General features: G+C 70.4%; 35 protein-coding genes. 22 read left to right on the top strand and 13 right to left on the bottom strand.

Annotation, left to right across the window (positions count from 1 at the left end; genetic code table 11):
- Positions 1-7 precede the first annotated feature (7 nt).
- Positions 8-7,981 (top strand): amino acid adenylation domain-containing protein, encoded by a 7,974-nt coding sequence (locus ABZ267_RS19415; RefSeq protein WP_356755343.1) that lies wholly within the window; start codon positions 8-10, stop codon positions 7,979-7,981.
- Between the two features lie 85 nt (positions 7,982-8,066).
- Here ABZ267_RS19415 and ABZ267_RS19420 read toward each other — a convergent pair whose 3' ends face one another.
- Positions 8,067-9,326, bottom strand: coding sequence for an alpha-hydroxy acid oxidase (locus tag ABZ267_RS19420; RefSeq protein WP_356755345.1), 1,260 nt, complete (start codon positions 9,324-9,326; stop codon positions 8,067-8,069).
- A gap of 315 nt (positions 9,327-9,641) precedes the next feature.
- On the opposite strand from ABZ267_RS19420, the gene hemC reads away from it, so the two are divergent.
- Positions 9,642-10,589, top strand: coding sequence for a hydroxymethylbilane synthase (hemC, locus tag ABZ267_RS19425; RefSeq protein ID WP_356755347.1), 948 nt, complete (start codon positions 9,642-9,644; stop codon positions 10,587-10,589).
- A gap of 149 nt (positions 10,590-10,738) precedes the next feature.
- On the opposite strand, the gene ABZ267_RS19430 is transcribed toward hemC, so the two are convergent.
- Together ABZ267_RS19430 and ABZ267_RS19435 are read right to left on the bottom strand one after the other, a co-directional pair.
- A complete protein-coding gene (locus tag ABZ267_RS19430; protein WP_356755349.1) occupies positions 10,739-11,326 on the bottom strand; it encodes a histidine phosphatase family protein in 588 nt (195 codons plus the stop codon).
- A 102-nt stretch (positions 11,327-11,428) separates the two neighbouring features.
- Positions 11,429-11,818, bottom strand: a complete 390-nt coding sequence (locus tag ABZ267_RS19435; RefSeq protein ID WP_356755351.1) for a cold shock domain-containing protein — start codon at positions 11,816-11,818, stop codon at positions 11,429-11,431.
- Positions 11,819-11,951: 133 nt separating this feature from the next.
- Between ABZ267_RS19435 and ABZ267_RS19440 the strand changes: the two genes are divergently transcribed.
- Positions 11,952-12,248: an SH3 domain-containing protein gene (locus tag ABZ267_RS19440; RefSeq protein WP_356755353.1), complete on the top strand. Its 297-nt coding sequence runs from the start codon at positions 11,952-11,954 to the stop codon at positions 12,246-12,248.
- A gap of 117 nt (positions 12,249-12,365) precedes the next feature.
- Here the strand turns inward: ABZ267_RS19440 and ABZ267_RS19445 are convergent, their stop codons facing one another.
- From ABZ267_RS19445 to ABZ267_RS19455, 3 genes are all read right to left on the bottom strand, one after another.
- The gene (locus tag ABZ267_RS19445; RefSeq protein WP_356755355.1) at positions 12,366-13,895 is read right to left on the bottom strand and encodes a UDP-N-acetylglucosamine 1-carboxyvinyltransferase; all 1,530 of its coding nucleotides are present in this window, start codon (positions 13,893-13,895) and stop codon (positions 12,366-12,368) included.
- Positions 13,896-14,067: 172 nt separating this feature from the next.
- Positions 14,068-14,265: a DUF4236 domain-containing protein gene (locus ABZ267_RS19450; RefSeq protein WP_356755357.1), complete on the bottom strand. Its 198-nt coding sequence runs from the start codon at positions 14,263-14,265 to the stop codon at positions 14,068-14,070.
- Between the two features lie 181 nt (positions 14,266-14,446).
- Positions 14,447-15,298 carry an alpha/beta hydrolase gene (locus tag ABZ267_RS19455; RefSeq protein WP_356755442.1) on the bottom strand — a complete coding sequence of 284 codons (852 nt, stop codon included), beginning with the start codon at positions 15,296-15,298 and terminating at the stop codon, positions 14,447-14,449.
- A 412-nt stretch (positions 15,299-15,710) separates the two neighbouring features.
- Here ABZ267_RS19455 and ABZ267_RS19460 point away from each other — a divergent pair, with 412 nt between their 5' ends.
- From ABZ267_RS19460 to ABZ267_RS19470, 3 genes are all read left to right on the top strand, one after another.
- On the top strand, positions 15,711-18,287 hold the full coding sequence (locus ABZ267_RS19460; RefSeq protein ID WP_356755444.1) for a hypothetical protein: 2,577 nt from the start codon (positions 15,711-15,713) through the stop codon (positions 18,285-18,287).
- A gap of 321 nt (positions 18,288-18,608) precedes the next feature.
- Entirely contained in the window at positions 18,609-21,326 is a 2,718-nt protein-coding gene (acnA, locus tag ABZ267_RS19465; RefSeq protein ID WP_356755359.1) for an aconitate hydratase AcnA, read from the top strand.
- Positions 21,327-21,464: 138 nt separating this feature from the next.
- On the top strand, positions 21,465-22,091 hold the full coding sequence (locus tag ABZ267_RS19470; protein WP_356755446.1) for a histidine phosphatase family protein: 627 nt from the start codon (positions 21,465-21,467) through the stop codon (positions 22,089-22,091).
- A 61-nt stretch (positions 22,092-22,152) separates the two neighbouring features.
- On the opposite strand, the gene ABZ267_RS19475 is transcribed toward ABZ267_RS19470, so the two are convergent.
- Entirely contained in the window at positions 22,153-26,025 is a 3,873-nt protein-coding gene (locus ABZ267_RS19475) for a GH92 family glycosyl hydrolase (protein ID WP_356755361.1), read from the bottom strand.
- A gap of 507 nt (positions 26,026-26,532) precedes the next feature.
- Between ABZ267_RS19475 and ngcE the strand changes: the two genes are divergently transcribed.
- From ngcE to ABZ267_RS19520, 9 genes are all read left to right on the top strand, one after another.
- A complete protein-coding gene (gene ngcE / locus ABZ267_RS19480) occupies positions 26,533-27,981 on the top strand; it encodes an N-acetylglucosamine/diacetylchitobiose ABC transporter substrate-binding protein (protein ID WP_356755363.1) in 1,449 nt (482 codons plus the stop codon).
- A 49-nt stretch (positions 27,982-28,030) separates the two neighbouring features.
- On the top strand, positions 28,031-28,951 hold the full coding sequence (locus tag ABZ267_RS19485) for a sugar ABC transporter permease (RefSeq protein ID WP_356755365.1): 921 nt from the start codon (positions 28,031-28,033) through the stop codon (positions 28,949-28,951).
- On the top strand, positions 28,951-29,880 hold the full coding sequence (locus ABZ267_RS19490; RefSeq protein WP_356755367.1) for a carbohydrate ABC transporter permease: 930 nt from the start codon (positions 28,951-28,953) through the stop codon (positions 29,878-29,880). The genes ABZ267_RS19485 and ABZ267_RS19490 overlap by 1 nt, the downstream gene beginning before the upstream one ends.
- A gap of 216 nt (positions 29,881-30,096) precedes the next feature.
- Positions 30,097-31,296 carry an ROK family transcriptional regulator gene (locus ABZ267_RS19495; RefSeq protein ID WP_356755369.1) on the top strand — a complete coding sequence of 400 codons (1,200 nt, stop codon included), beginning with the start codon at positions 30,097-30,099 and terminating at the stop codon, positions 31,294-31,296.
- A gap of 120 nt (positions 31,297-31,416) precedes the next feature.
- Positions 31,417-32,529 (top strand): sugar ABC transporter substrate-binding protein, encoded by a 1,113-nt coding sequence (locus ABZ267_RS19500; protein WP_356755371.1) that lies wholly within the window; start codon positions 31,417-31,419, stop codon positions 32,527-32,529.
- Positions 32,530-32,814: 285 nt separating this feature from the next.
- Complete coding sequence (locus ABZ267_RS19505; protein WP_031127054.1) at positions 32,815-33,603, top strand: ATP-binding cassette domain-containing protein; 789 nt, start codon at positions 32,815-32,817, stop codon at positions 33,601-33,603.
- Positions 33,600-34,913, top strand: coding sequence for a sugar ABC transporter permease (locus ABZ267_RS19510; RefSeq protein ID WP_356755373.1), 1,314 nt, complete (start codon positions 33,600-33,602; stop codon positions 34,911-34,913). Before ABZ267_RS19505 ends, ABZ267_RS19510 begins: the two co-directional genes overlap by 4 nt.
- Before the next feature lie 165 nt (positions 34,914-35,078).
- Positions 35,079-36,992: a 1-deoxy-D-xylulose-5-phosphate synthase gene (dxs, locus tag ABZ267_RS19515; RefSeq protein WP_356755375.1), complete on the top strand. Its 1,914-nt coding sequence runs from the start codon at positions 35,079-35,081 to the stop codon at positions 36,990-36,992.
- 181 nt (positions 36,993-37,173) lie between these two features.
- Complete coding sequence (locus ABZ267_RS19520; protein WP_356755377.1) at positions 37,174-38,640, top strand: amino acid permease; 1,467 nt, start codon at positions 37,174-37,176, stop codon at positions 38,638-38,640.
- A gap of 35 nt (positions 38,641-38,675) precedes the next feature.
- On the opposite strand, the gene ABZ267_RS19525 is transcribed toward ABZ267_RS19520, so the two are convergent.
- From ABZ267_RS19525 to ABZ267_RS19535, 3 genes are all read right to left on the bottom strand, one after another.
- Complete coding sequence (locus ABZ267_RS19525; protein WP_356755379.1) at positions 38,676-39,293, bottom strand: hypothetical protein; 618 nt, start codon at positions 39,291-39,293, stop codon at positions 38,676-38,678.
- A 76-nt stretch (positions 39,294-39,369) separates the two neighbouring features.
- Positions 39,370-39,768: an NTP pyrophosphohydrolase gene (locus ABZ267_RS19530; RefSeq protein ID WP_356755381.1), complete on the bottom strand. Its 399-nt coding sequence runs from the start codon at positions 39,766-39,768 to the stop codon at positions 39,370-39,372.
- A 39-nt stretch (positions 39,769-39,807) separates the two neighbouring features.
- Complete coding sequence (locus ABZ267_RS19535; RefSeq protein ID WP_356755383.1) at positions 39,808-40,887, bottom strand: LCP family protein; 1,080 nt, start codon at positions 40,885-40,887, stop codon at positions 39,808-39,810.
- 294 nt (positions 40,888-41,181) lie between these two features.
- Between ABZ267_RS19535 and ABZ267_RS19540 the strand changes: the two genes are divergently transcribed.
- The 7 genes from ABZ267_RS19540 (at position 41,182) to ABZ267_RS19570 (ending at position 52,612) form a co-directional block, all read left to right on the top strand.
- Entirely contained in the window at positions 41,182-42,297 is a 1,116-nt protein-coding gene (locus tag ABZ267_RS19540) for a hypothetical protein (RefSeq protein ID WP_356755385.1), read from the top strand.
- A 272-nt stretch (positions 42,298-42,569) separates the two neighbouring features.
- Entirely contained in the window at positions 42,570-44,153 is a 1,584-nt protein-coding gene (locus tag ABZ267_RS19545) for a stealth family protein (RefSeq protein WP_356755387.1), read from the top strand.
- A 15-nt stretch (positions 44,154-44,168) separates the two neighbouring features.
- Positions 44,169-45,791: a sugar phosphotransferase gene (locus ABZ267_RS19550; RefSeq protein ID WP_356755389.1), complete on the top strand. Its 1,623-nt coding sequence runs from the start codon at positions 44,169-44,171 to the stop codon at positions 45,789-45,791.
- A gap of 2 nt (positions 45,792-45,793) precedes the next feature.
- On the top strand, positions 45,794-47,557 hold the full coding sequence (locus ABZ267_RS19555) for a stealth family protein (RefSeq protein WP_356755448.1): 1,764 nt from the start codon (positions 45,794-45,796) through the stop codon (positions 47,555-47,557).
- Positions 47,554-49,650 (top strand): glycosyltransferase family 4 protein, encoded by a 2,097-nt coding sequence (locus ABZ267_RS19560; protein WP_356755391.1) that lies wholly within the window; start codon positions 47,554-47,556, stop codon positions 49,648-49,650. Before ABZ267_RS19555 ends, ABZ267_RS19560 begins: the two co-directional genes overlap by 4 nt.
- Positions 49,647-51,623: a hypothetical protein gene (locus ABZ267_RS19565; RefSeq protein WP_356755393.1), complete on the top strand. Its 1,977-nt coding sequence runs from the start codon at positions 49,647-49,649 to the stop codon at positions 51,621-51,623. The genes ABZ267_RS19560 and ABZ267_RS19565 overlap by 4 nt, the downstream gene beginning before the upstream one ends.
- A gap of 32 nt (positions 51,624-51,655) precedes the next feature.
- A complete protein-coding gene (locus ABZ267_RS19570) occupies positions 51,656-52,612 on the top strand; it encodes an endonuclease/exonuclease/phosphatase family protein (protein WP_356755395.1) in 957 nt (318 codons plus the stop codon).
- A gap of 72 nt (positions 52,613-52,684) precedes the next feature.
- Here ABZ267_RS19570 and ABZ267_RS19575 read toward each other — a convergent pair whose 3' ends face one another.
- The 3 genes from ABZ267_RS19575 to ABZ267_RS19585 form a co-directional block, all read right to left on the bottom strand.
- Positions 52,685-54,814 (bottom strand): 3-hydroxyacyl-CoA dehydrogenase NAD-binding domain-containing protein, encoded by a 2,130-nt coding sequence (locus ABZ267_RS19575; protein WP_356755397.1) that lies wholly within the window; start codon positions 54,812-54,814, stop codon positions 52,685-52,687.
- Positions 54,811-56,031, bottom strand: coding sequence for an acetyl-CoA C-acyltransferase (locus ABZ267_RS19580; RefSeq protein ID WP_356755398.1), 1,221 nt, complete (start codon positions 56,029-56,031; stop codon positions 54,811-54,813). The genes ABZ267_RS19575 and ABZ267_RS19580 overlap by 4 nt, the downstream gene beginning before the upstream one ends.
- Positions 56,032-56,306: 275 nt before the next feature.
- The gene (locus ABZ267_RS19585) at positions 56,307-57,581 is read right to left on the bottom strand and encodes a ribonuclease D (protein WP_356755400.1); all 1,275 of its coding nucleotides are present in this window, start codon (positions 57,579-57,581) and stop codon (positions 56,307-56,309) included.
- Positions 57,582-57,671: the final 90 nt, after the last annotated feature.

The raw sequence follows: 57,671 nt of genomic DNA on the forward strand, positions 1-57,671 counted from the left end.
CGTGGTGTTGCACAAGGCCCCGGTCCAGCCGCTGTCCCTGGCCGGGGTACCGGTCCTCACCTGGGGCCGGGACATCACGGATCTGGATGCCCTGGCCGGTGACGTGAGGTTGCCGGTGCGCGTGGTCGGTGTGCCCAATGCCCGGCTCGCGGCTGAGGTCGCTGCCGCGCGAGCCGTGGTCGAGGAGGAGCCGATCGAACGGGTGCGGGGCCTGTTGGCCGAAACGGTGGGGGTGGATCCGGAAGAGGTGTGTGCCTGGGCTGAAGCCCGGGGCTGGGATGCGGTGGTGACCGTCGCGACCGGCGGGCTCGACACGTTCGATGTGCTCTTGGTGCCCGGTGGTGTGGGCTCGGGCACGCTGACGGGTGTGTACGTGCCGCCCGGAGAGCGTTCGTTGTCCGCTCTGGCGAGTGATCCGGTGCGGACGCGGGTGGCGGGTGAGTTGATGTCGGTGTTGCGTCGCCGTCTGGGGGAGCGGCTTCCGTCGTACATGGTGCCGGCGGCGTTCGTGGCGTTGGAGGCGCTGCCGCTGACGGTGAGCGGGAAGGTGGACCGGTCCGCCCTGCCGGCTCCGGAGTACTCGGTGGGATCCTCGCGCGCGGCGCGTACTCCGCAGGAAGAGATCGTGTCCGGTCTGTTCGCGGAAGTGCTCGGACTGCCTGCCGTGGGCATGGAGGACAGCTTCTTCGACCTGGGCGGACACTCCCTGCTGGCGACCCGCCTCGTCAACCGGATACGTGCGGTGATGGGTGCGGATCTGGAGCTGCGGACGCTGTTCGACCAGCCGACGGTCGCCGGTGTGGTGCGCCATCTGTCAGGGGCGGGGTCCCGTCCGGTGCTGGAGCGGCATGAGCGCCGTGAGGTGCTGCCGTTGTCGTTCGCGCAGCGCCGGTTGTGGTTCCTGTACAAGTTCGAGGGCGCTTCGGCCACGTACAACATTCCCCTGGTGCTGCGGCTCACCGGCGACCTCGACATCCCGGCGCTGGAGGCCGCGCTCAATGACGTGATCGCGCGCCACGAGCCGCTGCGCACGGTGTTCCCCGACAGTGACGGAGAGCCCTACCAGCAGATCCTCACGCCCGCCGAGGTTCACCTCACCCTCGCCGTCGAAACGGTGACCGAGGACACGAGGGGCTCCCGGATCGAAGCCTGCGTACGCCATGGCTTCGAGCTGAACGGCGAGATCCCCCTGATGGCACGCCTGTTGACCTCAGGATCCGGGGAAGCGGTCCTCGTGCTGGTGATGCACCACATCGCCGGTGACGGCTGGTCGATGACGCCGCTCGCCGCCGATCTGGCTTCTGCGTACACGGCCCGGCTGGGCGGTGAGGGCCCGGAGTGGTTGCCGCTGCCGGTGCAGTACGCCGACTACAGCCTCTGGCAGCACGAACTGCTCGGCGAGGACACCGACCCGGACAGCCTGCTGCGACGCCAAGCGGCCTACTGGACCGACCATCTGAACGGCCTGCCCGACATCGTCTCCATCCCCACCGACCGGCCGCGCACCGCGACGCCTTCCTACCGCAGCGACACCGTGAGCTTCGCGGTCGACGCTTCGACGCACGCCGGACTGCGGGAGCTGGCCCGTTCGGCGGACGCGACGCTGTTCATGGTCCTGCACACGGGCCTGGCGGCGTTGCTGTCGAAGCTGGGTGCGGGGTCGGATATCGCTGTGGGCTCACCCATCGCCGGACGTACCGATGAGAGTCTGGACGACCTGATCGGCTTCTTCGTCAACACGCTCGTCATTCGGACAGGTGTGTCCTCGGACGCCACGTTCGCTGACCTGCTGACCCAGGTCCGCGAGGCGAGCCTCGCTGCGTACGGCCACCAGGACATCCCCTTCGAGTATCTGGTGGAGAAGCTCAACCCGCAGCGCTCACCGGGACACCACCCCCTCGTCCAGATCATGCTGGCACTTCAGCACAACACCGATCTGGCTTTTGAACTGCCGGGATTGCGAGCCCAGTTCGTGGACCCGGGAGCTGCCGGATCGCAGTTCGACCTCACAGTCAACGTCGGGGAGACCTTCGACGGGGAGGGCAGGCCGGCGGGTCTGTCGGGGTCGATCGAGTACGCGACGGACCTCTACGACCGGGAGACCGTCGAGTCGTTGGGTGGGCGGTTGGTGCGGTTGTTGGGTGGGGTGGTTGGGGATTCGGGTGTGCGGGTGGGTGCGGTGGATGTGTTGGGCGGGGTGGAGCGGGAGCGGTTGTTGTGGTGGTCGGGCAGTGGGGTTGGTGTGCCGGTTTCGGTTCCGGTTCCGGTGTCTGTGTCGTTGCCGGGGTTGTTCGGGGGGCGGGTGCGGGAGTGCCCGGATGCCGTGGCGGTGGTGTCGGGGGATGTGTCGTGGACGTATGGGGAGGTGGCGGGTCGGGCGAATCGGCTTGCTCGGTGGTTGATCGGGCGTGGGGTGGGTCCGGGGGATGTGGTGGCTGTTGCGGTGCCTGCGGGGCTGGAGCAGTTGGTGACGGTGCTCGGGGTGGCGATCTCGGGTGCGGGGTTTGTGCCGGTGGATGTGGAGTATCCGGGGGCGCGGATCGGGTGGCTGTTGGAGGACGTGCGGCCTGGTCTGGTGCTGACCACGCAAACCGCTGCGGAGGGTCTGCCGACTGGTTCGTCGGTGGAGGTGGTGGCGGTCGATGATCCGGCGATGGTCGGGGCATGCGCCTTGTTGTCGGGTGACGAGGTCGCTGATGCTGACCGGCGTAGGGCGTTGGAGCTGTCGGATGTGGCGTATGTGATCTATACGTCGGGTTCGACGGGGGTTCCGAAGGGTGTGGAGGTCACGCATGCGGGGCTGGCCGGGTTCGCGGCCGGTCTCGTGAACAAGGTTGGCGCGGGTTCGGGAGCCAGGGTGTTGCGGACGGCGTCGCTGAGTTTCGATGCGTCCGTCCTGGAGCTGGTTCTGGCGCGGGGTTCCGGTGGCGCCCTGGTGGTCCCGGAGGGTTCCGGACTCGCGGGTGAAGAACTGGAGCGGGCGTTGTCGGAGGGCGGGGTGACGCATGCGTTCCTGCCGCCGTCCGTGGTGGCGACGCTGCCGGCCGGTGCCTGGGACCGGTTGGACGAGTTGACGGCTCTGGTGGTGGGGGCGGAGGCGTGCCCGCCGGAGTTGGTGGCGCGTTGGTCGTCCGGTGGCCGACGGGTCGTCAACGCCTATGGTCCGACGGAGATCACCGTGGCGGCCGCGATCAGTGACCCGCTGGTGGCGGGTCAGGGTGCCCCGATCGGCCGTCCGGTCCCCGGAGCCCGTCTCTTCGTGCTGGATGAGCGGCTGGGTCTCGTACCCCTCGGTGTTCCGGGGGAGTTGTATGTGTCGGGTGCGGGTCTGGCGCGTGGTTACCGAGGCCGGGCAGGTCTGACGGCGGCCCGTTTCGTGGCCGGCCCGTTCGGCGGTCCGGGCGAGCGGATGTATCGCACCGGTGATCTGGTGCGGTGGAACACCGACGGTCAGCTGGAGTACCTCGGCCGTGCCGACGATCAGGTCAAGATCCGTGGTTTCCGGATCGAACCGGGCGAGGTCCAGGCGGTGTTGGAAGCCGAACCGGACGTCTCGCAGGCCCTCGTCATCGCCCGTCGCCATCAGGACGACACCCGGCTGGTCGCCTACATCGTCCCCGAGGGCAGCCTCGGCCGTTCCCCCGGTGCCCTGCGTGAAGCGGTCAGCCGCCACCTGCCCCGGTACATGGTGCCGTCGGCGATCGTCACGCTCGACGAGTTCCCCCTCTCCGTGAGCGGGAAGGTCGATCGCCACGCGCTGCCGGAGCCTGAGTACGGCGGTGGCGCCGGCCCGTTCCGCGCGCCGCGCACCCAGACCGAAGAGGTCATGTGCGAACTCTTCGCGGATGTGCTGGGTGTTCCGGTGGTGGGGGTGGATGACGACTTCTTCGATCTGGGGGGTCATTCGCTGTTGGCGACGCGGTTGGTGGGCCGGGTTCGTCGGGTGCTGGGTGTGGAGTTGCCGTTGCGGGCGTTGTTCGATGCTCCGACGGTGGCGGGTGTGGCGGGGCGTCTGTCGGTGGGGGTTTCGCGTCCGGTGTTGGAGCCGCGTGTGCGGCCGGGGTTGTTGCCGTTGTCGTTCGCGCAGCGGCGGTTGTGGTTCCTGTACAAGTTCGAGGGTGCGTCGGCGACGTACAACATGCCGTTGGTTCTGCGGTTGACCGGGAAGCTGGACGCCGGTGCGTTGGAGGCGGCGATCAATGACGTGGTGGCCCGGCACGAGCCGTTGCGTACGGTCTTCCCCGACATCGACGGACAACCCCACCAACAGGTGCTTCTTCCCGAGCAGGCGCGGATCGATGTCGCGGTGGAGGAGCTCGGTGAGGAGCAGGTGCCCGAGCGGGTGGCGCGGATCGTGCGGCACGGTTTCGAGCTGGACCGGGAGATCCCGGTGCGGGCCGGGCTGCTCGTGACCGGGCCGGACACCTCCGTACTGGTCGTGATCATCCACCACATCGCCGCCGACGGCTGGTCGATGGGGCCGCTGGTGCGCGATCTGGTCGCCGCGTACACCGCCCGCCGCGACGGCGTACGCCCCGAGTGGGCGCCGCTGCCGTTGCAGTACGCCGACTTCACGCTCTGGCAGCACGACCTGCTCGGTGACGGTGCCGATCCGGACAGCCTGTTCGCCCATCAGGCCGCGTACTGGTCCGACCAGCTGGCGGGGCTGCCGGAGCTGGCCACGCTGCCCACGGACCGGCCGCGCCCGGCGCTCCCGACCTACCGCGGCGACGTCACGCAGTTCCACATCGGGGCCGACACGCATGCCGGACTGCGGGAGCTGGCCCGTTCGGCGGACGCGACGCTGTTCATGGTCCTCCAGACGGGGCTGGCGGCTCTGCTGTCGCGGCTCGGAGCCGGGGACGACATCCCGGTGGGGTCGCCCATCGCCGGCCGTGGCGACGAGGGCCTGGACGATCTGATCGGGTTCTTCGTCAGCACGCTGGTGCTGCGTACGGACACCTCGGGGGACCCGACCTTCGCCGAGCTGCTGGCGCGGGTGCGGGAGACCTGCCTGGCCGCGTACACCCACCAGGACCTGCCGTTCGAGTACCTGGTGGAGAAGCTCAACCCCCAGCGGTCCACCGCTCACCACCCCTTGTTCCAGGTGGTGCTGGTCCTGCAGAACGACGACGGCGCCCGCTTCGAGCTGCCGGGCCTGCGGGTGGGGGCCGAGAAGGCGGGCGCCGGGTCCGCCAAGTTCGATGTCTTCGTCAGCGTCACCGAGACGTTCGACGACGACGGTGCGCCGGCCGGTATCACCGGCCTCGTCGAGTACGCCACCGACCTGTACGACGCGGCGACCATCGACGCGTTCACAGCGCGCTGGTCGCGGCTGCTGGGCTCGGCGGTCGGCGACCCCCGGCAGCCGGTGAGGTCGCTGGAGGTCCTCGCCCCGGGCGAGCGCGGCACGCTGCTCGGCTGGTCCGGAGCCGACCGGGCCGACCTGCCCCCGGTGACCCTGCCGGAACTGTTCGCCGCGGCGACCCGGCGGGCACCGGACGCGGTGGCGACGGTCTCGGGCGAGGGCGAGATGGCCTACCGCGAACTGGACCGCCGCTCGAACCGGGTCGCCCACCGTCTGCTGCGCCTCGGCGTCGGCCCCGGGCAGCGGGTGGCGTTGCTGATGCGGCGCGGTCCCGAGCTGGCCGTCGCCATCCTGGGCGTGACCAAGACCGGCGCCGCGTACGTACCGGTGGACCCGGACTATCCGGCCGACCGGATCGCCTACATGCTGGCCGACGCCGAGCCCGCCGTGGTCCTCGACGACGGCTGGGCGGACGGGGCGGACCTGGAGGCGCTCCCGGACACCGACCCGGGCGTGACGATCCATCCCGCGCACACCGCGTACGTCATCTACACCTCCGGCTCCACCGGCCGGCCCAAGGGCGTCGAGGTGACCCACGCCGGGTTCGCCAACCTCGCGCGGGCCCAGCTGGACGCGTTCGCGCTCACGCCGGACAGCCGGGTGCTGCAATTCGCCTCGCCCAGCTTCGACGTGTCCGTGTGGGAGCTGGTGATGGCCTTCGCCTCGGGAGCGGCCCTCGTGGCCGCCTCCGCCGACGCGCTGGCCGGCGAGGCGCTGGCGGGGACGCTGAGCGGGCAGCGGGTGACCCATGTGACGCTGCCCCCCTCCGTGCTGGCCACCCTCGACGCACGGGGGCCCGGCATACCCTTCCCGGACCTGGCGGTGCTGCTGGTGGCCGGTGAGGCGTGCTCACCGGACCTGGTGGAGCGCTGGGCGCCCGGCCGCCGCATGATCAACGCGTACGGGCCCACCGAGTCGACGGTCGGCGCGGCGATGAGCACCCCCCTGACCGGCCGCGAGACCGGAGTGGTCCCCATGGGACGGCCCCTGTTCGGTCTCTCGGGGTATGTCCTGGACGTCGGACTGAACCCGGTGCCGCAGGGTGTCATCGGCGAGCTGTACGTGGCCGGGGCGGGCCTGGCCCGTGGCTATCTGGGCCGGCCGGGGCTCACGGCCGAACGGTTCGTGGCCGACCCGTTCGGTGGCCCTGGCGAGCGGATGTACCGCACCGGTGACGTGGTCCGGTGGAACGCCGAGGGGCAGCTGGAGTACCTGGGCCGCGCTGACGACCAGGTCAAGATCCGCGGCTTCCGGGTCGAACCCGGCGAGGTGCAGGCCGAGTTGCTGCGGCAGCCCGGCATCGTCCAGGCCTACGTGGGCGTCCACCGGCACGGCGGCACCGATCCGCGGCTCGTCGCCTACGTGGTGCCCGAGGACCCCGACGGCTTCTCGGTAGCCGCTGTGCGGGAGACGCTGCGCGACCGGCTGCCCGGCTACATGGTGCCCGCGGCGGTGACGGCCCTGCCCGAACTGCCGCTGAGCCCCAACGGCAAGGTGGACCGCACGTCACTGCCGGCCCCCGACTACGGCGGCCGGTCCGGACGCCCTCCGCGCACCCCGCGGGAAGAGGTGCTGTGCACGCTCTTCGCCGAGGTCCTGGGCCTCTCCGGGGTGAGCGTGGACGACGGATTCTTCGACCTCGGCGGTCACTCCCTGCTTGCCACCGGGCTGATCAGCCGGATCCGGGCCATCCTCGGTGTCGAACTGCCGCTGCGGATCCTCTTCGAGGCGCCGACCGTCGCCGAACTCGCGCAGCGGCTCGACCAGGACGCGGACGAGGAGACCGGCCAGGGCCCGGGCTCCACGGGAGCGTCCAGCGCCTTCGAGGTGCTGCTGCCGCTGCGGACCAAGGGAGACCGGGCGCCCCTGTTCTGCCTGCACTCGGGCGGCGGGATGTGCTGGAACTACGCGAGCCTGCTGCCGCACATCGGCGCCGACATCCCCGTCTACGGCCTCCAGGCCCGAGGGCTTTCGGACCCGGACAACCTGCCGGGGACGGTCGAGGTGGTGGCCGACGATTGCATCGAGGCCATGGTGCGGGTGCAGCCCGAAGGACCGTACCGGCTGATGGGGCACTCCTTCGGGGGCATCATCGCCCACGCGATGGCGGCCCGGCTGGCCGAGCGCGGTCAGCGGGTCGAGCTGCTCGTCTGCCTCGACGCCAAGCCGGCCGAGGACGAGGAGGACATCCCCGAGCACGCGCACGAGGCGTACTACCGGGGAATCCTCGAACTGCTGGGGGTGAGCACCGCCGAAGTACCCGTGGAGGAGATGACGTTCGAGGAGTTCGCGGCGGTGGCCCGGACGACCAACACCGTCCTCGGCAGCATCGAGGAGAGCGAGTTCCTCACCATCATGCGGGTCATGGAGAACAACATCGCCATCACCCGGGGCTATCGGCACCGGCGGGTCGAGTCCGAGATGATGCTGTTCGCGGCCACCCAGGAGACCGACAACGTGCTGGAGGCGGACGTGTGGCACGCGTACCTCGACGGCCCGGTGGAGTACCGGCGGATGGACTGCTCCCACGCCGGCATGCTCAAGCCGGAGACCCTGAGCGAGATCGGCGCGGCGGTCCAGGACCGCCTGCGCCACGGCTCCGCCGGTTCCTAGGGAGATGTGCCGGCCTGTGCGGGAGACCTGCTACGTCTCCGGCGTGCTCGCGCCCGTGGAGGCCATGACCTCTACGGGCGCGTGGTCACCGTGTCGAGCCGTCGCGCAGCCGGACGCGGTCCGGTGTGAGCTCCCCGACCGAGGTGGCGCCCAGCAGCTGCATGGTCTGCCGGAACTCCGTGCTGAGGATGTCCAGCGTCCGGTTCACGCCGGCCTCCCCGCCCGCCATCAGCCCGTAGAGGTAGGCACGGCCGACGAGGACGGCCGTGGCACCCATGCAGACCGCCGCCACCGCGTCCGCGCCGGACCGTACGCCTCCGTCGAGATAGACCTCCGCGGCGCCGTCGACCGCCCGCACCACGGCGGGCAACTCCTCCAACGGCACCGGTGAGCGGTCCAGTTGCCGCCCGCCGTGGTTGCTGACGACGAGGGCGTCCACGCCGAGCCCGGCGATCATCCGGGCGTCCTCGGCCGTCTGGACGCCCTTGACGATGAGCTTGCCCGGCCAGACCTCCCGCAGCCAGGCCACGTCCTCGGCCCTCGCCCCGGGATCGAACATCAGGTTGCCGAGATCCGCGACGGTGCCCTGCCAACGGCTGAGGGAGGCGAACTCCAGTGGCGGGGTGGTCAGCAGGTTCATCCACCACCACGGCCGCAGCGCCCCGTCCAGCAGAGTGCGCGCGCTCAGCGCCGGCGGAATGGTCATGCCGTTGCGCACATCCCGCAGCCGGGGTCCCGCGACCGGTGTGTCCACGGTCAGCATCAGCGCCTCGTAACCCGCCTCGGCGGCGCCGCGCACCAGGTCGAGGCTGCGGGCCCGGTCCCGCCACAGATACAGCTGGAACCAGCGGCGGACGCCGGGTACGGCGGCGGCCAGCGGTCCGGCGGCCGTGGTCCCCATCGTGGACAGCGTGTACGGCACGCCGTGGGCCGCCGCGGCCCGAGCCACGGCCGTCTCGCCCTCGTGGTGCATCATCCGGGTGAAGCCGGTCGGGCCCAGCGCGATCGGCAGCGCGGACACCTCGCCCAGCACGGAAGCCGAGGTGTCGACGGACGAGACGTCCCGCAGCACGCTCGGCCGGAACTCGATCCGGCCGAACGCGGCCCGGTTGCGGGCGAGCGTGAGCTCCTCGCCCGCGCCTCCGTCCGTGTAGTCGAACACGGCTCGCGGCGTACGGCGCCGGGCGATCACCCGCAGGTCCGTCACGTCGGCGGCGGTGGCGAGCCGCCGCCGGGTGGCGTCGAGGTGCGGCCGTCGCGGCCGCAGCAGCGGCAGGAGTTCCGCCGCACGCGGGATCCGGCGCCGGGGGCGGTCGCCCACCGGAGATGACGGGTAGCTGTCCATGGCCCCACCTTCTTCTCTGGGGCCCCGTGGCCGGCCACGGGCCGCGCCCGCGAAGGCCCGGGGGCCCGGTCCTGCCACGTCACGGGCACTGTACGTGCGCGAGGGAACGGGGGACGACAACTGTTCGGCTGCGCAGCACCGCCGGGATCCCGCCGGTTCGCGTGCCGCACGGGCAACCCGTACGTCACCGGGCGGGCCGGTGCGTTCCGACGTGGGGGAGCGGCCCCGACCCGGCCGGTGTCCGGCCCAGCCCCGGTCCCGGGGCCCTGTTCAACTGCGCAGAAGTCCCGGACACCGCGCGTCTATCGTGACGCCATGGTTCTTCCCGAGGTGATCCGGATCGTCTCCCGTGACTCGCCCATGGCGCTGGCCCAGGTCGAACGGGCACGCGCCGCACTGGGCGCGGCGTACCCGGGGACGGCGACCGAGGTGGTCCCCGTGCGCACCACCGGCGACCGGTGGTTGGGTGACCTGTCGCTGGTCGAGGGCAAGGGCGCCTTCACCAAGGAGGTGGACGCCGCGCTGCTGGCCGGAGCGGCCGATCTCGCCGTGCACTGCGTCAAGGACATTCCCGGCGACCGCCCGCTGACGCCCGGCACGGTCTTCGCCGCCTTTCTGGCCCGCGACGACATCCGCGACGCCCTGGTGGACCCGGCCGGCCGCACGCTCGATCAACTGCCGCCCAGCACCCGGATCGGCACCTCCTCCGTGCGGCGCACCGCCCAACTGGCCGCCTCCCACCCGCATCTGGAGTGCGTACCGATCCGCGGCAACGCCAATCGGCGGCTGGCCCGGTTGGCCGCGGGCGACGCCGATGCCCTGGTACTGGCGGTGGCCGGCCTGGAGCGGATCGGCCGCCCGGACGCCATCAGCGAGATCGTCGATCCGGAGCTGATGGTGCCGGCGCTGGGTGCCGGGGCGCTGGCACTCCAGTGCCGTGAGGGCGACACCGGGCTGATCGAGGCGGTGGGAGCCATCGGCGACGCCGCCACCCGGCAGGAGGTGACCGCCGAGCGGGCGCTGCTGCGCGTCCTTCAGGGCCGCTGCGGCAGCCCGATCGCCGGATTCGCCCGGGCCGCCGAGGACGGCGTCCTCTCACTACGGGCCTGCGTCTTCAGCGCCGACGGCAAGACGGTGCTGCACGCCCAGGAGCGGGCCGAGCCGCACGCCGCCACGGCTCTGGGCGCTTCGGTCGGCACGGCACTGCTCCGCCAGGGCGCCCGGGAACTGCTCGACGGGCCGGGGGGCGGTCGGGGCCGGTAGGGCTCCTGGACGCGGCGACCTCCTGGAGGCGGCGACCTGCTGGACGCGGCGACGGGGGACGACCGGCCGCGGTCCGACCGGCTCAGGGCCGGTCTCCTACGGGCGAAGGCCGGACGTCCCCCGGGACGCGGGGCTGCCGCCTCGTCGGCTCAGGGCCGGACGCCGGGGCCGAACCCCGTCCAGCGAAGCTCCGCCGGCAGATGGCTCATGTCGTTGTAGACCAGCACCGACGGGGCCGCGCCCGTGTAGAACTCGATGGCCGTCACCGACGCGTTCCCGCAGTTCAGCCCCAGCCAGCGCTCCCTGGGAGCGTCCAGCGCATGCCGGAGGAGCCAAGCCACCTGGTAGGCGTGGGTGATCAGGACCTCATTCGTCTCGACCTCGGCGTCGCGCGCGAACCGGTCGGTCAGCGCGTCCGCGAGCCGCTCCCCTCTGGCCGCCTCCACGGGGTCGTATCCGTCGAAGACCCCTGCCATGGCCGCCGGCGGCCTCTCCGGCACATGGGGGACGTGATCGATCAACTCGGGGGCCGGCTGCACCGGGACACCGCCCAGCCGTTCACCGATGAGCTGAGCCGACCGCACGGCCCGTGGCAACGGGGAGTGCCATACGGCACCGATCGGCAGACGGGCCAGGCGCTCCGCGAGCAGCTGCGTCTGCCGCTGCCCCACATCGGTCAGTGCCCCGAACGCGTCCGCCGCGCCGTGCCTGACCACGTACAGACGCCGAGTCGCCATGAAAGTGCCTCCGCAGCAGACCAGTTGAATGATCCGGACATCTGGATGGTGCTGACATTCCGCCGCCGGGTCAACTGTTCACTCCGGGAGCGCGGCCGTGGTTCAGCCCTCCGTCCAGCCATGGTCCTTCGCGAACTGGGCCAGCCCACCGCGTACTTGCAGTATCTGCTGGCCGGTCAGCGAGGGGGCCGCCGCCAGCAGGACCTCGGTGACCTCCTGGGCGAACTCCGCCGGGGTGAGCACATCGCAGAGCGAGTCGTCGTACGAAGCACTCGGCTTGCCGGTCTCCCCAGGGGCCAGGCGAACCCCCGCGGCCTTCGGCCCCCGCTCACCGTTCTCGATCTCGAATTCGACCCGCACGCCGGGACTCACCAGCGACTCGGACACCTGCATGTCGTTGACGTGCAGGAACACATCGTCCCCGCCGGTCTCCGGAGCGATGAATCCGTACCCTCGCACACTGTCGAAACGCACAACACGGCCAGCCACCATGACAACCCCAGCACATCAACGCCTCGTCCCCACGAGCCCCTTGCCCGCGGAGTTGAACCGAGCGTAGCCGTACGTCACTACGGAAGCGACCCTTCACGGTCACGGCGGCACGCGGTGCGCGACGGTCGGCAGGATGCAGATCGCTCTCACGGCCCAGGCCGCCGCACCCGCCCGTACGACGGGCGCGGCCGTGGAGCTCGCGCTGGCCAGTGCGCTCGCCACCCAGTGTTACCACAAGGTCAACGCCAGCGGTGGTCTGCGGATCCGCAGCGGTCCCGGCACCGGCTACTCGGTCGTCGGGTCCTACACCAACGGCGCCACGATCCTCGCGGAGGTGTCGACCACCAACGGCTTCCGCAAGGTGGGCACCGACCGCTGGGTCTCCGCGGCGTACACCGTCCGCGTCGGCGGCCTTCCCTGCGAGTCCTGACAGGGACTCGCAGGGAAGGCCGCCGATTCTCCGGCCCTTCAACGGGCCGCCCTGGGACGACCCGACTGCGGGAGCCATCCCGGGAACACGGCTTCCGCGCTCGGCGGCATCGTCACATCAGATGTCGCGGAAGATCTCGATCTGCGCCCCCACCGAGTTGAGCCGCTCCGCCAGCTCCTCGTAACCCCGGTTGATGACATAGACGTTGCGCAGTACGGAGGTGCCTTCGGCCGCCATCATCGCCAGTAGGACCACCACGGCGGGCCGCAGGGCGGGCGGGCACATCATTTCGGCGGCGCGCCAGCGGGTGGGGCCTTCGACCAGGACCCGGTGCGGGTCGAGGAGTTGGAGGCGGCCGCCGAGGCGGTTGAGGTCGGTGAGGTAGATCGCGCGGTTGTCGTAGACCCAGTCGTGGATCAGGGTCTGGCCGTGCGCGGAGGCCGCGATGGCCGCGAAGAACGGGACGTTGTCGATGTTGAGGCCGGGGAACGGCATCGGGTGGATCTTGTCGATCGGCGCCTCCAGCTTGGAGGGCCGCACGGTCAGGTCCACCAGCCGGGTGCGGGCGTTGTCGGCCGCGTACTCCGGGGTGCGGTCGCAGTCGACGCCCATCTCCTCCAGGACCGCCAGCTCGATCTCCAGGAACTCGATCGGCACCCGGCGGATGGTGAGTTCGGACTCGGTCACCACGGCGGCGGCCAGCAGGCTCATCGCCTCGACCGGGTCCTCGGAGGGGGAGTAGTCCACGTCCACGTCGATGTGCGGGACCCCGTGCACGGTGAGCGTCGTCGTGCCGATGCCGTCGACCCGTACGCCCAGCGCCTCCAGGAAGAAGCACAGGTCCTGGACCATGTAGTTGGAGGAGGCGTTGCGGATGACCGTCGTGCCGTCGTGGCGGGCGGCGGCCAGCAGCGCGTTCTCGGTCACCGTGTCGCCGCGCTCGGTCAGTACGATCGGCCGGCCGGGGGAGACCGAGCGGTCCACCTGCGCGTGGTACAGGCCCTCCGTCGCGGCGATCTCCAGGCCGAACCGGCGCAGCGCGATCATGTGCGGCTCGATCGTGCGCGTCCCCAGGTCGCAGCCGCCCGCGTACGGCAGCGTGAACTGCTCCATCCGGTGCAGCAGCGGGCCCAGGAACATGATGATCGAGCGGGTGCGGCGCGCGGCGTCGGCGTCGATCGCCTCCATCTCCAGCTGCGCGGGCGGCACCAGCTCCAGGTCCACGCCGTCGTTGATCCACCGGGTGCGCACTCCGATGGAGCTCAGCACCTCCAGGAGACGGAACACCTCCTCGATCCTGGCGACCCGGCGCAGGACCGTGCGGCCCTTGTTGAGCAGCGAGGCGCACAGCAGCGCCACACAGGCGTTCTTGCTGGTCTTGACGTCGATGGCGCCGGAGAGCCGGCGGCCGCCGACGACTCGCAGGTGCATGGGCCCGGAGTAACCGAGCGACACGATCTCGCTGTCGAGGGCTTCACCGATGCGGGCGATCATCTCAAGGCTGATGTTCTGGTTGCCGCGCTCGATGCGGTTGACGGCGCTCTGGCTCGTGCCGAGCGCCTCGGCCAGCTGTGTCTGTGTCCAGCCCCGGTGCTGCCGGGCGTCACGGATGAGCTTGCCGATGCGTGCGAGGTAGTCGTCTGACATGACGGCAGGTTATCTCAGATATGAGATGAGGCTGGAGTGGGAGTGTGCCGTTCGAGTGACGGGAGTGCACCGGTCGCCTCCGGACGCGCAAACACGCCCGCGCCGCCATCGTCCCCCGGAAGGGACGAGGCGGCGCGGGGCGCGCGGCCGTACGAGTGCGGGTGCCCCGGGCTCAGCCGCGACGCTTGCGCGTGGTCTTGCGCCAGCCGAACGGGCCCGGCAGGTCCATGGACGTGGTGCGCCGGCCGGTGCTGCTCACCGTGCGGCGCGGACCGCGTCCGCCGCCGGTGGTGATCGACCAGGAACGGCGGTTGATGTTCAACCGCACCCCGGGCAGGATCCGGAAGCTCTTGCGGAAGGTGATCGCCATCTGGGCCTCCTCGTGTCAGGACTCACGGATATCCCGTGACGGCGCGGATATGCCTGGCGCTCCGACGGGACGTCAGGCCGTACGCCACACGCCGTACGCCACGGTCCGCACGCCGATGGCCGTACGCCACACGCCGTACAGCGAAGTCCGTACGCCACCCGCCTTCAGCCGCTCCACGCTCTCAGCCGCGCCGGTCCGCCAGCCACTCCAGCGCTTCCGCGCCCGCGTCCAGCACCGAGATGTGCCCGTCCGCCGGCCGCACCCGCAGTTCCGCCGTCGGGCAGCGCTCGGCGAGCCACCGGCTGTGGGCGGCGGGCGCGATCCGGTCCTGCCCGCCGTGGAGCAGGAGCAGAGGCACGGCGATGCGTACGGGGTCGAAGCCCCACGGTGCCACGTACGCCAGGTCGTCGGTGATCAGGCCGTCCGGCCCGGCCTCCAGAGCGGGCCCCACGACCTGGTCGAACCAGGACCACGTACCGGCCAACGCCTCATGGTCGGCGCCGGTGAACATCTCCGGGTCGTACCCGGCGGCCGCCTCGTACGCCTCCTTCGCCGCCCGCCCCTCGGCCGCCGCCCGCAGCGAAGCGGCCGAGGACAGGGCCATGCCCGCGAACCAGTTGAGCCCTTCGGCGTCGTACGGAGCGAGTCCGGCGGCCGTCACCACGCCGAGGGCCCGGTCGGGCAGCAGGGCCGCGCAGGCCAGCGCGTGCGGGCCGCCGCCGGAGTGGCCGAAGGCGGCGAAACGGCCGATGCCGAGCGCGTCGGCGACCGCCCGCGCGTCGGCGGCGGCCGAGGCCACGTCGCGGCCGGGCAGCGGGGACGAACCGCCGTAACCGGGACGGTCGTACGACACCCAGCGGATGGACAGCTTCCCGGCGGCGGCGAAGAGCGGCGCGGGCGGTGTGCCGATGTTCGGCGTGCCGTGATGCCAGAACACGACGAGCTCCTCGGCGCGCGAGCCGGCGGAGCCGGTGTCGTACACACGCAGTCGGCGGCCGTCCTCCAGCCGCACCTCGCTCTCCCTGACCCGCACCGCGCCCACTCACCCCTCCACCACGCCGAACACTCCCTCCGTACGACCCTACCGACCGCCTCCGACAGCGCTCCGCCGATCACGCGCCGCGCAGAGGCAACCCACAGGTTCGCCGCTCCGTCTCGATGTCCGAGAGCGCGTTCGATCCGGAACAGACCACCGGAACGGGCGCGCGGACGACCAGGGTTGAGGAGGAGCTTTGATATGTGGCCGGAGAGCATGGGCCACCGCGATAGCGGTGCTGACGGTGGCAGGGGTGGCGCCGTCGGGGGCGTACGCCGCTCCCGCGCCGCCGGAGATACCCGGCGTCACCGCGACACCCGCCGACGGGCAGACGCTGCCGCCCGGCTGGCGCATCGCCGGTGAGAACGGGCGCAACCACCTGGAGTGGCGCGCGCCCGAACCGGTTCCCATGGGTGACGCCCGCGTGGAGTTCCGCGCCGACGACGCACTCGTGGGCGTACCGGAACCGCAGGACGACGGCCGGACCTTCCGGCTTCCGCTCGACGAGGTCCGCACCGCCGACCTGGAGAACCTCCAGGTCGAGGCCGCCGGACGCCGGCTCGACGAGGCGCCGGACGCGGGCGCGAGCCGCCAGGCCAAGCCGCCGGCCCCGAAGCTGCCGCCCAAGCTGCCCGCAGGCACCGTCGACCCGGGCAAGGCCGGCAAGTACGCCACCACCACCGGCGAGTACAGCCTCGCCTCCGTCAAGCTCCCGGGCTTCCCCGCGCCGGTCGAGATGCGGGGCGTCGTCGTCGCCCCGAAGAAGGCACCCGGCAAGCGTCCGATCGCGCTCTTCCTGCACGGCCGCCACACCACCTGCTACGTCCCCGGCAAGGACGGCGAGGCCTCCGGCGACTGGCCCTGCGCCAAGGGCAGCAAGCCGATCCCGAGCCACCGCGGCTATCTGCGCGACCAGAAGCTGCTGGCCTCGCAGGGATACGTGACGGTCTCGATCTCCGCCAACGGCATCAACGGTCAGGACTGGAACGCCCAGGACGGCGGCGCGCAGGCCCGCTCCTCGCTGATCCGCAACCACCTGGGCCGCTGGGCCGACTGGGCCGCCAAGCCCGCCTCCGCGCCCGCCGCCGTACGCAAGGGCCCGAAGACCGACCTGTCCAAGGTGCTGCTCGTCGGCCACTCGCGCGGCGGCGAGGGCGTCAACCGCGCGGCGATGGACAGCCTGTACCAGCCGCCGGCCGCCCAGGACGGCTACCGGCCCAAGGCCCGCTGGAACATCCGCGGCACGGTCCACATCGGCCCCACCATCTTCGGCCAGAACCCGGTGCCGGACGTCCCTTCACTGACGATCCTGCCCGGCTGCGACGGTGACGTCTCCGACCTCCAGGGCCAGGTGTTCACGGACGGCACCCGAGGCGTCAGCCGCGGCAAGGCCCTGCACAGCTCGGTCTACATGGTCGGTGCCAACCACAACTACTTCAACAGCGAGTGGACGCCCGGCCAGGCCCAGGCCCCGGCCGACGACGACTTCTGGCACGACCCCGAGGCGCGTGACCCGCTCTGCTCGCCCGGCGCCGCCGGACGGCTCTCCGCCGACCAGCAGCACAAGGCGGGCGCGACCTACATCGCCGCCGCCGCACGGCTGTTCATCGTCGGCGACGACCGCGTACGCCCGCTCGTCGACGGCACCGGCCGCCGCGCCCCCTCGGCCGACCCCGCCCGGGTGCTGACCCACGCGGTCGGCGGCAACCGTGGCACCGGCTTCCTCCCCGACGACCTGCGAGGCACGCCGAAGGTCACCGGCGCCAGGCTGTGCGACGCCGTCGCGCCCGGCCGTACCGCCTGCCTGAGCGAGAAGGACCCCGGCTCCTCGCCGCACTTCGCGCAGTGGAGCCCCGAGCACGAGGCCGGCCGCCGCGCGGTCGCCCTGGACTGGAAGAAGCCGGGCACCATCGCCCGCGTCACTCCGAAGAAGCCGGTCTCGGTCAAGGGCACCAACAGCCTCGCGCTGCGCATCGCCGTGCCGCCGAACACCAGCGGCACCCGCTTCGACGTCCACGTCAAGGACGTCAAGGGCAAGCGGGCCAAGCTCGGCAGCGTCAAGATCGACGGGCTGCCTGGCACCGACCGCACCACCTCGTACTGGGCGCAGGAGGTCCGCGTCCCGCTGACCGCCGCGACCCGCGCCAAGCTGGACCTCGGCCAGATCGCCTCCCTGGAGCTGACGCCGAAGTCCTCCTCCGGCAAGGCGTGGCTGATGGACGCCTGGTCGTGGAAGCCCGGCACACCGGCGGTGCAGGCCGCCGCGCTCGCCCGCGTCGACATCGGCACCCTCACGGTCAAGGAGGGCGACTCGGGCTTCCGTACGTACCAGGTGCCCGTCCGCACCACCGGCAAGATCGCGGGCGCGGTCCGGCTGTACGTCGACGACCCGGAGACCGGCAAGTCGACCGGCCGGCTGGTCAAGGTCGGCCCCGGTACTGCCGGGATCAAGGTCAAGGTGAAGGTCGAGGGCAACAAGCGTTACGGCTGGGACAAGACCCACGGAGTCGCGGTCAAGGCGGTCCGCTCCACGGTCGTCGGCGCTGACGCCGGCGGCGTCCTCGCCGAGAACGACGACCCGATGCCGAAGGTGAGCATCAAGCCGGTGGCCGACGACGTCACCGAAGGCGCGCCGCTGACCTGGCGGATCTCGCTCTCGGAGAAGGCGGACGTCGAGATCTGGACCGTGGCCCAGCTGCTCCCCGTCCCGGACGGCCGCCCGGAGCTCTCCACCGCCGACGTCGACCAGGAGTGGCTGTCCCAGCTCGTGGAGAAGGCCCCGAACCCGGCGATCCCGCTCTCCAGGGTCGAGTACGGCACGCTGTGGACGACGGTCGAGGCGGGCCGGACGTCCGCCGACCTGACCGTCCCGACCATCCGTGACCAGCTGACGGAGCCGGCCGAGTACGTCCGCTTCCAGCTCTCGGACAACAACGACGAGCCGCTGGGCCCGCCCTTCGAGGGCACGGTCCGCGACGCGCCGTAACCCGTCCGGTGCACCAGATCCGGCCCTTCCGCGATCACGCGGAGGGGCCGGACCGCTGTCCGTGAAGGGTGCGCCCATCCTTTGCGGCGGCGCGGGTAGGAGCGGTGAGAGGGCACCTGGGCATGACCGAGCGGCGGCTATGTACTAGAGTTATCTCGACATCGAGATATCTGCCGAGGCGCACCGCAGCCGCCGCCCGGTAAGGCATACCTAACTAAGCCTTACCTTAGCGGATGGTCGGGGCCATAGGCGGCACAACGCGGCGCCCGCTGCCAATGAGGCGCGGCGCGGTAGACGCGCACATTGAAGAAGGAGACTGTCGTGTCGGCGAACAGCTTCGACGCCCGCAGCACGCTGCGCGTGGGCGACGAGTCGTACGAGATCTTCAAGCTGGACAAGGTAGAGGGCTCCGCGCGCCTGCCGTACAGCCTGAAGGTCCTGCTGGAGAACCTGCTCCGTACCGAGGACGGCGCGAACATCACCGCCGACCACATCCGGGCCATCGGCGGCTGGGACTCCCAGGCGCAGCCCAGCCAGGAGATCCAGTTCACGCCGGCCCGCGTGATCATGCAGGACTTCACCGGCGTGCCGTGTGTCGTGGACCTCGCCACCATGCGTGAGGCCGTGAAGGAGCTGGGCGGCGACCCGGCGAAGATCAACCCGCTGGCTCCGGCCGAGCTGGTCATCGACCACTCCGTCATCGCCGACAAGTTCGGCACCAACGAGGCGTTCGCCCAGAACGTCGAGCTGGAGTACGGCCGCAACAAGGAGCGCTACCAGTTCCTGCGCTGGGGCCAGACCGCCTTCGACGAGTTCAAGGTCGTCCCGCCGGGCACCGGCATCGTCCACCAGGTGAACATCGAGCACCTGGCCCGTACGGTCATGGTTCGTAACGGCCAGGCCTACCCCGACACCCTTGTCGGCACCGACTCGCACACCACCATGGTCAACGGCCTCGGCGTGCTCGGCTGGGGCGTCGGCGGCATCGAGGCCGAGGCCGCGATGCTCGGCCAGCCGGTCTCCATGCTCATCCCGCGCGTCGTCGGCTTCAAGCTGACCGGCGAGCTCCCGGCCGGCACCACCGCCACCGACCTCGTGCTGACCATCACCGAGATGCTGCGCAAGCACGGCGTCGTCGGCAAGTTCGTGGAGTTCTACGGTGAGGGCGTCGCCGCCACCTCGCTGGCCAACCGCGCCACCATCGGCAACATGTCGCCGGAGTTCGGCTCCACGGCCGCGATCTTCCCGATCGACGACGAGACGCTGAAGTACCTGCGCCTGACCGGCCGCGACGCGCAGCAGGTCGCCCTCGTGGAGGCGTACGCCAAGGAGCAGGGCCTCTGGCTGGATCCGGCCGCCGAGCCGGACTTCTCCGAGAAGCTGGAGCTCGACCTCTCCACGGTCGTCCCCTCCATCGCCGGCCCGAAGCGCCCGCAGGACCGCATCGTCCTGGCCAACGCCTCCCAGCAGTTCGCCCAGGACGTGCGCAACTACGTCGCGGACGAGATGGAGGCGAGCAAGGAGTCCTTCCCGGCCTCCGACGCCCCGTCCACCACGCCGAACGGCGTCCCGTCGAAGCCGGTCACCGTCACGGCCCCCGACGGCTCGACGTACGAGATCGACCACGGCGCCGTCACCGTCGCCGCGATCACGTCCTGCACCAACACCTCGAACCCGTACGTCATGGTCGCCGCCGCGCTCGTGGCGAAGAAGGCGGTCGAGAAGGGCCTGACCCGCAAGCCGTGGGTCAAGACCACCCTCGCCCCGGGCTCGAAGGTCGTCACCGACTACTTCGACAAGGCGGGCCTGACCCCGTACCTCGACAAGGTCGGCTTCAACCTCGTCGGCTACGGCTGCACCACCTGCATCGGCAACTCCGGTCCGCTGCCGGAGGAGGTCTCCAAGGCGGTCAACGACAACGACCTCGCGGTCACGTCGGTGCTCTCCGGCAACCGTAACTTCGAAGGCCGGATCAACCCGGACGTCAAGATGAACTACCTGGCGTCGCCGCCGCTGGTCGTCGCGTACGCCATCGCCGGTTCGATGAAGGTCGACATCACCAAGGACGCGCTCGGCGTCGACCAGGACGGCAAGCCGGTCTTCCTCACCGACATCTGGCCCACCGAGGCCGAGGTCAACGACGTCGTGGCGAACGCCATCGGCGAGGACATGTTCAACAAGTCCTACCAGGACGTCTTCGCGGGCGACGCCCAGTGGCAGGCGCTGCCGATCCCGACCGGCAACACCTTCGAGTGGGACTCCGAGTCCACCTACGTGCGCAAGCCCCCGTACTTCGAGGGCATGACGATGGAGACGACCCCGGTCGAGGACATCACCGGCGCCCGCGTCCTGGCCAAGCTCGGCGACTCGGTCACCACCGACCACATCTCCCCGGCCGGCGCCATCAAGGCCGACACCCCGGCCGGCAAGTACCTCAACGAGCACGGCATCGAGCGCCGTGACTTCAACTCCTACGGCTCGCGCCGAGGCAACCACGAGGTCATGATCCGCGGCACGTTCGCCAACATCCGCCTGCGCAACCAGATCGCGCCGGGCACCGAGGGCGGCTACACCCGCGACTTCACCAAGGATGACGGCCCGGTGTCGTTCATCTACGACGCCTCGCAGAACTACCAGGCCGCCGGCACCCCGCTCGCGATCCTCGCGGGCAAGGAGTACGGCTCCGGCTCGTCCCGCGACTGGGCCGCCAAGGGCACCGCGCTCCTGGGCGTCAAGGCCGTCATCGCCGAGTCCTACGAGCGCATCCACCGCTCGAACCTCATCGGCATGGGCGTCCTGCCGCTCCAGTTCCCGGAGGGCCACACCGCCGAGACCCTCGGCCTCACCGGCGAGGAGACCTTCTCCTTCACCGGCGTCACCGAGCTGAACAACGGCACCATCCCGCGCACGGTCAAGGTCACCACCGACACCGGCGTGGAGTTCGACGGCGTCGTCCGTATCGACACCCCCGGCGAGGCGGACTACTACCGCAACGGCGGCATCCTGCAGTACGTGCTCCGCAGCCTGATCCGCAAGTAAGCGGCAGGCGGCGGAACGGAAGGGCCGCACCCCGGAAAATCCGGGGTGCGGCCCTTCCGCGTTCCCCGTTCCGGACGTGCGATCGTGGGCCTGCGGCGCACCACCCGCACCAGCTGCACGGAAGGCGAACGGACCACCATGGGCGAGCTGATCCTCATCCGCCACGGCGAGACCGAGTGGTCCCGTTCCGGGCAGCACACGAGCTGGACCGACCTTCCGCTGACCGCCACCGGCGAGCGCCAGGCCCGCGCTCTCGTGCCGCTGCTCGCCGACCGCAACATCGGCCTCACCCTCGTCAGCCCCTCGATCCGGGCCCGCCGCACCGCCGAGCTGGCCGGACTCCACGCCCCGCGCGTCACCCCTGAGCTGCGGGAATGGGACTACGGCGGCTACGAGGGCATCACCACGCAGGCGATCCGCCGCACCCGGCCCTTCTGGAACCTCTGGACCGACGGTGTCGACCCCGGCTCCGACGAGCACCCCGGCGAGAGCCCCGCCGAGGTCGGGCAGCGCGCGGACCAGGTGCTCGCCGGTGTCCGGTCGGCCGCCGAGGGCATCGGCAGCGCGGACATCGCGCTCGTCGCCCACTCGCACTTCCTGCGCGTCCTCACCGCCCGCTACCTCGGCCTGACCCCGGCCGAGGGCCGCCTCTTCCAGCTCGCCACCGGCGCCGTCTCCCGGCTCGGCACCGAGCACGGCCGGCCGGTCGTCGCCGCGCTCAACGTGGCCCTGCCCGAGAGCCTGCACGAGGCCCAAGACGCCTGAATCGCCGACGGCCGACACCCCGTCCTCGGGATGCCGGCCGCCTGCGTGTGTCGCGTACGGATCAGGAGAGCAACTCCACCTCCGCCAGCGTCGCCGGACCCGTCAGCACCAGCCGGTACTTCGCGTAGGCGCCGGGCCGGTCCACCGAGAAGGCCCGGGTCTGCTTGTCCCAGGCGAAGGACTGGCCGGAGCGGCGGTCGAGGTCCGTCCACTTCTCGCCGTCGGACGAGCCCTGGAGCGTCCAGCCCTTCGGAGCCTCGTCCGCCGCGGCCGACGTCAGCGTGTACTGGAGCGCCTTGGTGGACGCGGCCACCGGCAGCTCCACCGACTCGGCCTCCGCCGAGGTGGCCGAGGTGTTGTCGAACAGCGCGCCGTCACCCTTCAGCACATCGCCCTTCGGCGCCGGAGCCCGGTCGTCCTTCTGGATGGAGACCGGCGCCGCGTCCTTGCCCGTGCCCCAGGCCGACGGCTTCGGGCCCATGTCGAACTCCAGCGTGCCGCCCTTGGCCAGCACGTCGTGCGGCAGCGCGGTGGAGGTCCACTTCTTGCCGTTGACCTTCACGCCCTGCACGTAGATGTTCTTGTCGCTGTTCTTCGGGGCCTTCACGGTCAGCTTGCGGCCGTTGTCCATGCGGACGGTGACCTTCTTGAAGAGCGGCGAGCCGATCGCGTACTCCCCGCTGCCCATCACCAGCGGATAGAAGCCGAGCGCGGAGAAGAGGTACCAGGCCGACTGCTCGCCGTTGTCCTCGTCGCCGTGGATGCCCTGCCCGATCTCGCTGCCGACGTACAGGCGGCCCAGCACCTCGCGGACCTTCTCCTGCGTCTTGTACGGCTGCGAGGCCGCGTTGTACATGTACGTGGCGTGGTGCGCGACCTGGTTGCTGTGGCCGTACTGGCCCATCCGTACGTCACGCGCCTCGGTCATCTCATGGATGACGCCGCCGTAGCTGCCGACGAACTCCGGGCCCGCCGTCTCCGGCGTCGAGAAGTACGTGTCCAGCTTCTTGCCGAGCCCGGCGCGGCCGCCGTACAGGTTGGCCAGGCCGCGGCTGTCCTGCGGAGCGGTGAAGGCGTAGCCCCAGCCGTTGGTCTCGGTGTAGTCGTAGCCCCAGACGCGCGGGTCGTACTGGTCGGAAGGCAGGCGCCAGTCGCCGTTCGGCTTCCTGCCCTGGAAGAAGCCCGCCTTCTCGTCGAAGAGCTTGACGTACTTCTGCGCCCGGTTCAGGAAGTAGGCCGACTCCTCCTTGTACCGCGCCTTCTTCGTCTTCTTGTAGAGCTCCTCGCCCATCCGCGCGATGCCGTAGTCGTTGACGTAGCCCTCCAGCGACCAGGACAGGCCCTCGTGCGTGGCGGTGTTGGCGTAGCCGGTGAAGACCGAGGTCTCCATGCCCTTGCGGCCGACGCCGGAGGACGGCGGAACCACCGTGGCGTTCTTGACCGCCGCGTCGTACGCCGCCTCCGCGTCGAACTTCACGCCCTTGACGTACGCGTCCGCGAAGGCCACGTCCGAGCTGGTGCCGGTCATCAGGTCCGCGTAGCCGGGAGAGGACCAGCGCGAGGTCCAGCCGCCGTCCTTGTAGTGCTGGACGAAGCCGTCGACCAGCTCGCCGGCCTTCTTCGGAGAGAAGAAGGAGTAGGCGGGCCAGGTCGTGCGGTAGGTGTCCCAGAAGCCGTTGTTGACGTACACCTTGCCGTCGACGATCTTCGCGCCGGTCTGCGTCGGAGTGTCGGTGCCGGTCGGCTTGGAGAACGGGCTCGCGTACTTGTTCTTCCCGTCGACCTTCTCGTGGCCGGAGTTCGGGTAGAGGTAGAGGCGGTAGAGGCTGGAGTAGAGCGTGGTGAGCTGGTCCTCGTCGGCGCCCTCGACCTCGATCGTCCGCAGGATGTCGTCCCAGGCCGACTGCGCCTTGCGCTGCACCTTCTCGAAGGAGGTGGACTCCGGGATCTCCATCGCCAGGTTCTTCTTCGCCTGGTCGACGCCGATCAGCGAGGTGGCCAGGCGCAGGTTGACCGTGCGGTCCTTGCCCGCGTCGAAGCGGAAGAAGCCGGTGACGTCGTCGCCGCCTCCGCCCTTCAGCCTGCCGCTGTCCGTCACCGGCGCGTCGAAGACGCCGTACACGAACATGCGGGTCGCGCCGGTGGACAGGCCGCTCTTGACGTCCGTGTAGCCGGAGAAGGAGCGGTTCTCGGGGTCCAGGGTCAGACCGCCGGCGTTCGACACGTTGTCGAAGACCAGGCTGGCGTCCTTGCCCGGATAGGTGAACCGCATCCGCGCCGCGTGGTCGGTCGGCGCGATCTCGGTCTTGAGGCCGTTCTCGAACGTGACGCCGTAGTAGTGCGGCTTCGCGACCTCGTTCTCGTGCCGGAACGGCAGCGCGCGGGCCGTACGGGCGGCGTCCGGAGTGCCGGCGGCGGCCGACGGCATCACCTGGAAGGTCTGCCGGTCGCCCATCCACGGGCTCGGCTCATGGCTGGCGCTGAAGGCCTGGAGCGTCGGCAGGTTCTCCTCGTTGTTGCCGCGGTGGTAGTCGTACAGCCAGCTGAGCGAACCGGCGTTGGTCACCGGCGTCCAGAAGTTGAAGCCGTGCGGGACCGCGGTGGCCGGAATGTTGTTGCCGCGCGAGAAGCCGCCGGAAGAGTTGGTGCCGCGCGTGGTGAGCGCGTAGTCCGAGAGGTGCGCCTTGCGCTTCTCCGGCTTCTTCGGCTCGATCACGATGTCGTCGACCCAGCCCTGGAACTTCGCCGGGCCCTTCGCGGAGTCGTACGCGACCAGGATCCGGTCCACGGTCCTACCTGCCGCGACCGTGCCGATGCGGGATGCGACCTTGTTCCACTGGTTGACGTAGAGGCGCTTGGCGTCCGCCTGGCCCTGCGGCGTCAGCAGCCCGCCGTGGCTGTCGGTGGCCTTCAGCTCGCTCAGGTAGGTGCCGTCGGTGAAGGCGAGGTCCACCGCGATGTGCGTGGCCGGGTAGTTGAGGTCGCTCTCGCCCATCTGCGGATAGACGAGGTAGGAGAGCTGGGTGTCCTTGGTGACGGCCGTGTTCACGTCGAAGACCTTGTTGTACGCGTACGCGCGGCCGTCCGGCTTGTGCGTACCGGCGTACCGCAGTGCCTTCTTTCCGGTGAATCCCGCGCCGGCCTTCGCGGTCGGCGAGCCGGAGGGGCCGCGGTCGGGCTGGCTGCGCATCTCGTCGGGGACGGGCGCGGAGGTGTCACCGTTCGAGAACTGAACGTCGGCGAGCTGGAGGATGTCCGACGAGCCGTTGTTGGCGGTGATCTCCAGCCGGAAGTGCCGGTAGGCGGTGCCGGAGGCGAAATCGTACGACTTGGTCTGGTGCCGCTTCTCGAACGTCTCGCCCGTGCGCTGGTCGAGGTCGGTCCACTCCTTGCCGTCCGCGGAGCCCTTGAGCGTCCAGTCCTTCGGGTCGCGCGGAGCGTGGTCGTTGGCGGAGGTGAGCGCGTACGTCACCACCTTGACCGGCTCGTCCAGGTCGAACTCGACCCAGCCGGTCTTCGCGAACGCCAGCCACTTGGAGGCCGGTTCGACGTCGACCAGGTTCTCCTTGACCTCGCCGCCGGCGGTGTTCTCGGCGCTGGCGCGGACGTCGGTCACGCGGTCGGTGACATTGCCCGGCAGGCCGGCGGAGAAGCCGCCGTCGACGCCCGACGAGCGCTCGGTGCCGTCCGGGCCCTCCTCTGCCGTGTTGCGCCAGTCCGGCTGCTTCTCGTCCGCCTCGAACGAGGAGCGGAACGTCCGCTCGCCGGACGGCTTCTGCGGCGCCTCGGACGGGCCCGCGACGGCGGCCGTGGGGGCCGCGAGGGCCAGGGCGAGTGATGCCGCGAGGACGGCGGCCGTGCGGCTCCGTCTCGTACGGGCGGCGCTGCTGAAGACCTTCCCAGCGCCATGGTGGAGACCTCGTGGTGGCTGCATACCGAGCCATTCCTCCCCGGAGCGTGCTTGGACAACGTTGTCATAGCGGGATACAAGGTCCAGTAGGGAGCCAAGTGACAGGACGTGTCAAGGGTGTTGCCGCAAGGGCGCGGAGCGAATCGGCCGTAAGGGGAGGAAGTCGCCCCGGGGTGAGGGCGTGCGGTGCCGAGGAGTCCGCGAGGTCTCAACTCGGGAAAGACTGGTCTCCCAACGTGCATTCGATCTTGCTCAGTTGGCGACAAGTGGACTATACCTGTCGCCATCCGCGCAGCCGTTTCGACGGAGGCGCGAGAGGGAAGAAGGGGCGGCCCGCGAGCGCGTCATGGACGCACTGACGGTACGGTTCCCCGACCACCTCCACTCCGCCGGTTCTTGATCTCCGGTACATCTGCATATCTGCACCACCCAAGCGCAACTGACCGCGGTGGCGGGGCCCTTCGCCTGAGGCGAATTTTCGACGGGTGACCGGTACACCGCCTGAGTCCTGGAGAAGGCGAGGACTTGAGCATGGGATCCACCTCCGCTCACAACAACGAGGGCCTTGGCCGTCGCGACCTGATCAAGCGTTCTGCCGCACTCGGCCTGATCGCCGTCCCGACGATGAGCTTCCTGTCCGCCTGCGCGAGCGGTGGCGGCGACAGCGAGGACAACAAGGTCGAAAAGGGCGAGAAGAGCGAGAAGAACCCGCTGGCCGTCAACGGCGGCGCGCCGCTGGAGATCGTCATCTTCGACGGCGGGTTCGGCACCAAGTACGCCGAGGACGCCCGGGACGTCTACAAGAAGACCTACCCCGAGGCGCAGATCAAGTTCTCGGCGACGCAGAAGATCCAGTCGGTCCTCCAGCCCCGCTTCAACGGTGGCACCCCGCCGGACCTGATCGACAACTCCGGTGCCCAGCAGATGGACATGGGCGTCCTGGTCGGCAAGAAGCAGCTCACCGACCTGACCCCGCTGCTCGACGCGCCCTCCATCGACGACCCCGCCAAGACGGTGCGCGACACGCTGCGGCCCGGCATCGTCGAGATGGGCCAGTTCGACGGCGACCCGGTCTGGATCATGTACTACGCGTACACGGTCTACGGCGTCTGGTACTCCCAGACCGCGCTGGACAAGCTCGACGCCACGTACCCGGAGACCTGGGACGACATGCTCGCGCTCTGCGCGAAGGCGAAGAAGCAGGGCATCGCCGGCTGGACCTACCCCGGCAAGCACCCTTACTACATCCCGTTCTCGCTCTACCCGTTCATCGGGAAGATCGGCGGCGTCGAGGTCCTCGACGCCATCGACAACCTGGAGCCGAAGGCCTGGGAGCACCCGGCGGTCAAGGCGGCCTTCGAGGCGTACTACGAGCTCTTCGCCAAGGGCTACATCCTCAAGGGCACCCCGGGCCTGGACCACCGCGGTTCGCAGGGCGCCTGGGCCCGCGGCAAGGCGCTGTTCATCCCGAACGGCTCCTGGGTCGAGAACGAGGAAGCGGCGATCATCCCCAAGGACTTCAAGCTGTCCGTGGGCGCGCCCTCTTCCCTCGACTCCTCGGACAAGCTGCCGTTCGGCACCATCTGGGCCTCCGGTGGCGAGCCGTTCATCGTCCCGTCCAAGGCGAAGAACCCGGCGGGCGGCATGGAGCAGCTGCGCATCATGCTCAGCGAGGCCTCCTCCAAGTCCTTCACCGCCAACACCAAGTCGCTCTCCGCCTTCAACGGCGGCACCGACGGCATCGAGCTCTCCGACGGCCTGAAGTCCGGTGTCGCGGCCCTGGAGAAGGCGGGCACCAATGTGGTCAACCCGCGGCTGCAGGACTGGTACGTGAAGCTCCAGAAGGAGCAGATCGGCGTCGCCGCGCTCGGCGAGATGATGGCCGGCCGTGCCACCCCGGCCGAGACCATCAAGAAGATCCAGGCCTTCGCCGACGCGACCGCCAAGGACCAGTCCATCAAGCACTTCAGGCACCAGTGATCACGCGTCACCAGCGGCGGCAGCTCGGGGAAGGTCGGAGTCGGTAACGATGCAACACGGTAAATACCGGTTCATAGTCGGGTTCTTGGTGGTCCCGATGGCGTTGTACGTCATCTTCGTCATCTGGCCCTTCATCCAGTCCATCTACTACTCGTTCACGGACTGGACGGGTCTGAGTCCCGACTTCAAGATGGTCGGGTTCGACAACTACACCAAGATGCTCGACGACGACATCTTCTGGAAATCGCTCCAGCACAGTGTGCTGCTGGCGGTTCTGCTGCCGCTGGTGACGCTGGGCCTCGCGCTCTTCTTCGCCTTCATGCTCAACGTGGGCGGCCGGCGCCGCAAGGGCGCCGCCATCGCGGGCGTCCGGGGCTCGGGGTTCTACAAGATCGCCTACTTCTTCCCGCAGGTGCTCTCGATCGCCATCGTGGCCATCCTGTTCCAGTTCGCCTTCGACCCGGCCCAGGGCATGATCAACGGCACGCTCAAGGCCGTGGGCTTCGACGACGTACCGGACTGGCTCGGCGATCCGAACCTGGCGCTGTGGGTCATCATGGCGGTCCTCGTCTGGTGCACCACCGGCTTCTTCGTGGTGCTGTTCTCCGCGGGCATGGCCTCCATCCCGAAGGACTTCTACGAGGCGGCCCTGCTGGACGGCGCGAGCCGCTTCACGACCTTCTTCCGGATCACGCTGCCCCTGCTCTGGGACACGGTCCAGTCCGGCTGGGTCTACATGGGCATCCTGGCGCTCGGCGCCGAGGGCTTCGCCATCGTCCACATCATGAGCGTCGGCCCCGGCGGGCCCGACTACTCGACCACCGTCCTTCCGCTGTACGTCTACCAGTCGGCGTTCCGTGACGGACAGGCGGGCTACGCGACCACGATCGGTGTCGCCCTGCTCATCGTGACCCTGGCGTTCGCCGCCATCGTCATGCGAGTGGGCCGGCGCGAGCGGCTGGAGTTCTGATGAAGACCACTGACACCCCCGCGTCCGGCCCCGGCGTCTCCAAGGTGCCCGCCCAGCGCACCGGCACGGCCCCCACAGGCTCCTCCGCCCCGGCGAAGAAGAGCGAGGGCCAGGTCCTCAACGTCTTCTCGCACGGGATGCTCGTCCTGTGGGCGATCATGGTGGTGCTGCCGCTGTTCTGGGCGGTGATGTCCTCGTTCAAGACCGACTCGGACATCTTCAACACGCCCTGGTCGCTGCCGAGCTCGCTGAACTTCGACGCCTGGGGCCGGGCCTGGAGTCAGGCCCATATGAGCGAGTACTTCCTCAACACCATCCTGGTGGTGGGCGGTTCGCTCATCGGCACCCTGGTCCTCGGCTCGATGGCCGCCTATGTGCTCGCGCGCTTCGAGTTCCCGGGCAACCGCTTCGTTTACTTCTTGTTCGTCGGCGGCATGAGCTTCCCGATCATGCTGGCGCTGGTCCCGCTGTTCTACGTCATGGACAACATGGGGCTGCTGAACACGATCCACGGGCTGATCCTCGTGTACATCGCGTACTCGCTGCCGTTCACCGTGTTCTTCCTGACCTCGTTCTTCCGTACGCTGCCGACCTCGGTGGCGGAGGCGTCGATCATCGACGGCGCCTCGCACACCCGGACGTTCTTCCAGGTGATGCTGCCGATGGCCAAGCCCGGCCTGATCAGCGTCGGCATCTTCAACTTCCTGGGGCAGTGGAACCAGTACATGCTGCCGACGGTGCTCAACACCGACCCGGAGAAGCGGGTGTTGGCCCAGGGCCTGGTGGAGCTGGCCTCCAGCCAGGGATACAAGGGCGACTACTCCGGCCTCTTCGCCGGCCTGGTGATCGCGATGCTGCCGGTGCTGGCGGCGTACATCATCTTCCAGCGCCAGGTCGTCTCCGGTCTGACGGCGGGCGCGCTCAAGTAGGTCACATATCCACAACGGCCCGGTGCCCCGGCGGAGAGACTCCGCCGGGGCACCGGGCCGTTGTGCGGTGCGCGGGTGCTCAGGTCTTGACGGAAGGCACCCCCGAACGGTCAGCTTAGAGTTCACATGTTGGAGGAAGCCGGGGTGTCATCGCTGCTGCCCCGGCCGGGGCGGTCCTCTTCGGACCGCCCGCCAAGGGCAGGAGTGGATGAGTCGATGGAGACTCCCGGGTCGCAGACATCGCTGCACAGGGCCAATCTGGAGCGGGTCGTACGCGCCGTACGGATGGCGGGGTCGCTCACCCAGGCGGAGATCGCCCGGAGCACCGGGCTCTCCGCCGCCACGGTCTCCAATATCGTCCGCGAGCTGAAGGACGGCGGAACGGTCGAGGTGACGCCCACCTCGGCGGGCGGCCGCCGGGCCCGCAGCGTCTCGCTCAGCGGCGACGCGGGCATCGTCATCGGCGTCGACTTCGGCCACACCCACCTGCGGGTCGCCGTCGGCAACCTGGCCCACCAGGTGCTGGCCGAGGAGGCCGAGCCGCTGGACGTCGACGCCTCCTCCGCCGAGGGGTTCGACCGGGCCGAAGTGCTGGTCAACCGGCTGATCGCGGCGACCGGGATCGGCCCGGACAAGATCATCGGCGTCGGCCTCGGCGTGCCGGGACCCATCGACGTGGAGTCCGGAACGCTGGGCTCCACCTCGATCCTGCCGGGCTGGACCGGCATCAACCCGAGCGAGGAGCTCTCCGGCCGCCTCGGCGTCCCGGTGTACGTCGACAACGACGCCAACCTCGGAGCCCTCGGCGAGCTGGTCTGGGGGAGCGGGCGGGGCGTCAAGGATCTCGCGTACATCAAGGTCGCCAGCGGCGTCGGCGCCGGTCTGGTGATCGACGGGACCATCTACCGCGGCCCCGGCGGCACGGCCGGCGAGATCGGGCACATCACGCTCGACGAGTCGGGCCCGGTCTGCCGCTGCGGCAACCGCGGCTGCCTGGAGACCTTCACCGCCGCGCGGTACGTGCTGCCGCTGCTCCAGCCCAGCCACGGCCCCGGGCTCACCATGGAACGGGTGGTCCAGCTGGCCCGTGAGGGCGATCCGGGATGCCGCCGGGTGATCGGTGACGTCGGCCGCCACATAGGCAGCGGTGTCGCCAACCTGTGCAACCTGCTCAACCCCAGCCGGGTCGTGCTCGGCGGCTCGCTGGCGGAGGCCGGCGAGCTGGTCCTGGGGCCGATACGGGACTCCGTGTCGCGTTACGCGATCCCCAGCGCGGCCCGGCAGCTCTCGGTGCTCCCGGGGGCCTTGGGCGGTCGTGCCGAGGTGCTGGGCGCTCTGGCCCTCGTGCTGAGCGAGATGGGGGATTCAACCCTTTTGGAGAGCACCCTCCCCGCAGCGACTCCTGCCTTCACTTAGATAACGAATGGCACCGTTGTCATCTCGTTAAGGATTTACTCCTTGACGCTGGCGCCGCGGCCGAGTTGACTTCCAGCCACCTCGGCCGCAACGTCGCGGCCTCGTCAGGGAGGTTCGAGAATGAACACGCGTATGCGTCGTGCCGCCGTTGCCGTTGCCGCCACCACGATGGCGATCTCGCTGGCCGCTTGCGGGAGTGCCAAGGAGTCCGGCGACAAGGCCGAGCAGGGCTCGGAGAAGAAGGGCGACGACCTGAAGATAGGTCTGCTCCTTCCCGAGAACCAGACGGCCCGTTACGAGAAGTTCGACCGTCCGATCATCGAGAAGAAGATCGGCGAGCTCACCGACGGCAAGGCGAAGGTCATCTACGCCAACGCCAAGCAGGATGCGAACACGCAGTCGCAGCAGGTCGACACCATGATCACCAACAAGGTCGACGCCCTCATCGTGGGCTCGGTCGACTCCAAGGCGATCGCCAACAGCGTCAAGAAGGCCAAGGACGCGGGCATCCCCGTCGTCGCCTTCGACCGCCTCGCCGAGGGCCCCATCGACGCCTACACCTCCTTCGACAACGAAGAGGTCGGCCGGGCCCAGGGCAAGGCCCTGCTGGAGGCCCTGGGCGCCAAGGCCGACGGCGGCACGATCGTGATGATGAACGGCGCGATCACCGACCCGAACGCCGCGCTCTTCAAGAAGGGCGCCAAGTCCGTCCTCGACGGCAAGGTGAAGTACGGCAAGGAGTACGACACCAAGGAGTGGAAGCCGGAGAACGCCAACGCCAACATGGAAGCGGCGATCACCGCGCTCGGCAAGGACAAGATCGACGGCGTCTACTCCGCCAACGACGGCATGGCGGGCGGCATCATCACCGCCCTCAAGGCCGCCGGCCTCTCCCCGCTCCCCCCGGTCACCGGCCAGGACGCCGAGCTGGCGGGCGTGCAGCGCATCGTCACCGGTGAGCAGTTCATGAGCGTCTACAAGTCCTACCCGGCCGAGGGCATCGTCGCCGCGGAGATGGCCGTCGCCCTCGCCAAGGGCGAGAAGCTCGACTCCATCGCCACCTCGAAGGTCGACAGCGCCACCACGAAGGGCATCCCGACGGTCCTCGTCCCGGTCATCTCGCTGACCAAGGACAACATCAAGGACACCGTCATCAAGGACGGCATCTGGACGCTGGACGAGATCTGCTCGGGCAAGTACAAGGCCTCCTGCGACAAGATCGGCCTGAAGTAGGCCCCAGGGCCCTCGGGCCGGCCGCCCGCGCGGCCGGTCCCGCCAGGCCCCGCCGTACCGCCCGACGCGTCCTCGCGAAGGCACCACGGCACCTCTGCCGCGCACGCGCCCGCCGCACAGCCGGCCCGCGCGCGCCACGAAGCCTGTCCGGTGTCCCGCCCACCAACCGTCCCGCTACCGGGCGGGGCGCCGGACGGAACGCTTCCGCCCTTTTTCTTTTCTTCTGCTCGACCGCCGCGCCTTCCCCCGGGCGCGGCATCCCCCGCCGGTCAGGCGGCGAAGGAGATGGTTCACGTGACCGCTACGCCCGTGTTGGCGTTGCGAGGGGTCTCCAAGCGATTCGGTGCCGTCCAGGTACTCACCGATGTAGAGCTTGAGGTCCACGCCGGTGAGGTGGTCGCCCTGGTGGGCGACAACGGCGCCGGTAAATCAACGCTGGTCAAGACGATCGCCGGAGTGCACCCCATCGATGAGGGAGTCATCGAGTGGGAGGGCAAGGCCGTCCAGATCGACAAGCCGCACGACGCCCAGAACCTCGGCGTCGCGACCGTCTATCAGGACCTCGCGCTCTGCGACAACATCGATGTCGTCGGCAACCTCTACCTGGGCCGGGAGCTGCGCAAGTTCGGCATCCTGGACGAGGTCGAGATGGAGCGCCGCTCGCGTGAGCTGCTCTCCACGCTCTCCATCCGGATCCCGAGCGTCCGCATCCCGATCGCCTCGCTCTCCGGCGGCCAGCGCCAGACGGTGGCCATCGCCCGGTCCATGCTCGGCGAGCCCAAGCTCGTCATCCTCGACGAGCCGACCGCCGCCCTCGGCGTCGAGCAGACCGCCCAGGTCCTCGACCTCGTCGAGCGGCTGCGCGAGCGCGGCCACGCGGTCATCCTCATCAGCCACAACATGGCCGATGTGAAGGCCGTGGCGGACAAGGTCGCCGTGCTCCGGCTCGGCCGGAACAACGGGGTCTTCGATGTGAAGACCACCTCGCAGGAAGAGATCATCTCCGCCATCACGGGCGCCACGGACAACGCCGTGACCCGACGTGCGGCGCGCAACGCGGAGGTTTCCAAGTGACCACCGACAAGTCCGCCACCTCGCTGGACAAGGCCGACGCTCCGGCCGGTGCTCCGCAGGTAGGCAACCCGGACGCGGCCGAGGGCGCCGCCACGGTCATCGACCCCCGCCTCCTCATCCGTGAGCAGGGCTTCGCCGGCTACCTCACCGAGTTCAAGCGCAAGATCAGCGGCGGCGACCTCGGCTCGATCCCGGTCGTCGTCGGCCTGGCGATCATCGCCATCGTCTTCCAGAGCATGAACTCCGAGTTCCTCTCCGCGAAGAACATCAGCGACATCGCCACCACGATGGTCGCCACCGGCATGATGGCCGTCGGCATCATCTTCGTCCTGCTGCTCGGTGAGATCGACCTCTCGGTCGGCTCCGTCTCCGGCGTCTCCGGCGCCCTGGTCGCGGTGCTCAGCGTCACCCAGGGCATGAACGAGTGGCTCGCGATCCTCGTCGCCATCGTCAGCGGCGCGTTGATGGGCGCGATCCACGGCTTCTTCTTCGCCCGGATCGGCGCACCGGCCTTCGCCGTCACCCTGGCCGGCCTGCTGTTCTGGCTCGGCTTCATGCTCCAGCTGCTCGGCGACTCCGGCACCATCAACCTGGACGGCGACGGAGTGGTCGGCAAGCTGACCACGTACTACTTCTCCGACGTCGCCGCCGCCTACGGGCTCGCCGCGATGGCGGTCATCGGGTACTTCGCCGCCGCCTTCCTGGACACCCGCCGCCGCGAGGCCGCGGGCATCCCGGCCCGGCCGATCGCCGACATCGCGGTGCGCACCGGCGTCCTCGCGGTGTTCGCGTTCGCCGCGGCGTACATGTTCAACCAGTACCGCGGCCTGCCGCTGGCCTTGGTCCTCTTCCTGATCGTCCTGGTCGGTACGGACTTCCTGCTGCGCCGCACCGCCTACGGGCGGAAGATCTTCGCGCTCGGCGGCAGCGTCGAGGCCTCCCGCCGTGCCGGTATCAACGTCACCGCGATCCGGATCTCCGTCTTCTCCATCGCGGGGACCTTCGCGGCGATCGGCGGCCTCTTCTGGGCCTCCAAGATCGCGGCGGCCAACCAGGGCTCCGGCACCGGCGACCTGCTGATGAACGTCATCGCGGCGGCCGTCATCGGCGGCACCAGCCTCTTCGGCGGCCGCGGCCGCACCTGGAACGCGCTGCTCGGTGTCATGGTCATCGTCTCCATCCAGTACGGACTGTCGCTGGAGGGCATCGCCACGCCGATTCAGTACATGGTCACCGGCGCCGTGCTGCTCGCCACGGTCGTCATCGACTCCGTCACCCGTAAGACGCAGAAGACCGCAGGGCGCGCCTGACCCGCGGATCCGCGCAGGTGCCCGGTGCCCCGAAGGGGGTGGCCGGGCACCTGCGTGTGTCCGGGTACGGCTACGAACAGGGGCGCCCGCTGCCCACGTCCGGTAGCGGAACATTAGACTCATCGGATCGGCACGCTCGATCAGCTCAAACGCAAGGAGGCACGGGTGGATCTGCTGACCCGCATCAAGGGACCGCGCGACCTGGACCGGCTCAGCCTCGACGAGCTCGACCAGCTCGCGGAGGAGATCCGCACCTTCCTCGTCGACGCGGTGTCCAAGACCGGCGGACACCTCGGCCCCAACCTGGGCGTGGTGGAGCTCACGATCGCCCTGCACCGGGTCTTCGAGTCGCCCCGCGACAAGGTGCTGTGGGACACCGGCCACCAGGCCTACGTCCACAAGCTGCTCACCGGCCGCCAGGACTTCTCCCGCCTCAAGATGAAGGGCGGCCTCTCCGGCTATCCGTCGCAGGCCGAGTCCGACCACGACATCATCGAGAACAGCCACGCCTCCACGGTCCTCGGCTGGGCCGACGGCCTGGCCAAGGCGAACGAGGTCCTGAAGAAGGACGACCACGTCGTCGCGGTCATCGGCGACGGCGCGCTCACCGGCGGTATGGCCTGGGAGGCGCTGAACAACATCGCCGCCGCCAAGGACCGCCCGCTCGTCATCGTCGTCAACGACAACGAGCGCTCGTACGCTCCGACCATCGGCGGCCTGGCCAACCACCTCGCCACGCTCCGTACCACCGACGGTTACGAGCGGTTCCTGGCCCGTGGCAAGGACATCCTGGAGCGCACGCCCGTCGTCGGACGTCCGCTGTACGAGACCCTGCACGGCGCCAAGAAGGGCCTCAAGGACTTCATCGCTCCGCAGGGCATGTTCGAGGACCTCGGTCTGAAGTACGTCGGTCCGATCGACGGCCACGACATCGAGGCCCTGGGGTCCGCGCTCCAGCGCGCCAAGCGCTTCGGCGGCCCGGTCATCGTGCACTGCCTCACCGAGAAGGGCCGCGGCTACACCCCGGCCCTGGAGGACGAGGCCGACCGCTTCCACGCCGTCGGCAAGATCCACCCGGACACCGGCCTGCCGATCTCCACCTCCGGCCTCGACTGGACCTCGGTCTTCGGCGAGGAGATGGTCAAGCTCGGCCACGAGCGCGAGGACATCGTCGCGATCACCGCGGCCATGCTCCAGCCGGTCGGCCTCGGCAAGTTCGAGGAGGCCTTCCCGGACCGGATCTACGACGTCGGCATCGCCGAGCAGCACGGCGCGGTCTCCGCGGCGGGCCTCGCCACCGGCGGCCTCCATCCGGTCTTCGCCGTCTACGCCACCTTCCTCAACCGCGCCTTCGACCAGGTCCTGATGGACGTGGCCCTGCACAAGTGCGGCGTCACCTTCGTCCTGGACCGGGCCGGCGTCACCGGTACGGACGGCGCCTCGCACAACGGCATGTGGGACATGTCGATCCTCCAGTGCGTGCCCACGCTCCGCATCGCCGCGCCGCGCGACGCCGACCAGGTGCGCGCCCAGCTCCGCGAAGCCGTCGCCGTCGACGACGCGCCGACCGTGGTCCGCTTCTCCAAGGGCGCGGTCGGTCCGGCGGTCAAGGCCGTCGGCCGGGCCGGCGGCATGGACATCCTGCGCGAGCCGAAGGCCGCCCGCCCCGACGTCCTGGTCGTCTCCGTCGGCGCGCTCGCCCCGATGTGCCTGGAGATCGCCGACCTGCTGGACGCGCAGGGCATCTCCTCCACCGTCGTCGACCCGCGCTGGGTCAAACCGGTCGACGAGGCCCTCGCTCCGCTCGCCGAGCGCCACCGTGTCGTCGTCACCGTCGAGGACAACAGCCGCGCCGGAGGCGTCGGCTCCGCCGTCGCCCAGGCGCTGCGCGACGCCGGCGTCGACGTACCGCTGCGCGACTTCGGCATTCCGCCGGTCTTCCTCGACCACGCCTCGCGCGGCGAGGTCATGGCCGAGATCGGACTGACCGCGCCGGACATCGCCCGCCAGGTCACCGGCCTGGTCGCCAAGCTGGACGGCCGGTTCGAGAGCCGAGCGGTGGAGCCCGCGCGCGACTGACCTCCTTTCGGGCCGATGGGCCGGGAAGACGACCCCTGTCCGGGTGGTTCTCCCGGCCCATTCGCATGAAACGGGCCAGATGGCGTGTTCCTGCGTATTGCGGTCCCCATCATGGCGTTCACAACGAGTGCGTGGAGGTACGCAGGTGAGCGCGCAGGTCACACCACCCCGCGGAAACGGCATGTTCCGCACCAAATCCATCGAGCAGTCGATCCGTGACACCGAGGAGCCCGAGCACGCGCTCAAGAAGTCCCTCTCCGCCCTGGACCTGACCGTCTTCGGCGTCGGTGTCATCATCGGCACCGGCATCTTCGTCCTCACCGGCCAGGTCGCCAAGGAGACGGCGGGCCCGGCCACCGCCGTCGCGTTCGCCGTGGCGGGCGTCGTGTGCGCGCTGGCCGCGCTCTGCTACGCCGAGTTCGCCTCCACCGTCCCGGTGGCCGGCTCCGCGTACACCTTCGCGTACGCCGCGCTGGGCGAACTGGTGGCCTGGATCATCGGCTGGGACCTGGTGCTGGAGTTCGCGCTGGGCACCGCGGTGGTCGCGGTCGGCTGGTCCGGCTACGTCCGCTCGCTGATGGACAACGTCAACTGGACGATGCCCGAAGTGCTCTCGGGACCGGACGTGGCGGAAGGATTCGGCTTCGACATCCTGGCCTTCGCCCTGGTGCTGGTGCTGACCGTCATCCTGGTCGTCGGCATGAAGCTGTCCGCCCGGGTCACCTCGGTCGTGGTGGCGATCAAGGTCGCGGTGGTCCTCATGGTGATCATCGCGGGGCTGTTCTTCATCAAGGCCGAGAACTACAAGCCCTTCATCCCGCCGGCCGAGAAGCAGCCCGCAGGCTCGGGCTGGGACGCGCCGCTCGTGCAGCTGATGTTCGGCTACGAACCCACGAACTTCGGCATCATGGGCATCTTCACCGCCGCCTCCATCGTCTTCTTCGCCTTCATCGGCTTCGACGTGGTGGCCACCGCCGCCGAGGAGACCAAGCTGCCCCAGCGCGACATGCCGCGCGGCATCCTCGGCTCGCTCATCATCTGCACGGTGCTCTACGTGGCGGTCTCGCTCGTGGTCACCGGTATGCAGCACTACAGCGAACTCTCCGTCAGCGCCCCGCTCGCCGACGCCTTCAAGGCCACCGGCCATCCGTTCTACGCCGGTCTGATCAGCTTCGGCGCGGCGGTCGGCCTCACCACGGTCTGCATGATCCTGCTCCTCGGCCAGACCCGGGTCTTCTTCGCGATGAGCCGCGACGGCCTGCTCCCGCGCTTCTTCTCCAAGACGCACCCGCGCTTCCGCACGCCCTACCGCCCGACGATCCTGCTCGGGGTGCTGATCGCGATCATCGCCGGGTTCACGAGCATCGAGGAGCTGGCCACCCTGGTGAACATCGGCACGCTCTTCGCGTTCGTCGTCGTCGCCCTCGGCGTCCTGGTCCTGCGCCGCACCCAGCCCGACCTGCCTCGCGCGTTCCGCACCCCGTGGGTGCCGCTGCTCCCGATCGTCTCGGTGGCCGCCTCGGTCTGGCTGATGCTCAACCTGCCGGTGGAGACCTGGGTCCGGTTCGGGGCCTGGATGGCGCTCGGTGTGGTCATCTACTTCGTGTACGGACGCCGCCACAGCCTGCTCGGCAAGAGGGGCCGCTAGAAGCCGTGACCTTCCCGTCCCTCCCGGTGGAGCGATCACCGCGGGGGCGGGGTCGCGGATGGCTCGTGCAGGAAGCGGTGCCACTCCAGGAGCGCGCCGTCCCGGAGACGTAGCTGGTGGAGTACGTAGGACCCGGATTTCGTCAATGCCCAGTTGGGCAGCAGGATGTGGTTCTTGAAGCGGGCCTCGTCGTCGGCATACGGATAGGGCGTACGCAGCCCGTGGGCGATCCTGGCCTGGAACGCGGCGTCCCAGTGCGCCGGCCCGGTCGGCGCCCCGGGCCCCCGGGCGTCGATGATGGAGCGCGCGTGATCGACCACCGCCTCGTTCACCACGTCCTCGAACCGGCGGAAGCCATCGTGCGCGGCCCGCCGGACCCGGACGTTCCGAGCTAGCTGCCCGCCGAGCACGTAGCGGCGTACCCGGTAGTAGTTCATCGTCTTCCCGTCCACGCCCGGGATCTTCTCGCGCACCCATCCCTCGACGGCCATCACGTCGCGCAGCGGGATGCGCCTGGTGCGATGCCAGGGCAGCGGCCGGAGCCGGCGCGTGATGCTCAGGGTGTGGCCGTCGAAGGTCAGCCGGGCGAACAGGGTCGACGCGGTCACCGGCAGGCGGACGGGCGGTTCAGTCCTCCCGTTGGGATCCTTCATGAAGCCAAGTGTGGCCGATGGAGGGCTCCTTGGGACCGGTGCGGCGAAAGGTCGGTGGCGAACCGCCGGACACGCCCTAGGCCGTGCCCGGCGCCGGCCGTACCGTACGAGGCCCCACGCACCGGCCCCCGTACGCCTCGACCCGCTGACGCAGTCCGCGGTCGGCGGTGACGACGACGCAGTCGCGCTCCGGGGCGGCGGCCGACGCGAGTTCGGCGATCAGGTCGTCACCGCTGCCGGGGGCCGAGGCGACCTCGACCCCGGGGACGGACCCGATGCCTCGCGCGGCGCCTTCCACCACGAGCACGATCTCGACGGGGTTGGGCAGCTCCGGCAGTCCGTCCGCCGCGTACGGGACCAGCGAGTCGCGCAGCCGTTCCGCGGCGCCGCGCCGGTCCCGCCACCAGCCGTCGGGCACGGAGCCGACCACGTTGGCCGCGTCCACGATCACCAGTACCACCGCGTCGTCGCTCATCCCGGCAGCGTGTCACGGGATGCTGAGCGTGATGGAGCGTCAGCCGCCGGTGGCGGGCGACTTCTTCGCTTCCTCGGGGATCGCGGTGTCCTCGCGGATCGCCTTCCACAGCTGACCGGCCTGCGGCTCGGCGGCGACCACGCGGTTCGGGTCGGTCTTGTCGTACGCCACCGGCAGCATGACCGTCTCCATCGAGGCCGGGTCGACGCCGTTCATCGAACGGGCGAACTCCGCCAGCGAGGTGAGCGAGGCGAGCCCCGAGTCGGTGGTGAGCGACTTGGTGGCCGAGTTGGCGATGCGGTACGAGCTGGCCGGACTGCCCAGCAGATCCTGCGACTTGACCTCGCTCAGCAGCGCGATCAGGAACTGCTGCTGGAGCCCGATGCGGCCGAGGTCGCTGCCGTCGCCGATGCCGTGCCGGGTCCGGACGTACGCGAGGGACTCGGCGCCGTCCAGCTTCTGCGGACCGGCGGTGAGGTGGAGCCCCGACGCCTTGTCGTCGATGTCCTGCGGTACGTCGACGGTGACGCCGCCGATGGCGTCGACCAGGTCCTTGAACCCGGCGAAGTTGATCTCCAGGTAGTGGTCGATGCGGACGCCGGACATCTTCTCCACCGTCTTCACCACACAGGCCGGACCGACCTGCGCGTAGACGGCGTTGAACATCTCGCGTTCCTTGGCCGGAACCGTCGTTCCGTCGTCCTTGGTGCACTCGGGCCGGGTCACCAGGGTGTCACGCGGTATGGAGACGGCGACGGCCTTCGAGCGGCCCTCGGGAATGTGCACGACCAGCGCGGTGTCGGAGCGGGCGCCGCCGATGCTCCCGCCGCCGCCCAGCTCCTCGTTCTCCGCCCCGGCCCGCGAGTCCGAGCCCAGGACCAGCAGGTTCTGCCCGCTGGTCGGGAGCTTCTCCGGGCGGTCCTCGCCGAGCGCCTTGTTGATGTCGACGCCCTTGATGTTGCCGTCGAGCTGGTTGAGGAGCCAGTAAGCGGTGCCACCGGCCGCGAGCAGCAGGACGAGCAGGACCCCGAGGGTGATCTTGAGGCCGCGGCGCCGGTTGCGCGGTTTCGCCGCACGGCGGGAGGCGCGGGCGCCCGGAGGTATGACGTCGTTGCTCATCCTGTTTCGAGTCCCTAGGTCTCGCGGCCCCGCGGGGCTGTGGCGGGTGGACTCGGGTGGGGGGAGGAGCCGGTCCGACAATCGTGGTGCGTAGAACTATAGACAATGTGTCGAGCGTCCGTGCGAGTGTTGGGCGACGCGGCACGGCAGGCGAGCACCACCTGCCGGGGGCCGACGGGTGAACCCTGTAGGACAAAACGCTGAATCTATGATGGGCTCGTCCCTTCCCGAAGGGCGGGCCGATGGACGGCCTTCCGAGACGGGCCGAGAATCACCAGAAGGCGACCTCACACCATGCCGGTCAGATCCGCACGCTCCGCACGGAGTACCGCCTCCCTGCCGAGCAGCTCCGAAAGCCAGGGCGGACATGCCGCCGACGCCACGGTCGACGGGCGGTGGCTGCTGCTCGGGTCGGGCGGCAGGCTCACCGCCTACGCGCGGAACCGGGAAGGCGTGCTGCGCTGGACCGAGGACCGGCCGGGCGGTTCCACCTGGTCGGGACCCGAGCTCTTTCCGGTGGCCGGGCTGACGCACCTCTCCGTCGCCCAGGGCGCCGACGGCTATGTGCACTTCATCGGCCGCCGCTCCAGGCCGAAGCCGGACGGCGCTGCGGCCGTGGACCTGGTCCACGCCATCCAGTACCAGTCGGGACGCCCGCTCGCCGCCTGGCGCTCGCTCGGCAATCCGCACAAGGACCAGGAGAAGGCGGCGCGGCTCGGAGTGCCGGCCGGCGCGGTCGACGACGCGGGCACGCTGTACATCCTGGTGCGCAACGCCGGTCGGGGGCTGATGCTCCGCCGCGAGGACAGGACCGGCAAGTGGGAGGCCTGGCGGGATCTGAAGGGCAGCATGTTCCAGGACACGCCCGCCGTGGTGGCCGCGGCCTCGGGCCGGATCGAGGTCCTGATCCCGGGGGAGGAGGGGGCCGGCCGGTGGGTGCAGTCGGAGCCGCGTGAGGTGCCGAAGCCCGCGGAGGACATTCCGGTGGCCATCGTTCCCGGCAGTGCGGTGGCCCTGGAGACCGCACCGGACCGCGCCACCTACTTCTGGACCGATCCGGCGTCCGGCTCCGTCGTCGCCCACCGCCCGGGCGGCTGGGTGATCCCGCTCGGCGGCTCTCCCTCGGGGCCGGTCGCGGCGGTACGTGCGATGCTGGACGGCTACGACTGCACGATCCTGGCCCACTGCGACTCCGAGGGCCACGTCATGCTCGCGGCCTGCGGGACCGAGAACGAGAGCGCCGGCCTGTGGTGGTCGCCCACCGGCGAACGGGGCACGGGCACTCCGGGCCTGGCACTGGACGCCCATGGCAGGGTGGTCATCGCCACGCTCGCTCCCGACGGGAGCCTCAGGGTCGCCCGCCAGAACGACGAGCCCGGACTGGCCATGGGACCCTCGGTCCGCGTTTGAAACGACACGGTCCGTGTTGACAGAAAACGTACAGGCGGTGAAGATGTGCCTGACCTGTGAAGGTTTATTGTTCATGTGAATGTGGTCGCCTGTTTCCGTGGAACGACGCCACGGAAGCGGGCGGGGGGCAGCACGGCAGGCCGGTCCTACTGGGCCGTCGCTGGGGGAGAACGAGGAATCATGGCTGTGCGGTGGCACCGTTGGGTCCTGGAGAGGCACGAAGGGTGACCACTATTCCCGGCCCCGCCGCGTTCGCGGCGAGGGAGACCGCCATGCCCGGCGACCCCGTGAGCATTCCGCCGCGGCCGCGCAACGACGCCCCTGACCCGGCGCCTTCGGCCGACCCGGCCGACGACGTCTACGTCATACCGGCCCTGACACCGCTGGTCGCCCGGGAGGCCAACCGCTCCGCGGTCACCGCCCTGCTGGACACGGCCGGCATCCCGCACTTCGCCGTACGCGGCACGTCCGACCACGGCACGGTCGTCGCCGTACCGGAGGACGACCGCGACCGGGTGCTCAACCTCCTCTTCCGGGGCCTCGGCCAGTTCCCCGGGCACATCAGCGCCGAGCAGCCCGAGCAGGTCCGTCCGGCGCGGCCGCTCTCCTCCCGCGACGCCAGGGCCTGGCGCGACGTCAGGACCGCGGCCGCCCTCCACGTGAGCTGGACCCGCGCCGACCCCGGCCGTCACCTGCTGCTCGGTCATGAGTACGGCTGCGCCATCGAGTTCTGGCGCCGGCAGGGCAGCCACCTCGTCGCGCCCCGGGCCAACCGCGTCACCTGGGCCGTCGCCGAGGACGGCGGCAACGTGCTCGGCGCCGCACGCCTGTTCAGCCGGTTCATCTCGGAGTGGACCCGGCCCGGCTCCACGCCCGCGCTCGCCACCCGTCCGGAGTTCCTCGTCGAGTCGGCCGACGAGATCACCTTCCCGGTGGACGCCGTCTACACCTGGGTCGACGGCGACGACCCCGCCTGGAAGCAGCGCAAGGCGTCGGCCAAAGGTGAGGTCTATCACGCGGAATCGGCGAGCGACGCCCGCTTCATCAGCCGGGACGAGCTGCGCTACTCCGTGCGCTCCCTGCACCTCTTCGCGCCGTGGATCCGCAACATCTACATAGCCACCGACGACCAGGTCCCCGCCTGGATGCGTGAGGACGTACCCGGCATCCAGGTGGTGAGCCACCGCGAGATCTTCCGCGACCCCACCGACCTGCCCACCTTCAACTCGCACTCGATCGAGAGCCAGCTGCACCACATCGACGGCCTCTCCGAGCACTTCCTGTACTTCAACGACGACATGTTCATCGGCCGGCCGGTGACGCCGTACTCCTTCTTCACCCCCGGCGGGATCGCGCGCTACTTCCCGTCCCGCAACCGCATCCCGCAGGGACCGGTCGTCGAGACCGACACCCCGGTCGACGCGGCCTGCAAGAACAACCGGGCGCTCCTGCTGAGCCGCTTCGGCCGGGTCATCACCCAGCCCATGGAGCACATCCCGTACGCGTTGCGGCGCAGCGCGATCGAGGAGGCCGAAGCGGACTTCCCGCAGGCCTGGGCCCGTACCTCGGCCAGCAGGTTCCGCGCGATGACCGACCTCTCACCGACATCGTCGTTCGCGGTCTACTACGCGGCCCTCACCGGCCGCGCACAGCCGTCCTCCATGCCCTTCACCTACTTGCAGCTGGCCGTACCCGATCTCGCCGACCGGCTGCAGAGACTCCTCGACGGGCGCAGCCAGGACTCCTTCTGTCTCAACGACGCCTTCTCCACACCGGAGGACATCGAGGCCCAGCAGGAACTCCTCGACGGTTTCCTCAACGGCTACTTCCCCACCCCCAGTCCTTACGAGCGATGAAACGGAGTTCCTGACGTGGCCCGTCCACCGGCACTGAGCTCCGCCGCTCAGGTCTACCGCCGTATCGTCCCGCTGCCCGTCCGGTCCGTCGCCGCCAGCCGGGTCACGCCCGGTGTCCGCCGGAAGGTGAAGCGCGGTCTGGTCCGCACCCTCGACCGGCGCGAGGCGCGCCTGCACCGGCGTGCGCTGCGGCGCATCCGCAAATCCGACTTCCGTGGCGCCTCCGAACGCCGGGTCCAGGCGCCCGACGGCCGGATCGCGCACGTCCACAGCGGCCTCACGGCGGACCTCGCCAGGCGCCTGGACCACGACCTGATCGCGCACGCCCTCGACCGGGCCGACATCCCGTGGTTCGTCGTGCCCGCACTCGACGACCGGCGGATCTGCCTCGCCGTGGAACAGCAGGACAAGGGCCACATCCGCCGGGTCCTGCGGGCGCTGCTGGAGGAGCACACCGGCTACGTCGTCTCCGTCTCGCCGGCCGAGAACGGCACCAAGGCCGTCCCCGGCAGCTACGTGAAGGCGTGGAAGCACTACGGCAAGGCCAAGGTGATCCGCATCACCTGGCTCCGCACCGACCCCACGCAGAACCTGTGGATCGGGGACGACCAGGGCATCGAGATCGAGTTCTGGAGCGTCAACAACGCACTGCCCGTCGAGCGCCTCGTCGGACCGCGTCCCAACCGCGTCCAGCGGGTGGTGCCGCGTGACGCTCCCGGCATCGAGATCGGCTTCGAACGGCTCTCCGGCTACTCGGACACCGACGGCGCCATGGACCCGACCGTCACGCTGCAGAACTTCGACATCCCGCGCCTGGAGGAGATCACCTTTCCGGTGGACGCCGTCCTGCCCTGGCGCCACGACACCCCCTGGGGCGAGGAGCTGCTCCGCGCCGCGCTGAGGTCCCTGCACCAGTACGCACCCTGGGTCGACGTCGTACACATCCTGGAGCAGGCCCCGGCGCCCCGCTGGCTGCGCGCCGGCGACCACCTCTCCGTGGTTCCGGCGGGACCGGACGCCGAGGACTGGCTGCACCAGCTGGCCGACCTCTCGGACCGCTTCCTCCTGCTGCGCCCCGGCGCCCTGTTCGGCCGGCCGGTCCGCCCGTTCGACTACTTCAGCCCGCACGGCGGCACCCGGCCGCGCCGCGGTCCGTGGACGGCCCAGGAGTCCTTCGCGCCCTGGACGGCGACGGCCCACTCCGCCACCGGCCGGGCCGTCGGCCACGGCTACGCGCCCGGCCCCCAGCCCTACACCCGCTCCGCCCTCATCGAGCTGGCCGCCTCCGGGTTCGTCCCCGAGCAGGCGGTCGACGGGCAGCTGGCCAACGTACTCCCGTGCACGCATCCGGCGGACGGCCTGACGCACCACTTCGCCCGTGCGGCCGGTCTCGCCGACCCCGCCGGCGAGGCGACCGTCGCGCTCCACGCCGCACATCCCGGCATCCGGCGCCACCTGGACCGGCTCCTGGTGCGCCGGGACACCCAGCAGATGCAGCTCTCCGGGCTCGGCGACGGCGCCTCCCTGGGCCGCGGCGGCACCGACGCCGTCATCTCCTTCCTGCACCGCTACTTCCCCGTACCGAGCCCGTTCGAGTTCGAGCCACGGGAATCAGAGGACCCGGACAAGCGCACGTGAGCATGGGCAATCCCGAAGCGTCCGCCGCGGTCGGGGCCTACCGCACCCTCGTCCCGACCTCCCTCAGACGCCGCGTGGCACACCGCGTACCGGCCGGCCTCCGCGCGGCCCTCAAGGGTGCGTTGCGCCGGACCCACCACCTCACCGTGGCCGTGCGCGCCGTCCGTGCCGCCCGTGCGCGGCGCCGCTGGCCGCAGCTCTTCGGCGCGCACGAGCGGCTGGTGGTGCTCCCAGCGCGTGGCGGGCAGATCGCGCTGGTACGGCCCACCGTCTCGCCGCTCGGCCTGCGCGAGGCCAACCTGGAACTGGTGGTCTCCTTCCTGGAACGCGCCGGCATCGACTACTTCGCGATCCGCGGCCGGTCCGACTTCCGCTCCGCCCTGGCGGTCGCCGGACACGACCGGGCCCGCGTCATCGACATGCTGGCCCAGACACCCGAGGCCGGACCGGTCTACGCGGTCGCGTGCCGCGGTGAGGCGATCTGGGGCCGGCCCGCCCTGTGCGGATCGCCGCGCACCCGGCGCGTCGCGGGCGAGGCGGCGGTCCTGCGGCTCGGCATGGTGTGGAGCGACCCCGGCAACACGCTGGTGCTGGGTCTCGAATACGGCTGCGACCTGGAGTTCTGGGAGGCAGACGAGGACGGCCGGCTGGTCGCTCCGCGACCCAACCGCGTCACCGAGGACGTCTCGCCGATCGAAGCACGGGTCAGCGTGCCCATCAGCAGGCTCACCGGATTCGCCGCCCTGCACACCCGCCGCACCCGCTCGGTACGCACCATCGCGGCCTGCGCCGAGCCGCTCCCCGAGGACGTGCGCTTCCCGATCGACGTCGTCTACACCTGGGTGGACGGCTCGGACCAGGAGTGGCAGCGCCGCCGCGGCGCCTTCAGCGAAGGCGGCTACCACGCGGAGGCCGCGAACCCGGCGCGCTACATCAGCCGCGACGAACTGCTCTACTCGCTCCGGGCGCTGGAGCAGAACGCGCCGTGGGTCCGCCATGTCTACCTGGTGACCGACCGGCAGCGGCCGCACTGGCTCAACCTCCGCAGCCCCCGGATCACCGTGGTCGACCACAGCGAACTCTTCACGGACCCGGCCGCGCTGCCGACCTTCAACTCGCACGCGATCGAGAGCCAGCTCCACCACATCGACGGACTGTCCGAGCACTTCCTGTACTTCAACGACGACATGTTCCTCGGCTGCCCGGTCACCCCGAGCGACTTCTTCCTCTCCAACGGGATGACCCGTACGTTCTTCTCGCCCTCCCAGGTCCCCCGCTGGGAACTCACCGGCGGCGACCGTCCGGTGGACGCGGCGGGCAAGAACAACCGCCGGCTCCTCCTGGAGAAGAACTTCGGCTCCGCCATCGTCCAGAAGCTGCGCCACGCCCCGTACGCCCTGCGCCGCAGCGTGCTGTACGAGATCGAGCGCGAGTTCGCCGAAGCCCACCGCGCGACCTCCTACAGCCGCTTCCGCAGCCCGACGGACATCTCCGTGCCGTCCTCGCTGTACCACTACTACGCGTACTTCACGGCCCGCTCGGTGCCGTCCGAGATCGCCTTCGCCTACCTGGACCTGGCGAAGCCGGAGGTCGCGCGGCGGCTCGGCATCCTCCTGGCCCGCCGCGACCGGCAGGCGTTCTGCATCAACGACACCTTGTCGGACACCTTCGACGTCGGACGGCAGGCAGCCGTGCTCAGCGACTTCCTCCAGGCCTACTACCCCGTCCCCAGCCCCTTCGAGCGGAAGGAAGCCGACGTCCGATGAGGATCTCCTTCCTGATCAACAACATCTACGGCATCGGCGGCACCAACCGCACCGTCATCAACCTGGCCGAGGCGCTGGCGGTGCGCCATGACGTGGAGATCGTCTCCGTCTTCCGTCGCCTGACCACGCCCAAGTTCGAGATCTCGCCCCGCGTCAAGGTCCGCGCCCTGGTCGATCTGCGCTCCGGCTCCGGCGACCGCGCGGCCGTGGGGACCGACGAGCCGAGCGACGTGGTGCCGCGCCAGGAGGAGTTCTTCGCCCAGTACAACCGGTTCACCGACCGGCGGATCATCGAGGAGCTGACGGAGACCGACGCCGATGTCGTCATCGGCACCCGGCCCAGCCTCAACCTCTTCGTCGCCTCGTACACCCGCGACTCCGCTCTCCGCGTCGCCCAGGAACACATGACCCACCTGGCGATCCCGCCCGCCGTACGTGCCGAGATGGCCCGGGTCTACCCGCGGCTGGACGCCGTCACCACGGTCACGGAGGCCGACGCCCGCTCCTTCCTGGCCAACACCCCGGTGCCCGGCATCCCCGTGGTCGGGATCCCCAACAGCGTGCCGCGGCCGGCCGTCCCGCCGGCCGACGGCTCCAGCAAGGTCGTCGTCAGCGCCGGCCGGATGCACCCCATCAAGCGGTACGACCTCCTGATCCGGGCCTTCGGCATGATCGCCGACGAGTTCCCCGACTGGCAGCTGCGCATCTACGGCGACGGTGGCGAGGCGGCGAAGCTGCGTGCGCTGGTGACCGAACTCGGCCTCCCCGGCCGGGCCCTCCTGATGGGCGGCTTCGCGCCGATCGAGTCGGAGTGGGCCAAGGGCTCGGTCGCCGCCGTCACCTCCAGCGCGGAGTCCTTCGGCATGACGCTGGTCGAAGCCATGCGGTGCGGCCTGCCCGTGGTGTCCACGGACTGCCCGGTGGGCCCGCGCGAGATCCTCCGGGACGGCGAGGACGGCCTGCTCGTGCCGACGGGCGACGCCTCCGCGATCGCCGCGGGGCTGCGCATGCTCATGGCCGACGACAACCTGCGGCGGACCATGGGAGAGGCCGCGCTGCGCAACTCCGCCCGGTACGACCCGGAAGTGGTCGCCGCCCGCTACATCGACCTGTTCGAGGACGCGGCCCGCCGCCGTACCGCCAGGGACAGCGGCTACCGCCGCCCGGTGCCACCGAGGACCGCTGCCAAGGCGCAGCCGACCGTTCCGCCGGTCTCCATGAGAGCGGCGGTGGTCGATGTCACGACCGACGAGGCGGGCCGGCTGAGGTTCGCCGTACAAGGACCGCACGAGGGCAAGCACCGCTGGCAGTTCGTGCTGCGACACGGCGCGACCGGCGACGCCGCCCTGCCGGACATGGAGCTGCCGACCGACCGCACCCCGCAGAGCAACGGCGGCACGCTCCACACCGCCGAGCTCCCGGCCTCGGCCCTGGACGAGCTGGGGGACGGCCGCTGGAAGGTCACCATGCGCTCGGCCAAGTCGGAGAGCATCCATATGAAGGCGGGCCTACGGGACACCCGGTCGCTGATCGAGGCCCGGTCCCGGCTCATCGCCCGGCCCACCAGCGCTCCGGTCGGCTGGAACCTTCCGTACGCGCAGCCGAACGGCAAGCTCATGCTGCGTACGGTGCTGCGCCAGGAACACGTCGAGTGCACCTCCGTCGAGCTGCACGAGTCCGGCATCACCGTCACCGGAGTGCTCTGCGGCGAGCGGGAGATCAGAGCCGGCGCGCGCTTCGTCGTCAGCCGCCGCGGTGAGCACATGGTCAACCACACCGTCCCGGTCCAGGTCCTGAGCAGCCGCGCTTTCCGCGTGGAGGTGCCCGTCCGGTACGTGGTCGACCACCGGCTGGAGCGCTGGGAGGACTGGGACTGGTGGCTGCAGCCGTACCCCGACCAGTGGAAGAAGACCCGCGTGTGCCGGGTGCTCGAGGACTTCCCCGACGTCAAGAGCGCCTTTGCCTACCCGCCCGTGCCTCTCGCCGGGGATGAACAGTCGGATTACGCCATGGTCCATCCGGCCCGACCGGTATGGGTGCGCCCGTACTGCTCGGTGTCCGGTGGCATGGCGATGAATGTGGTGGACCGATGAACCGAGTGAAACGCTCCCTTCTGCACATCGTCGCGCACCAGGACGACGACCTGTACTTCATGAACCCCGACCTCGTCCGCTCCCTCCAGGAAGGGGACGAGATCACGACCGTGGTGGTGACCGCCGGAGAAGGCGACGGCATCAACGTCGACACCAACGACCCGCAACGCCGCTCCCAGCAGCCGGACTTCGCCGGCTACAGCACCGCGCGCGGCTGCGGTCTGCGCTCCGCCTACGCCCGGATGGCGACCGGCGACCGCATGAGCCCCTGGCACCGCGAGCCGGTCCAGCTGGTCCCCGGCTTCGCCGTGGAACGCTTCACGCTCGTGGCGCGGCCCACCGTGCGCATGTACTTCTGCCAGCTGCACATGGGCGCTCCGGGCATGGGCGGCGAGCGGACCCGCGTACATCAGCTGTGGGAAGGGGCCGTGCGGTCGCAGGCCACGCTGCCGGTGCGCGGTTCCACGGTCGGCGAGGCGCAGCACGTCTCCCGCGAGCAGCTCGTCGCCGGGCTGACCGCGCTGCTCGACCAGATCGCGCCGACCGTGGTGCGGGCCATGGATCCCGACCCCGAGCACGACGGCGGCAAGGACGGATTCGTGATGTCCGACCACGCCGACCACACCGCCGTCACCCAGTTCGCACTCGCCGCACTGGCACGCCACCGGGACGCGGGACACGCCCCGGTGGTCGAGCACTACCGGGCGTACGCCAACCGGTTCTGGGGCTACAACCTGGACGCGGTCGCCGTGGCCGAGAAGGCCGAGTACCTCGCCACGTACGCCGGTCTGGACGCCACGCACTGTCCGCAAGGCACCTGCGAGCGGTGCGGCGACCGGCAGTTGGGCTCCAACCCCTACCGCAGTACGCACATGATGAGCACCGCCCTCCGCTACTCGCCTCCCGCGAACTGGCTGCGGCTGGGACCCGGCGGCCGGCTGAACGCCTTCGCGGTCCTGGGCGGACGGCTCGCCTTCTGGACGGAGACGGGACCCGCCTCCGGTGCCTGGCGCGGCCCCTTCATCCTCGGCGACGGCTGGATATCGCCGACCCTGGCCGTGACGGGAGTCCCCGGCGGCCCGGCCGAACTCGTGGGCCTGAGCCGGACCATGGTGGCCCAAGGCGGCGCCACCGTGGAGATCGTCCACACCGTGCAGGATCCCGACGGCAACGGGTTCAACGGCTGGCAGTCCCTGGAGAACCCGGACTGGACCCACCACGACGGCCGCCGCCAGCGTGAGCTCGGAGTGCCGTCGGCCGCCGTCGACGGCGCGGGCCGGCTCCACGTCTTCGCCAGGAACTTCGCCCAGGGCATCAGCATGCGCCGCCGGAACGAGAGCGGCGGGTGGGAGCCCTGGGAGGATCTCGGCGGCTCCTTCGCGCAGGACGCCGGTGTCGCGCTCACCACCGAGCACGGGACCGTGGAGCTGTACGTCCCGGGCAAGGACACCGTGGGCCGCTGGCACCAGACGTTCCTCGGCGGCCCCTTCGTCCAGGACAGCACGCTGAAGACCGGCAGGGTCGCGACCGGCGGCATCACCGCGGTCGACTCGGGCGGCGGCCGGACCTGTCTGTACTACCGGCAGGCCGCGACCCAGCAGGTCATGGCCTACCGGCAGCACGAGAACGGCAACTGGCCCGGCGGCGGCGCGAGCCTCGGCACCGGCGGCGGCACGGGCTCCGTGGCGGCCGTGTGGGCTCCCGAGCGGGGCGCGCGCGAAGCCTTCCTGGCCCACCGCGGCCCCGACGGCCGGCTCGCCGTCTCGCTGCCGGTGCCCGACCGGAACGCCTCCGGCACCCACTGGCGTGCGGTGGGCGAGATGTTCAGCCAGGCGCCGTCCATGGCGTACGACGCGGCGGGCGCCGTCGTCGTGGCGGTCATCGGTACGGACGGCAGGCTGTGCCTGCGCCGCCAGCTGTCGCCGGTGGTGGGCAGCGCGCTCGGCCCGGCCCTCGCGGCGGAACCCGCCTGAGCTGTGCAGACATCGACAGCAGGGAACGGCAGATGAGACGAATCGTGCGGGTCGCCGCAGTGGTCCTGGCGGCCGCGGCGGCCCTCGTCCTGGTGACGCTCGTACGGAAGGGCCCGGAGAAGCCTCCCGCGCCGTCCGAGGTCCGGGTCCTCCACTACAACCTCTGCGGAGCGGCCACCGTCTGCCCCTGGAACTCCGGAGGGTCCGGCCCCGGCACCTCCGTCGAGCGCGTGGTGCAAGAGGCCTCCGCCTTCGCACCCGACCTGATCACGCTCAACGAGATCTGCGCGACGCAGTACGAGGCGCTCCTGGACCAGCTGAAGGACTCCGGCCGGCCCATGCACGGGACCTACGCCTCGTCGCAGGACAACGTCCCCAACTGCGGCCCCACGGGCGCGTACGGCACCGCCGTCCTCAGCCGCGAGGCCATCGAGCCAGGCGGTCCCGACTACCGGCGCTTCAGCGATACCGGTGACGAGACGTACGGGAACGACGGACGGACGGTGGCCGTCCGGCGCGGGCTGCTGTGCGCGCCCACCCGGTCCGACGGAAAGCCGCTGCTCGCCTGCACCGCCCACACCTACGCCAAGGCCCCCGAGCAGCTGCGGGAGATCAGGGACTGGCTCGCGGAGGGGCCGGTCCCCACGGAGACAGCCGTGGTGCTCGGCGGCGACCTGAACCTCCAGCCGAACGAGCCGGCGCTGGGCTTCCTCTACGCCCACGCGCCCGGGCCCGGCGGCCGGCCGACCGGACGGTTCCTGGAGGGCGACGAGACGGACCGCGCGTGGGCGTCCCAGGGGTCGACCGGGGGAGTGGTGTGCACCGACGGCGAGCCGGAGCGGTGCCGCAACGGTGAACCCACGGCAGACGAACGGAAGATCGACTACACCTTCGCCGACACCCGGCACTTCTCCGGCGGAGACGGCGACGCGAAGCTGTTCGGCGAATCGGACCACGCGATGGTGACAGCCGTCTTCACCCGCCGTTGAGAGGTCCGGGAACGGCGACGGGCCGCACAGGATCTTCTCCTGTGCGGCCCGTCGCCGCTCGTACCGTACGGACTAGGCAGGCACGCTGGCCACACCCCGCGCCAGGAACGGCTTACCGTTCACCCGCTGCGAGACGCCCTCACGGTCCAGGTACGGCGTGATGCCGCCCAGGTGGAAGGGCCAGCCCGCGCCGGTGATCAGGCACAGGTCGATGTCCTGCGCCTCGGCGACGACGCCCTCGTCCAGCATCAGGCCGATCTCCTGCGCCACCGCGTCGAGCACGCGGTCGCGGGTCTGCTCCTCGGTGAGGACGGTGTCGCCCTGCTCGAGGAGGGCGGCGACCTCGGGGTCGAGGACCGGCGCGCCGGAATCGTAGACGTAGAAACCGCGCTTGCCGGCCTTGACGACCGCCGCGAGGTTCTGCGAGACGGTGAAGCGCTCCGGGAAGGCGCGGTTCAGGGTCTCGGAGACGTGCAGACCGATGGCCGGGCCGACCAGCTCCAGAAGGACCAGCGGCGACATCGGCAGGCCGAGCGGCTCGACGGCCTTCTCCGCGACCTCGACCGGCGTGCCCTCGTCGATGACGTTCTGGATCTCGCCCATGAAGCGGGTGAGGATGCGGTTGACGACGAACGCCGGAGCGTCCTTCACCAGGACCGCGGTCTTCTTCAGCTTGCGGGCCACACCGAACGCGGTCGCCAGCGAGGCGTCGTCGGTCCGCTCGCCGCGCACGATCTCCAGGAGCGGGAGGATCGCGACCGGGTTGAAGAAGTGGAAGCCGACGACCCGCTCCGGGTTCTTCAGCTTCGACGCCATCTCGGTCACCGAGAGCGAGGAGGTGTTGGTGGCGAGGATCGCGTGCGCCGGAGCGACCGCCTCGACCTCCGCGAACACCTGCTGCTTGACGCCGATCTCCTCGAAGACGGCCTCGATGATGAAGTCCGCGTCCGCGAAGCCCTCGGCCTTGTCGAGCACACCGGAGACCAGGCCCTTGAGACGGTTGGCCTTGTCCTGGTTGATGCGGCCCTTGCCGAGCAGCTTCTCGATCTCGGCGTGGACGTAGCCCACGCCCTTGTCGACGCGCTCCTGGTCGATGTCCGTGAGGACGACCGGGACCTCCAGGCGGCGCAGGAACAGCAGCGCCAGCTGGCTGGCCATCAGACCGGCGCCGACGACGCCGACCTTGGTGACCGGGCGGGCCAGGCTCTTGTCCGGAGCGCCGGCCGGGCGCTTGGCGCGCTTCTGGACCAGGTTGAAGGCGTAGATGCCGCTGCGCAGCTCGCCGCCCATGATCAGGTCCGCGAGGGCCTGGTCCTCGGCGTCGAAGCCGGCGGACAGGTCGCCGTCCTTGGCCGCCGCGATGATGTCGAGCGCGCGGTACGCCGCCGGGGCCGCGCCGTGCACCTTGGAGTCCGCGATGGCCCGGCCGCGGGCCACGGCCGCGTCCCAGCCCTCGCCGCGGTCGATCTCGGGCCGCTCGACGACGAGCTCGCCCTTGAGGACGGCCGCGGTCCAGATCAGCGACTGCTCCAGGAAGTCCGCGCCCTCGAAGATCGCGTCGGCGATCCCGAGCTCGTAGACCTGCTCGCCCTTGAGCTGACGGTTCTGGTTGAGCGAGTTCTCGATGATCACCGAGACCGCGCGGTCGGCGCCGATCAGGTTCGGGAGCAGCGCGCAGCCGCCCCAGCCGGGGACCAGGCCGAGGAAGACCTCGGGCAGCGAGAACGCCGGGATGGCGGTGGAGACGGTGCGGTAGCCGCAGTGCAGACCGACCTCGACACCGCCGCCCATCGCCGCGCCGTTGTAGTACGCGAACGTCGGGACCGCGAGGCCGGAGAGGCGGCGGAAGACGTCGTGGCCGCCCTTGCCGATCGCCAGCGCGTCCTCGTGGCGGCCGAGCAGCTCGACGCCCTTGAGGTCGGCGCCGACGGCGAAGATGAACGGCTTGCCGGTGATGCCGACGCCGGTGATGGTGCCGTCGGCGGCCTCCTTCTCGACCTGGTCGATCGCGGCGTCCAGGTTCGCCAGCGACTGCGGTCCGAAGGTGGTCGGCTTGGTGTGGTCCAGGCCGTTGTCCAGCGTGATGAGCGCGAACCGGCCGGCACCGGACGGCAGGTCCAGGTGGCGTACGTGCGCCTGCGTGACGACCTCGCCCGGGAACAGCTCGGCCGCACCCTTCAGAAGCTCAGTGGTGGAGCTCACTTGTTGCCTCCGTCGAAATTCGGGTTCTCCCAGATGACCGTGGCGCCCATGCCGAAGCCGACGCACATCGTCGTCAGGCCGTAGCGGACCTCGGGCTGCTCCTCGAACTGCCGGGCCAGCTGCGTCATGAGCCGGACACCGGAGGAGGCGAGCGGGTGGCCGTACGCGATCGCGCCGCCGTACTGGTTGACGCGGGCGTCGTCGTCGGCGATGCCGTAGTGCTCCAGGAAGGCGAGCACCTGCACGGCGAACGCCTCGTTGATCTCGAAGAGACCGATGTCGGAGATCGAGAGGCCGGCCTGGGCCAGCGCCTTCTCGGTCGCCGGGATCGGGCCGTAGCCCATGACCTCCGGCTCGACGCCCGCGAAGGCGTACGAGACGAGGCGCATCTTGACCGGGAGGCCCAGCTCGCGGGCGACGTCCTCGGCGGCGAGCAGCGAGGCGGTGGCGCCGTCGTTGAGACCGGCGGCGTTACCGGCCGTGACGCGGCCGTGGGCGCGGAACGGGGTCTTGAGGCCCGCCAGCGACTCCATGGTGGTGCCCGGGCGCATCGGCTCGTCGGCGGTGACCAGGCCCCAGCCCGTCTCACCGGCCTCGGCGTTGGTGCGGCGCACCGACACCGGTACCAGGTCCTGCTGGATCTTGCCGTTGGCGTACGCCTTGGCGGCCTTCTCCTGCGAACGCACCGCGTACGCGTCGGCGCGCTGCTTGGTGATCGCGGGGTAGCGGTCGTGCAGGTTCTCCGCCGTCATGCCCATGAACAGGGCCGACTCGTCGACGAGCTTCTCCGACACGAACCGCGGGTTCGGGTCGACGCCCTCGCCCATCGGGTGGCGGCCCATGTGCTCGACGCCACCGGCCACGACGACGTCGTACGCGCCGAAGGCGATGGAACCGGCCGTCGAGGTGACGGCGGTCAGCGCGCCCGCGCACATGCGGTCGATCGAGTAGCCGGGGACGGACTGCGGCAGACCGGCCAGGATTCCGGCGGTACGGCCGAGAGTGAGGCCCTGGTCGCCGATCTGCGTGGTCGCGGCGATGGCGACCTCGTCGATCTTCTTCGGGTCCAGGTCCGGGTTGCGGCGCAGCAGCTCCCGGATGGCCTTCACGACGAGATCGTCGGCGCGGGTCTCGTGGTAGATGCCCTTCGGGCCCGCCTTGCCGAACGGGGTGCGGACGCCGTCGACGAAGACGACGTCCCGGATGGTACGAGGCACGATGGCTCTCCTCCAGGGTGCGGGATGGCACTGCTGCGGGGCACGCCCGTGGGGCGCGCCGCCTGACCTCATGCTACTTGCGGGTAACCAGACTGCCCACCCCTCCTGGCCGGAGCGTCGAAGGTCACACCGCTCCCGTACCCGCCGAAGCGCCCGCGAGACGCTGGAGAGGCCGTCGAACCTGGCGCGATTTCGACCATCGGTTCGGTGCGCGAACAGGGCCTGGACAGCGAAAACCCCCGGCCGGTGACCGGGGGTGTCTTCCGCGCGGAGGATCAGGCGGTGGCGGCGAGCGCCCGGACCAGGAGCGGGCCGACCTGCTCGATCTGCCAGTGCCGGGCGCCGTAACCGGCGAGCGTGTCCTCGACGGCGCTCGGCGTCACCAGCTTCGGCGGCTCCCAGCAGACCCGGCGCACGGTGTCCGGCGTGATCAGGTTCTCCTGCGGCATGTGGAGGCGCTCGGCCAGCTCCGAGACGGCCGCGCGGGCCGCCGAGAGCCGGGCCGCGGCCGCCGGGTCCTTGTCGGCCCAGGAGCGCGGCGGCGGCGGACCGGCCGGCTGCTGGCCGGGCTGCGGCAGCTCCGACTCCGGCAGCGCCTTGGCCCGCTCCACGGCCGCCTGCCACTGCTCCAGCTGACGGCGGCCCATCCGGTGGCCGAATCCGGGCAGTGCGGTCAGCGCCTGGACGTTGGCGGGCACCGCGAGGGCGGCCTCCACGATCGCGGCGTCGCCGAGCACCTTGCCGGGCGACACGTCACGGCGCTGGGCCACCTGGTCCCGGGCGTTCCAGAGCTCGCGGACGACCGCCATCTGCCGGCGGCGGCGGACCTTGTGCATACCGGAGGTGCGGCGCCAGGGGTCCTTGCGCGGCGGAGCCGGTGGCGCCGAGGCGATCGCGTCGAACTCCTCCCGCGCCCACTCCAGCTTGCCCTGCCGCTCCAGCTCGTCCTCCAGCGCGTCGCGCAGGTCGATCAGGAGCTCCACGTCGAGCGCGGCGTACCGCAGCCAGGGCTCGGGCAGCGGGCGGGTGGACCAGTCGACGGCGGAGTGGCCCTTCTCCAGGGCGTAACCGAGGACGTTCTCCACCATGGCGCCGAGGCCGACGCGCGGGAAGCCCGCGAGCCGTCCGGCCAGCTCGGTGTCGAAGAGCGAGGTGGGAGCCATGCCTATGTCCCGCAGGCAGGGCAGGTCCTGGGTCGCGGCGTGCAGGATCCACTCGGAGCCGTCGAGGGCGGTGGAGAGGCCCGAGAGGTCGGGGCAGCCGACCGGGTCGATGAGCGCGCTGCCCGCGCCGTCGCGGCGCAGCTGCACCAGGTAGGCGCGCTGGCCGTAGCGGTAGCCGGAGGCGCGCTCGGCGTCGACGGCCACCGGTCCGGTGCCCGCGGCGAAGGCCGCGACCACCCGGGCGAGGGCGTCGTCGGAGGCCACCACCGGGGGAATGCCCTCGCGAGGTTCGAGCAAGGGGATCGGCGCCGGGGCGACGTCGTCCGGGGGAGCGCCCCCGGTGGTTCGCAGTGAACTGTCTGCTGCGGTCTCTTGGGCGTCGGTCACGCGTCAAGGGTATCTGTGTATACGCGCCACCCGTCGACGGAACGTTCCGTCGACGGGTGGCCATGCGCGTAATCCGGCCGGGGACGCATC

It is taken from the genome of Streptomyces sp. NPDC006174 (assembly GCF_040614075.1).
GTDB lineage: Bacteria > Actinomycetota > Actinomycetes > Streptomycetales > Streptomycetaceae > Streptomyces.

Coding starts and splice junctions, on each gene's coding strand:
- ABZ267_RS19560 (WP_356755391.1), top strand. CDS start 47,554: ATGAGGATCTCCTTCCTGATCAACAACATCTACGGCATCGGCGGCACC.
- ABZ267_RS19525 (WP_356755379.1), bottom strand. CDS start 39,293: ATGAAGGATCCCAACGGGAGGACTGAACCGCCCGTCCGCCTGCCGGTG.
- ABZ267_RS19535 (WP_356755383.1), bottom strand. CDS start 40,887: ATGAGCAACGACGTCATACCTCCGGGCGCCCGCGCCTCCCGCCGTGCG.
- ABZ267_RS19420 (WP_356755345.1), bottom strand. CDS start 9,326: ATGGACAGCTACCCGTCATCTCCGGTGGGCGACCGCCCCCGGCGCCGG.
- ABZ267_RS19505 (WP_031127054.1), top strand. CDS start 32,815: ATGGTTCACGTGACCGCTACGCCCGTGTTGGCGTTGCGAGGGGTCTCC.
- ABZ267_RS19500 (WP_356755371.1), top strand. CDS start 31,417: ATGAACACGCGTATGCGTCGTGCCGCCGTTGCCGTTGCCGCCACCACG.
- ABZ267_RS19430 (WP_356755349.1), bottom strand. CDS start 11,326: ATGGCGACTCGGCGTCTGTACGTGGTCAGGCACGGCGCGGCGGACGCG.
- ABZ267_RS19545 (WP_356755387.1), top strand. CDS start 42,570: ATGCCCGGCGACCCCGTGAGCATTCCGCCGCGGCCGCGCAACGACGCC.
- ABZ267_RS19450 (WP_356755357.1), bottom strand. CDS start 14,265: ATGGCGATCACCTTCCGCAAGAGCTTCCGGATCCTGCCCGGGGTGCGG.
- ABZ267_RS19440 (WP_356755353.1), top strand. CDS start 11,952: ATGCAGATCGCTCTCACGGCCCAGGCCGCCGCACCCGCCCGTACGACG.
- ABZ267_RS19570 (WP_356755395.1), top strand. CDS start 51,656: ATGAGACGAATCGTGCGGGTCGCCGCAGTGGTCCTGGCGGCCGCGGCG.
- ABZ267_RS19475 (WP_356755361.1), bottom strand. CDS start 26,025: ATGCAGCCACCACGAGGTCTCCACCATGGCGCTGGGAAGGTCTTCAGC.
- ABZ267_RS19490 (WP_356755367.1), top strand. CDS start 28,951: ATGAAGACCACTGACACCCCCGCGTCCGGCCCCGGCGTCTCCAAGGTG.
- ABZ267_RS19435 (WP_356755351.1), bottom strand. CDS start 11,818: ATGGTGGCTGGCCGTGTTGTGCGTTTCGACAGTGTGCGAGGGTACGGA.
- ABZ267_RS19555 (WP_356755448.1), top strand. CDS start 45,794: ATGGGCAATCCCGAAGCGTCCGCCGCGGTCGGGGCCTACCGCACCCTC.
- ABZ267_RS19565 (WP_356755393.1), top strand. CDS start 49,647: ATGAACCGAGTGAAACGCTCCCTTCTGCACATCGTCGCGCACCAGGAC.
- ABZ267_RS19530 (WP_356755381.1), bottom strand. CDS start 39,768: ATGAGCGACGACGCGGTGGTACTGGTGATCGTGGACGCGGCCAACGTG.
- ABZ267_RS19445 (WP_356755355.1), bottom strand. CDS start 13,895: ATGTCAGACGACTACCTCGCACGCATCGGCAAGCTCATCCGTGACGCC.
- hemC (WP_356755347.1), top strand. CDS start 9,642: ATGGTTCTTCCCGAGGTGATCCGGATCGTCTCCCGTGACTCGCCCATG.
- ABZ267_RS19460 (WP_356755444.1), top strand. CDS start 15,711: ATGGGTGACGCCCGCGTGGAGTTCCGCGCCGACGACGCACTCGTGGGC.
- ngcE (WP_356755363.1), top strand. CDS start 26,533: ATGGGATCCACCTCCGCTCACAACAACGAGGGCCTTGGCCGTCGCGAC.
- ABZ267_RS19470 (WP_356755446.1), top strand. CDS start 21,465: ATGGGCGAGCTGATCCTCATCCGCCACGGCGAGACCGAGTGGTCCCGT.
- ABZ267_RS19540 (WP_356755385.1), top strand. CDS start 41,182: ATGCCGGTCAGATCCGCACGCTCCGCACGGAGTACCGCCTCCCTGCCG.
- ABZ267_RS19485 (WP_356755365.1), top strand. CDS start 28,031: ATGCAACACGGTAAATACCGGTTCATAGTCGGGTTCTTGGTGGTCCCG.
- ABZ267_RS19495 (WP_356755369.1), top strand. CDS start 30,097: ATGGAGACTCCCGGGTCGCAGACATCGCTGCACAGGGCCAATCTGGAG.
- ABZ267_RS19520 (WP_356755377.1), top strand. CDS start 37,174: ATGTTCCGCACCAAATCCATCGAGCAGTCGATCCGTGACACCGAGGAG.